The sequence below is a fragment of the Pseudomonas sp. BF-R-24 genome (genome assembly GCF_019947335.1).
Taxonomy (GTDB): Bacteria; Pseudomonadota; Gammaproteobacteria; order Pseudomonadales; family Pseudomonadaceae; genus Aquipseudomonas; species Aquipseudomonas jessenii.
In genome coordinates, this window is the sequence record NZ_JAGYGG010000003.1 from 115,343 (window position 1) to 172,023 (window position 56,681).

Consider the following 56,681-nt stretch of genomic DNA (forward strand, 5'->3'; position numbering starts at 1 on the left):
CACTTCCCTTCACCCATGAGCACCACGGGTCCGCCTGCGGGGAGCGTCAACTCACTTTCCAGCCCAGACCTCAGTGGTGCAACTGCCGAGGTCATCATGAACACGCCCCCCTTGTATCGCCAACTGGCCAACCACTACCTGGACGCTATCCGCAGCGGCACCCTGAAAACCGGTGAACGCCTGCCCTCGATTCGGTTGATGATGGAAAAACACGCCGTCAGCCTGTCGACCGCCGTGCAGGTGTGCCGGGAGCTGGAAGACTATGGCGTGCTGGAAGCCCGGCCACGCTCCGGCAACTACATTCGCCAGCCCGACACCCTGCCCAGGCCCGCCCCGACGACCTCGGCGCCAGCGCTGGATGCCCGCGCGTATGTCGGCATTCATGAACAGGTCTGCGCGGTGCTCAAGGCCAGTCAGCGCGCGACGATCAAGGTCAATTTCGCCAGCGCCTACTGCGCGCCGCAGCTTTACCCACTGAAGACCTTGCAAGACAACATGATCAAGGCGCTGCGCTACGACGCCTGCCTGCTCGGCACCGCGGGCGGCGCCTGCGGCAACAGCGCATTGCGCAACATCCTGGCCCGGCGGGCACTGGCCAGCAAGACCCACCTGGCCCCCGAGCGGATCGTGATCACCAACGGCGCCACCGAGGCGATCAATCTGGCCTTGCGTGCGGTCACCCGCCCCGGCGACACCGTGGCCGTGGAGTCGCCGACCTTCTACGGTCTGCTGCAAATTCTCGAAAGCCTGAACCTGCGCGTGCTGGAAGTCCCGGCCTCGGCCCATACCGGGCTCAATCTGCAGGCCCTGCAACGGCTGCTGCAAGGCCCCGAACGGGTCAAGGCGCTGATCGTCATCCCCAACCTGCAAAACCCGTTGGGCAGCATCATGCCCGACGCCAACAAGGCACGGCTGGTGAAACTGTGCGCCGAGCACGACACCGTGCTGATCGAGGACGACACCTACGGCGACCTGGTGGACACCGAGCAGCCGCTGTCCACGCTCAAACATTGGGATAGCACCGACAACGTGATCTATTGCGCCTCGCTGAACAAAACTCTGGCACCGGGCATGCGCCTTGGCTGGATCAGCGCCGGCAAATGGCACGACCGCGTGGAGATGCTCAAGCATACGCAGTCGCGCGGGTGCGAAGCGTTATCGCAACTGGCGGCCAGTGCGTTCATGAAGACCCCGTCCTACGAACGTTACCTGCGGCGGTTGAGGAAAACCCTGACCGTACAACGCGAGCAGATGAGCGCAGCGATCACCCGCTATTTTCCCATCGGCACCAGCGTTACCCACCCGCAAGGCGGCACGCTGTTATGGGTGGAACTGCCTCGCCGGCATTCATCGATGACGTTTTTTCACGACGCGTTGAAGGCCGGCATCCAGATTTCACCTGGGGATATCTTTTCCAATGCCCGGCGTTTCGATCACTTTGTGCGCATTGGCTGTGGCGCGCCGTATTCGCCGCGGATTGATGAGGCTTTGGCGACGTTGGGACAAATCCTGAAAAACCAAGGTTGAACACGAACCTGTGGGAGCGGGCTTGCTCGCGAAAGCGGTGTGTCAGGCACATCGTTGCTGGCTGTGCTGCCGCCTTCGCGAGCAAGCCCGCTCCCACAAGGGACTTTCGGTGGGCACAACATCGGTGAACGACAGCGACCAAATGTGGGAGCGGGCTTGCTCGCGAAAGCGGTGTGTCAGGCACATCGTTGCTGGATGTGCCGCCGTCTTCGCGAGCAAGCCCGCTCCCACAAGGGACTTTCGGTGGACACAACATCGGTGAACGACAGCGACCAAATGTGGGAGCGGGCTTGCTCGCGAAAGCGGTGTGTCAGGCACATCGTTGCTGGATGTGCCGTCGTCTTCGCGAGCAAGCCCGTTCCCACAAGGGACTTTCGGTGGACACAACATCGGTGAACGACAGCGACCACATGTGGGAGCGGGCTTGCTCGCGAAAGCGGTGTATCAGGCACATCGTTGCTGGCTGTGCTGCCATCTTCGCGAGCAAGCCCGCTCCCACAGGGTTGTAGGTGATCTTCAGAGCGGATTCAGGTGCAGGCAAATGATATGCGGGTCATCATTCCAGTGCGGAAAACGCTCGGCAATCAGCGGGTCGTGGCCGGGGATGACATGGTCTTCGCTGTCGGCCAGACGGTCGATCTCAGTGAAGGCTTCAAGGGTTTGCGCCAGGTCATCGAGGATCGGAAACGGACTTCGCCCGCGAATGTTGGCCCACAAATGCGCCGCATCCGAGGCCAGCACAATCCAGCCGCGCTCGGTCGCTACCCGCACCACCTGACTGCCCGGTGTATGTCCGCCTACCGGATGCAGGGTCACGCCCGGAACGACCTCGACAACTCCGTCGTGCAAACGCATCCGCCCTTCGAACAGCGGCGGCAACGCCGACATCACGTCCTCGACTTCGTAGGTTTTGTTCACCGTGCGATGGACCATTTTCGGCCCCGTGCAGAAACGCAACTCCGCGTCTTGCAAATGCACGGTCGCCTTGGGGAACAACCCGAGGTTGCCGGCATGATCCCAATGCAAATGGGTAAGGATCAGGTGCTCGACCCGGGCCGGATCGATGTCCAGTTGCCGCAGGGATTCTTCCGGCAGGCGATACATCTGGCGATCGCGCCGGTGCGCCGTGGCCGGCTGGAAACAGGTGTCGACCACGATCACCTGCTGTTCGTTGCGGATGACCCAGAAGTAGTAGTCCAGCGGCATCGGCGCATTCGGATCACCGCAACAGGCGTCGTAGAGAAAATTCTCCCTGGCAGTGCGCTGGGCGTTTGCACCGACACGGATGGCGAACACTTCGTACACAGGCGTGGACATAAGCACCTCCGGGTTCAGGCGACCACCGTGGTTTTGAGGGTCGGACGAAAGTCGAAATCGATCTGGTCGCTGATGCCCAGGTCATGGGCCAATTTATGCAGGCCACTGTAGTCACGCATGATGGTCGCGTTCCTGTTGCTCTCGCGGGTGTCGGCAATGATCAGCGCCGCCTCCTCGACCCCGAGCTGCGTCAGAATCGCCTCCCACATGGAGTAGTCCTGAGCGATAAAAGCACTCAGCGCCACCGACAGGTTGCGTGCGAAAAATTCCCGTTGCGTGGGCTGCATGTTGGCGTACATGACCTTCGCCACTTCGGCCAGCACCTTGCTGTGGGCGTACTCGTCGCGGTTGTGCAGTTCGGCCACCCGGCGGTTCTGCGGCTGGATGGTCTGGTCGTCCGCCAGCAAGTCCAGATAGGCGTTGACGCTGATCTCGGCTACCACCGCAAACGTGATCGCCGCCAGATCCCGCTGCCATTGCTCGGGCAGTGCTTCACGCTGGGCTTTCAGGCGCAGGTAAGTGACGGAGGGTGGCAAGTCCAGATCCTGATCCAGCGCCCGGTCCAGTTTGGTCCGTTCGATGGCGCGCAGGTGCATCAGCGTGTGGTAGTGCTCGTCGATCAGGGTTTGTTGCATGGCCTCGCGAAAATGCCAGTCATCCTTGCCCAGGTACTGATTGGCGATGACACTGAGTGCCGGGTTGACCACGTGTTCTTCGGCGGTGACGGTGCGCAGGTTGTAGCCGATCCAGCCCCAGGTCACCACGCTGCTTTTGAGCGCGTCGCTCAAGGCCTGGAATTTCGGATGATGGAAGAACGGCACCATGCACTCCGGGTAGTCCGGCCGCGCGGGGTCGAACACTTCTTCCACCTGGCCCCTGTCCGGCGAACACACCGTGGCGCGCTTGGTCCAGGCCTGGTTGAGCCGCACGATCAGTTGATGATCGACCTGGGCGATCTCGATTGCTGTTTGCATGACGCGATACCTGTAAGGCGCGTACCCGCCAGGGGGTACGCCAAAAGAATGTAGAGCGACGGAAAAATCAGGCCAGCCAATAGCGGGTCAGGTTGCGCGCCGGGTCAGTGTAACGACTGCGGGCGTGAATCATCCGCCAGTTGTCCCAAATCAGCAGGCATCCGTCGGGAATCAACACCGGAACGTTGTGCTCGACGAAGTACGCTTCGCCGAGCACGGCAAACCTGGCCAGCGGCGAGGTGTTGTTGGTCACCAGTGATTGCTGCAACGCTTCCTTGGACGGGTTCACGTCGCCGTAGTGAAACTGGTTGTAGCTGAAGCGGAAAATATCCCCGTCTTCCGTAGGCGTGAGGATGTACTCCTTGACCCGCCGCTGTCCCGGTTCACCCGGTTTGGCGGTGGCGACAAACTCTACCGGCGTGTCATCCAGCCACTCGCGCAGTTGCGGTTCGCTGCGCTCCAGGGACTTGAGAAATTCATAACCGTCCACCAACCCGGTGTGCCCGCCACCGCACCTGGCCTGTTTATGGCAATGCAACGCCAGATAGCGTGGCGGCGGCCCGTACACCGGCGCTTCAGTGTGCGGGCCGATGCCGTTCATGCTCTGGGAATACGGCAAGTCTTCGTAACCCGGCTTGCGGGTAATGGCAAAGGCCGTCTGGCCGTTGAACTGCGGAATGATCCGACCGAACTCGCACAAGGTGCCTACGACATCATCGGCAAATTCGTCCGGGGTCAGCACCGTCCAGCCCAACGTCGACAGCTCTTCGTGACGATGGCCGAGCGAAATGCAAGGTTGAGACGCAACAATCCCTTTGTCTGACATGGTGAGATTCCTGGCAGGTGATCAGACGTTTACGGTTGAGGTGTAAGCGGCGATGAAGTCGCGGCAGGCGCCGCCCGGTCGATAATGCTGCTCATCGATGCTCTGCACCGGGGTGATTTCGGCGGCGGTGCCGGTGAGAAAACACTCATCGAAGTCGCCAAGCTCCGTAGGCAAAATCGTGCGTTCGACGACCTGGTAGTCCAGCGTTTTAGCCAACTCGATCACGGTCTGGCGGGTGATGCCGTTGAGGAAGCAGTCCGGCAGCGGGGTGTGCAGCGTCCGATCTTTGACGAAAAACACATTGGCGCTGGTGGCTTCGGCAACATGGCCGCGCCAGTCGAGCATCAGCGCGTCGTGGTAACCCGTGTTCTCGGCGTCGTGCTTGCTCAGCGTGGCGATCTGGTAATGCCCGGATGCCTTGGCCTGGAACGGGCTGCTGCTCGGCGGCGGGCGGCGCCAGCTCGCGGTTTTCAAGCGGATACCGGCCATGCGCGCCGCCGGGTCGAAATAGCTCGGCCACTGCCAGCACGCGATAGCCACGTGCACACGGTTGAATCGCGCCGAGGTGGAAATCATTTCACTGCCACGCCAGGCCACCGGGCGCAGGTAGCCGTCGACAACCTTGTTGCGTTGCAGCAGTTCATGGCTCGCCGCTTCCAGTTCAGCCATCTCATAGGGGATGGCAAAGTCCATCCATTGCGCCGAGCGATACAAGCGTTCGCTGTGTTCGCGCAGCTTGAAAATCCTGCCGTTGTAGACCCGCTCGCCTTCATACACGGTACTCGCGTAATGCAGGCCATGGGTCAGCACATGCAACTGCGCCCGGGACCACTCGACGAACTCGCCGTCGAGCCAGATAACACCCTCGCGCTGATCAAACGGGATACTGCTCATATCCATATCTCCCCATTGTTCGTGAATTTTCCTACGCCGTTTCCAGCAACACGGGTATCAATTCCGGCACGGCGGTGAACTCGGTCTGAAAGAAGAACGCACGCTCGCCGAAGGCCGGTTGCAAGTCGTCGAACCAGGTCACTTGCGGATCGAAGCGCGCGTAGAACGTGCGCAACACCCATTGCGGATTGCGTGCCTGGAGGAACTGCAAGACGAAGACCTTTTCCCCGGCGACGGTCTCGATGCCATTGATCAACACCTTGCCGTAGAAGGTGCTCATGGACGGCCCGCGCACCGTTCGCGCCAGCCCCGATACCGTGCGGTACGCCGCCTGGAAGATCTCGAAGGCCCGGGCCAGCGGCATCGCGAAGTAGTGGCTGGGGCCGGTATCGCGCTCGACGAACATGTAATAAGGCACCGCCCCGAGCCGCACCCCTTCGGTCCACAGCACCGCCCAGTCAGCGGGGTTTTCGTTGACGTGGCGGATCACCGGCGCCTGCATGCGCACCGTCGCGCCCGTCGAGCGAATACGCTCGATGGCCTGGCGGGCGATGACCTGGCGGATCTCCACCGGGTGGTTGTAGTGGCCCATGATCGACAGGTTTTTCCCCGCCGCGACGATGCGCTGGAACAGCTCCAGCAGCTCAGGTGCATCCTTGTCGCTGACAAAACGCTGCGGCCAGTACGCCACGGACTTGGTGCCAATACGGATGTTCTTCAGGTGTGGCAAATCCAGCAGCGGCTCGATGTAACCGGCCAGGGAGCGGGTGTTCATGATCATCGGGTCGCCGCCGGTAATCAGCACGTCGGTCACTTCGGTGTGCACCCTCAGGTAACTGACCAGCTCCTGGGACTCACGGGCGTTGAACTTGAGCTCTTCCTCGCCGATGAACTGCGCCCAGCGGAAACAAAAGGTGCAGTACGCGTGACAGGTCTGACCGGCACCGGGGAAAAACAGCACGGTCTCGCGGTACTTGTGCTGGATGCCCGGCAGGACCTTGCCGTTGAGGGTGACTCCGTTGTGGGTCAACTGCCCGGCCGGATGAGGATTCATGCGCAACCAGATCGCCTCGATCCGACGCTTGATCGCCGCGCTGTCGTCCTGCTCGATCAGTTGTTTGAGCGAGGCATATTCCTCCGCCAGCAACATGTCCTTGTGGGGAAAAGTCATGCGGAAAACCGGATCGTCGGGGATGTTGCTCCAGTCGATCAGCGTGCCCAGCACGTATTCGTTGGTGCGAAACGGCATGACCCTGGCCACCACGGTCATGGCCTCCTGCAACGCCGGCGTCAGCTTGTGCCAGTACGGTGTGTCGCGGATGGTGCGTGAGTTATAGGGTTTGTAGCGTTCGTGCTCCGACAGTCCTTGCATGGCCGCGCTCCTGGTGATTGCCCTGTTGTTACGCGATGGCCGGCGCTTTGCGCTCTATGTCCATCCACGCCCGAACGCTGTCGCGATCCCACTGGCGACGGACATATGCCGCGAGCCGTGCCGGCACCGGATCGCCGTTGGCAACCAGTCGGTTGAGCATGATTGCCAGGTCGGTGTCGGCAATGCTCCAGTCACCGAACAGATGCTCGGCGCCCTCTTCCAGCAAATGCCCGGCGACGAAGAACAGGCGCTCGACGGCGGCTTGGGCCTCGTCGGACAGCACGGTGTTTTTCTTGCCGAAGTACACCAGGTCAAACGGGCGCTCCTTGCGCACCACCAACAAGTCACTGCGCAACCAGGCCTGCAATTGACGGGCACGGGCGCGCTGGCGGATGTCCTGCGGATAGAGTTTTTTATGCCCCGGGGAGAGTTCATCAAGGTATTCGGCAATCGCCGATGATTCCGACAAGGCAAAATCGTCGTGAACCAGCGTTGGAACTTTGCAGGTCAGCGAAAGATCGCGATAACTCGGCATATAGTTTTCGCGTGCTTTTAGATCGACAGTAACAAGTTCAAATGAAAGTTGCTTTTCCTTGAGCGCCACAAAAGCCGACATCGCAAAAGCGCTGACATGATCGGCGCCGACATACAGTTTTAGCTTCCTGTTACCCATAGAACACTCCATTCACTGACTGCAGGGATTAACGTGCATTGGAAATGATCGTAGTTAGTTGAATGAAGGCTGAATAGATACAGAATTTGCCTGTTTCAATCGATACAGAAAGTTGTTTTTCACCGACAGATACACAGCCAAAATCCCGGCAATAGCGCTGCAAAATGCGATACCGGTGGCAGGTCTTAAAAACAAAAAAGGGAGCCAACGATGGTTGGCTCCCTTGGCTGATGCGCTGGGAAATTACGGCTGGGTGGTGATCAGGCCATGGCTGTCGGCAAAGTTCGAAAGCAGTGCCATTTGCGGCATGTTGCTCATGTTCAGCATCGCCAGAGGCTCGTATTTACTGGTGTTGACGAACCCATGTCGGGTCCAGGCCGGCACCAGCAGCACGTCGCCGCTGCTGACGTCGACCCCATCGGCATCGCCGAGAGTCAACACGCCGCTGCCGCACTGGATGACAAACAGATGCCACCAGGAATGGGCATGACCGTTGAGCGTCACACCGGGGTTCAGCCATTGCATGGCGATCGCCATGCCAGGCGTCACTTCGCAGCCTTCAATGCTCTTGTCGTGAGCCAACGCGACAATATCAACGTCGCTGGCTTCAAGAGCCTCACGCATACTCGCTAGTTCGGCGCCTTTCCATACCTTGGGACTTGGCGCTCGATGGTGCAGGCTTTGACGAAAATCCTTATATGAAAAAAATGCACCTTGAAAGTTATCCATTCGCACATCCTTTCTTATTATTTCCCATACTTCAGCGCCAAACCTTAAGTTAAGGATTCAGCGCTGTAAAGTCGGAAAACAACTTACAAAACCGATGGGCGCAAGGCGGCAATCATGTCCACTTCTATCGCGGCATTCTTGGGTAACTGATAAACACCGACCGTGGTGCGGGTATGTTTACCGGCGTCGCCCAGCACATGGCTGAACACATCCGAGGCGCCGTTGGCCACTTCGCTCAAATCGACAAAGTCCGCCGTGGACTTCACATACACCGTTATCCGGATCAATGACTTGATCTTGTCCAGGGAACCAATGGCATCGACGATCAACGCCAACCCCCGCATCGCACTGATGCTGGCGGCTGCTTGCGCATCGGCCATGCTGAGGTCCAGCCCGACGCGGCCGGGATAATGGATCTTGCCGTTCATGCGTGGCACCAGGCCGCTGATGTACAGCTCATCGTGATGACGGATCAGTGGCGCGTAATGCCCGCCTGCGGTGTTTTCGCCGTAAATGTCATAACCAAACTCTTTGGCCAGGGCGATGAAGCGTTCATCGCAGGTCATGTGCTGGATCATTGATCGAACCCTCTTGATCAGTAATGCAAAAAACGGGTGCTTGCTGGCTCAACACACGGCGCGAGTGGCCGGTGCCAGGCAAGTCACCTCGATGCGTGACTCAATCACCTCGGCCAGACGCAACAGGTCGTTGCTCAGTTGCCCGTAGTGTTCGTTGAACAACACGATGTGGCCGATGAATGAGAAGTTGTCCTTGACCTGCGCGCTGACCGAGTCACCGATGCGCTTGGCGTACTGGCCTTCCACCAGTTCAATGCGCAGCGAACGGGCCACGGTAGCGATGTCGGGCGTCGCCCGCAGGATGCCGCCGGCCGGCGCCCTGAGCAGGCGAATGCCGCAGTAGCCGCGGGCCACTGGTTCATGCTGTTCGGTCTTGCCTTCCACCGCCCAGCGCACCCAGCGTTCCCACGGATCGAAATTGACGAAGGCGCGTTTGGCCAGGTCCCAGATGTGCATGCCGCCGGGGCGCATGTTGGTTTCCACGGCCGAGGTCAGGTTGTCGCTGCGCAGGAACACTTCGTTGTGCCAGGCACCGTTGTCCTGGGAGACCAGCGCCGACATGTGCCGGCCTGCCGCCATCAGCCGCGCCTGCACGTCCACCGACAACGGCGCAGGCACCACTTGCTGGATCTCGGCGCGGTAGGCGCCTTCGGTGGTGGTTTTTTCCGTCACCCAGGTGCTGCCGGCCACACAGTCCCAGCTGTATTCACGGGCGTTCTGCACCAGCGCTTCAAGGACGATGCCGCCTTCGCGGTAAGGCTTCAGGGCCAGCCAGGCGTCATCGCATTCCGAAGGGTGATGGATGACGCGACAGCCCCGACTCGCACCTTCGCAGGCCGGTTTGATGAAGGCCTTGCCGCCCAGTTCGACGACGCGCTGGCGCAGTTCCGACAGGTTTTCGACCCGCGCGGAAAACACCGGCCGGTAATCTCCGGGGGAGGTGCTGGCCGCCGCTTCGAGCCGACGGAAGATCTGCTTGTCCAGGCCCGCCCGCGCTTCTTCCGGGGTAATGCCCGGCAGGCCGAAGTGAGTGGCCAGCGCTGCACCGAGCAGCACGCCGCGATCGGAGAACGGCAGTATGCCGATCAGCTTCCAGCTGTCGGCATTCAGGCACCCCACCACCAGTTCAAGGGACGCCGCCACATCTTCTTCCGCCAGCGAAGTGCTGCAGACGTGATCGGCCACCTGGTCGTCATGGGGCTGGATTTTCTCGACCAGCAGGATGAGCCTGGCGTTGTAGAGCGACTTGCACAGCTCGCGCAGTTTCTGGATGTCGTGCACCCGATTGCCGTTGTAACCGACCACTACTACACATGAAGTCGTATTCATAATGCCCCTGACCTGCAAAGTGAAAACCGCAACGGCAATGACTCAGTCATGCAACGACGCATTGGATTTACGGTTGAGCCAGTACCAGGCCAGGATCCCTGCGGCACCGATGGCGGCCAGCACCAGCGCGTTGTACGGCGCCGGCACCACCCGCATGATCAACACGGTCAGCCCGGCCCCGACGCCCAGGGACACTTCCTTGACGAACATGTTGTTCTGTTTGACGGAGAAGTAATCGAGGTAGCTGAAGGCGCATTCGGCAATGGACAGCAGTGCCACCCAGACCAGCGCCCCGGCGAGGGTTTCGACGTGGAACGCGGCAGGCGAAGACAGCACCGCAAAACCGCCGACGATGATCCCGATCACCGCCACGACCTTGTAGCGCCCGGTGCGCTCGATCAGCTTCATCACCGGCACTTGGGCGAAGACCACCACGGCGCTGTTGAGGATCAGCATCAAGCCGTACCAGGCCGGCAACTCGCCGGTCTTGAGCAGGATTGCCTGTGGCAGGATCGAGAACACCCCGAACAGCTTGATGCCCATGATGATCCCGGCGATCACCCAGGGCAGTTTATTGCCCCAGTTGCTGCCGACCTGAGTGGCCGGGCGGGCTACCACCGGCTCGGTGGTGAAGGTCGCGCCGAGGGCGATCGGCAGGCACAGCAACACGAAGGCCGCCGCGCCGAGGAAAAACATCGTCGGCGTGAGAAGCGGCGACAGCAGGATCAAACCGGCCACCAGGCTGCCCATGTTCATGGCTACGCGGTTGTAGGCCGCGCCTTCCTTGGTCTGGGCCGCTTCGCTCTTGATCAGGTAACCGGCAATGGCAATGCCGTAGGCAAACAACGCGGCAGCAAACATCACCATGCCTTGATTGCTGGTCAACGCCAGCAGTACCAGGCCAAGGCCGGCACACAGCAGCGTGACGCTCAGGGAGCGACGGCCAAGTACCAGTAAAGTCAGGGGCAACAGCAGCAACAAGGCGCGATATCCAAGGGCCAGGATGCTGTTGGTGGCCGTGTCGAGCCAGACGTTGGCCTTGCCCAGTACCGCGAACAGCGAGACGGCGGTGATGATCCGGATCGTGAATAACCGCAGGTTAATGACCGGTTTAGCCACCGCGACCGTTGTTTCGACACTCATGCAGCACCTCAGGAACCGGGTGAATGCCCGCCGACAACGGTGGACATTCAGAAAAGTCTGTAAGGGCATGGTAGAGAGAGAGGCGTGTCCTGATCAGGGCAAGTTCGTATAGAATCCAACGAACTTTACTGCCGGAGAGACCAGTAAAATGCAGGTTCAACGTGCAGTCATTGCCGCCATTGAATTCCAGCCCGGCGCGCCGCTGGTGCAGCAGATCGTCGATCAGCTGACGCATGCCATCAGCACCGGGGGCCTGCCCCACGGCGCCAAGCTGCCGCCGATTCGCGAACTCTCCGACTTGATGAACGTGGGCAAGTCCACGGTGGTCGATGCACTGGACCGCATGCGGGCCAAAGGGCTGGTGGTGTCGCGCCAGGGCTCCGGGCATTACGTGCATCGCTCCGAAGCGGCGCTGAAAAGCGGCACCGGCCCGGACCTGCAACCCCAGGACACCCTCAGCGTGATTCGTCGCGCCTTGCTGCTGGACAACGGCGCGCTGCGCCCCGGCTGCGGTTTTCTGCCGACCTCGTGGCTACCCGCCGAAGAATTGCAGAAAGCCGTGCGCAGTACCCTGCGAGCAACGTCGTTGCGCATGGGCGAGTACGGCGTGGCCGGCGGTTACTTGCCGTTGCGCCAGGCCCTGCGGGTGAAACTGGCGACCTTCGGCATCGAAGCGCCGGTGGACCAGATCATCACCACCGCCAACACCATGCAGGCCATCGACCTGCTGATGCGCCTGCTGGTCAAACCCGGCGACACCGTGCTGCTCGACGACCCCTGCTACTTCAACATGCACGCCAACCTGGCGCTGCACGGGGCCAAGGTCATCACAATCGCACGGGATTGCGACGGCATGGACCTCGACGCCTTCGAGCAACTGCTGATCGCCCACAAACCCGTGCTGTACATGACCAACAGCACGCTGCATAACCCCACCGGCCACTCGTTCACCCCGGCCCAGGTTTACCGCTTGCTGGAACTGAGCCACCGCCATGGCTTCCACATCGTCGAAGACGACCTGTACTGCGACATCCAGCATCGCCGCACCCCGCGCCTGGCCGCCAGCGGGCTGGACAATGTGAGTTATGTCTCCGGCTTCTCCAAGACCCTGACCGCCAACAGCCGGGTCAGCTACACCGTGCTCTCGCCACAATTGGCGGCGCGGATGGTCGCGTTGAAAATGGCTTGCGGTGGCGTGACCTCGGAACTGGCGGAGCAGATCACCTGCACCATGCTCAGCGACGGCAGCTATGCCAAGCATGCGCGGCGCACGGTGGATCGGCTCTATGAATCGAACAGTCGTGTGGCCAGTTGGTTGGCGGAGGCCGGATGTTCGCTTTCCTCGCTTCCCGGAGAAGGGGTGTTTATATGGGCGCGGTTGCCGGACGGCCTGCATGCCGAAAACCTGGCTCGCCAGGGGCTGGAGAACAATATGGTATTGGCGCCGGGCACCTTGCTGAGCAAAGGGCCGGATGCCAGCCAGTTCCTGCGCTTCAATGTGGCGCACAGCGATAGCTTGCAAGTGCGCGAGCGGTTTTTCCGGTTGCTCGATACAGCCCAAAAATAGCTATCCCCCCAATCCTGTGGGAGCGGGCCGCGATGAGGCCGTCGCATTCAAAATTGATGTTGCCTGACACGCCGCCATCGCGAGCAAGCTCGCTCCCACAGGGGCCCGCGTCATGCTCGATATCAGCGATGACGCTAGTCCAATGTGGGAGCGAGCCTGCTCGCGATGGCGGCAACGCGGTCCCGCAGAAAGCACCCAACAAAAAGCCCCGCTCTTCTCTCGAAGGCGGGGCTTTTCTTTACAGCATCCGACGCTTAAGGCGCGTACGTCAGCAACAACTCCGCCGGCACTTTGAAGTCCAGGGACATCATCACGCTCAACGCGGTAATGGTGAAGATCGAGAACACGAACAGCTTGCGTGCCCAGACCGTGTCATCCACTGCCTTGTAGCCGGTCCAGGCCATGTACAGCCAGTACATGCCCATGGCCGCGGCGACGGCGAGGTAGCTCATGCCGGCGTAGCCGCTGAAGGTCAGCATCAAGGTCGCCACGAGGAACGCCAGGATGTAGAGCAGGATGTGCTTCTTGGCCACCTGGATGCCGCGCTTCACCGGCAGCACAGGAATCGATGCGGCCAGGTAATCGTTGAAGCGGAAGATCGCGATGGCGTAGGAATGCGGCATCTGCCACAGGCTGAACATCACCAGCAGGGTCAGCGCGGCCATGTCGAAGGTGTTGCTGACTGCGACGTAGCCAATCACCGGCGGCATGGCGCCCGACAGACTGCCCACCAGCGTGCCGTGAACCGACTTGCGCTTGAGGTACAGGCTGTAGAAGCCGACGTAGATCACGAAGCCGATCACCGCGAACAACGCAGCCAACGGGTTGGCCACCTTGTACAACAGCGCAACGCCGGCGACACCCAGGACGGTCGCGTAGATCAGGGCCAGTTTCAGGGAGATCAAGCCCTGGACCAGCACCCGGTTCTTGGTGCGTTCCATCTTCAGGTCGATGTCGCGGTCGATGCAGTTGTTGAACACGCAACCGGAGGCAACCACCAGGGACGTGCCGATCATGGCGGCCAGGAAGATGGCCAGATCGACATGCCCTTTGGAGGCCAGGAAAAATCCGCCTGCCACAGAAAGCACGTTACCGAAAATGATCCCCGGTTTGGTGATTTGGATAAAGTGCTTGAGGGACATGCGGACTTACCTCACTTCGCCATCATGAACGTGTGGATGCTGAACATGATCCACAGCGACAGGCCAACCAGCAGGACAATCACGATCGCGGCGAAGACAAACGCAATCACGTTGTTTCGCTGCGCGGCCGAACGGTCCAGGTGCAGGAAGTACACCAGGTGCACCAGCACCTGGACGATCGCGAACGCCAGGACGATCAACAGGGTGATCGACTTCGGCAGTGTCGGGTACATCACCAGACCGAATGGAATGGCGGTCAGGATCACCGACAGGATGAAGCCGATGACGTACGACTTGTAGCTGCCGTGACCGGCGTCGTCGTGGCCATGGTGGGAATGAGCTGGGTTAGCCATTTACATAGTCCCCATCAGATAAACAACGGTGAATACGCAGATCCAGACGACGTCCAGGAAGTGCCAGAACAGGCTCAGGCAGCTCAGACGGGTCTTGTTGGTCGAGGTCAGGCCATGCTTGTTGACCTGATACATCATGATCGCCATCCAGATCAGACCGCTGGTCACGTGCAGACCGTGGGTACCGACCAGGGTGAAGAACCCGGACAGGAAGCCGGAACGGCTAGGGCCGTAGCCTTCGGAGATCAAGATGTGGAACTCATTGATCTCCATGCCGATGAAGCCCAGGCCGAACAGGAAGGTCATGGCCAACCAGCCCAGGACCTGCTTCTTGTTGCCCCGGTAGAACGCCAGCATGGCGAAGCCGTAGGTGATCGAACTGAACAACAGCAGAGCGGTTTCGCCCAGCACGTATGGCAGTTCGAAGATGTCGTGGCCCGACGGACCACCCGCTACGTTGTTAACCAGTACCGCGTACACCGCGAAGATCGACGCAAACAGAATGCAGTCGGTCATCAGGTAGAGCCAGAAACCGTATACGGTCATCTCGCCCGAGTCGTGGTGGTCATCGTGCCCATGGTCACCATGGGCGTGTCCAACATTGGTCACTAAATTCGACATGGTTTAAGCCTGTTCCAACGAGGTTTCAACACGGGTGGCGGTGGCCGGGATTTTCCCTGCCGCTACCAGACGCTTGTGCTGCTCGGCTTCGATGCGCTCGATCACGTCGACCGGCACCATATAGCCTTGATCATCACGGGCCGCGTGGATCACGAAGTAGATCACGGTGCCGGCCAGGCTAGCGATTGCCAGCCACCAGATGTGCCAGATCATCGCGAAACCGAACACGGTCAACAGCGCGCCCATGACCACACCGGTGGCGGTGTTGTTAGGCATGTGGATCGGCTGGTACTTGGCCGGGGCCTTGTACGCGGTGCCGTTTTCCTTGGCTTCGGTGAACGGGTCGATGCAGTCGGCTTTCGGCAGCACGGCAAAGTTGTAGAACGGTGGTGGCGACGAGGTCGACCATTCCAGGGTGTGGGCATTCCACGGGTCGCCGTGTTCGCACATGTTTTCCGGCTTGTTGCGGTCACGCACGCTGACGTACAGCTGGATCAGCTGGCAAGCGATACCCACGGCGATCATCACCGCACCGAACATGGCGACGTACAGGTACGGCACCCACTCAGGGTTGGTGGTGGCGTTCAGACGACGGGTCATGCCCATGAAGCCCAGCGCGTAGAGCGGCATGAACGCGACGAAGAAGCCCGAGATCCAGAACCAGAACGCTGCCTTGCCCCAGCCTTCGTGCAGCTTGAAGCCGAACGCTTTAGGGAAGTAGAACGCGAAACCTGCGATGTAACCGAATACCGCACCGCCGATGATCACGTTATGGAAGTGCGCGATCACGAACAGGCTGTTGTGCAGAACGAAGTCAGCACCCGGGATGGCCAGCAGTACGCCGGTCATGCCGCCGATGGCGAAGGTCACCATGAAGCCCAGGGTCCACAGAACCTGGCTGGTGAAACGCAGACGGCCCTGGTAGATGGTGAACAGCCAGTTGAACAGCTTCACACCCGTCGGGATGGAAATCAGCATCGTCGCCAGACCGAAGAAGGCGTTGACGCTGGCACCCGAACCCATGGTGAAGAAGTGGTGCAGCCAAACCATGAAGCCCAGGATCGAGATCGCGCCCGATGCATAGACCATCGAGTGGTGGCCGAACAGTTTCTTGCCGGTGAAGGTCGAGATGACTTCGGAGAAGATACCGAACGCTGGCAGGATCAGGATGTACACCTCAGGGTGACCCCATGCCCAGAACAGGTTCACGTACATCATCGGATTGCCACCAAGTTCATTGGTGAAAATGTGGAAATCCATGTAACGGTCAAGCGTCAGCAGTGCCAGGGTAGCGGTCAGGATCGGGAACGAAGCCACGATCAGGACGTTGGCCCAGGTGCAGGTCCAGGTGAAGATCGGCATGTCCATCAGCTTCATGCCAGGGGTACGCATTTTCAGCACGGTGGCCAGGAAGTTGACCCCCGTCAGCGTCGTACCCAGGCCGGATAGCTGTAGCGCCCAGATGTAGTAATCCATCCCCACGCCAGGGCTGTATTGCAGGCCCGACAGCGGCGGATAGGCAACCCAGCCGGTCTTGGCGAATTCGCCGACGCCCAGGGACAGGTTGATCAGCACCACGCCGGAAACCAGCAGCCAGAAGCTCAGGGAGTTCAGGAACGGGTAGGCAACGTCACGCGCGCCGATCTGCAGCGGCACTGCAAGGTTCATCAGGCCGGTGAAGAATGGCATCGCCATGAAGATGATCATGATCACACCGTGGGCGGTGAAGATCTGGTCATAGTGTTCAGGTGGCAGGTAGCCAGGCGAACCCTCGGTGGCCATGGCCAGCTGGGTACGCATCATGATGGCGTCGGCAAAGCCGCGCAGCAGCATGACCATGGCGACGATGATGTACATCACGCCGATTTTCTTGTGGTCGACCGACGTCAGCCACTCGGTCCACAGGTAGGTCCACTTCTTGAAGTAGGTGATTGCAGCGAACAGCGCCAGACCACCGAGCGCGATCATGGCGATGGTCACCATTACGATCGGCTCGTGGAACGGGACTGCTTCCCAACTTAATTTACCAAACATCGTTTACTCCTCTGCCCCGGCAGCTGAATGCGAGTTCATGTCCATTCCTTGCGTAGCGGCCACTTCTTTCTCTTCTTTCTCGTGCTTCACTTTCGGACCCGGTTTCATGCCTTCGTACTTGTCGACGATGGTCTGGAACAGGTTCGGCGTCACCGAGGAGTAGAGCTCGACTGGGTTGTTCTGGCTTTGCTTGGCAAGGGCTGCGTATTCAGCTTGTTCAAGCTGCTTAGGTGCCTTTTTGACTTCACTTACCCAGGCGTCGAAATCTTCCTGGGAAGTTGCGATCGCTTTGAATTTCATACCGGTGAAACCCGCGCCGCTGTAGTTGGCGGAGATACCGTCCATCTCGGCGTTCTCGTTGGCGATCAGGTGCAGCTTGGTCTGCATGCCCGCCATCGCGTAGATCTGGCCGCCCAGCGCAGGGATGAAGAACGAGTTCATCACGGCGTCGGAAGTGATCTTGAAGTTGATCGGGGTGTGCGCCGGGAACACGATCTTGTTGACCGTGGCGATGCCTTGTTCCGGGTAGATGAACAGCCACTTCCAGTCCAGCGCGACCACTTCGATGGTCACAGGCTTGACGTCGGATTCCAGCGGCTTGTACGGGTCAAGGGCGTGGGTCGACTTGTAGGTGACGTAACCCAGGGCAATGATGATCAGCACTGGAACAGCCCACACCGCGATCTCGATCTTGGTGGAGTGGTTCCATTTCGGGGTGTAGGTAGCGTTGGTGTTGGACGCGCGGTATTTCCAGGCGAACAGGAAGGTCATGATGATGACCGGAACGACGACCAACAGCATCAGCAGCGTTGCGGTGATGATCAGGTTTCGCTCGTCCAGACCAACCTGGCCCTTGGGATTGAGCAAGGTCATGTTGCAGCCTGACAGCAACAACGTGCCGATCAGCGGCAATAAGCCTAGTAGTCTGGGGTACCTGTTTTTACTCATCTCACGACCTCTAAAGCAGCTTGCGCAATGCAGTTGGGTTTTGATCGCCAACACTTCACCCTGCCAAGGGTTGGCATTTTTCTTGGATTGAATAAGGGCATGCCCGTCGTGCGTCAGACGCTGTACGACAAATCCCGGGCCTGCGGTGAGTTCTTATTCGAATACGTGGTCAAAGGCCTTGTTACAGACCAATTCCATTTGGTGCGGGTAATTGGAGGCTCCGACACCTGGGAATCGCATGAAGCCACCAGACCTCTCGACACCCTGTTTCTGCTCACCCCTGGTTAAGATTTGAGCAGTGCCGGGAATTCAGTGCGGGCGATTGTAGATATGTAACGTTCCATAAACCATGTCTCATCCCGAAATAATTTTTATCCGAACCGGCAACAATCATTAACCGTTTTCGCAAAAGTGGCGCATCTTATCGAAATTAATTCTCAACAAAAACACCAAAATAAGTAGGTCTTCCACCCACGGTTCAGACAGTATCGTGTCCCTCTTCTCGGCCCTTGACCTTGCCCAAGGCCCGATATGACGGGGGCTCTGGCCATTCGCCAGAGCCTGTTAAAACTGCCTGTTCGTGCCCGTAATGGAAAAAACCGGAAGCCTGCAAAACCAGCCAATTCCTTTACGTTTCCATGCACCAATCCGGCCTTCTCGAACGCCCTGCGGCGCTCACTCTGTGACAACATGTCGCACACGTGTCGCACCCTTGATTGCCACCCGTCACAGTCTTTTTACCCGGCCTCTGAAATGTGCTCTGCAAGACAAAAAAAACCCCGGCCCTCTCTTCGAGGACCGGGGCTTTTTTGTCCGACAATAGGAGGCGGCAGTTGACCTCAGCGCAGCGTTTTGCGGTTACGCGAAGTCAGCAACGGCACCAGCACCACGATCAGCACGAAGGCAACCAGCGCCCACTGCGCCAGCGACAGACCAAGGATCGGCGGGTATGGCGTGGAGCAGAAACCATCGACCTGGAAACCCAGCGGGAAGATCTTCGCCAGCGGCAAGTCATCGACAATCGGTTGCAGCACATCGATGCCGCAGCTGACCGCCGGATAGAACTGCGTATAGACGTGATGCCCGGCAACGCCTGCACCTGCCACTGCACAAATCACCACCAGGGTTTCAAACACCGTGATGCTGCGACGGCCGCGCATGGCCGCGCCGATGAAGGCAAAGATCGCGATCAGCAGCAACGCGTAACGTTGCAGGATGCACAACGGGCAAGGGGCCTCGCCCAGAACAATTTGCATGTACAGCGCGCCGCCGATCAGCGCCAGGCAAATGATGCCTAAAAACACCAGGTAGCGCCGTTCACGCCCCAACCGCATGGATTCATCGCTCATCGCGTTTCCCTTCAATATTTCGATTGCCCGTCAGTCTACACGCTGGCCCGGACCTTTGAGAGTCTGGAGCATGTGAGGGGGATTCGGGGGAATAGACGATAAGGCGGTTAAGAAGGGATTAACTTTCTGACTTTTTTCAGTTCAGGACCGAGGTGTGGCATTCACGAGCAAGCCCGCTCCCACATTGGATCTGTGAACGACACGGACCAATGTGGGAGCGGGCTTGCTCGCGAAGCAGGCGACTCGGTCCCCCGTGCCGCCGCAACCCCTTACTCCAGCGCCGCTGCCGGCCCGAAGAACTCATAACGGCTTTGCTTCTCCGGCACACCCAATGCTTTGAGGTGGCGTTTGATCGCGACCATGAAGCCTTTTGGCCCCAGGAAGTAGGCATCCAGATCGCGCTCTTGCGGCAGCCATTGATGCAACTGCTGCTGGCTCAACAACCCCATCTTGTGCGCCGCCGGGCTCACGCCGTCGTCCTCGGAATAGCAGTAGAAGCGCTTGAGTTGCGGATGACGCTCAGCCAGGCCATCGATCCAGTCGCGGAAGGCATGGACGCTGCCGTTGCGCGCGCAGTGGATGAAATGCACCGGCCGCTGGGTTTCCAGCGCCGCTTCGAGCATTGCCAGGGTCGGGGTGATGCCCACGCCACCGCTGATCAGTACCAGTGGCTTGTCGCTGGCGGTCAGGACGAACTCGCCCGATGGCGGGAACAACTGGATGCTGGCGCCGACATGCAACTGGTCGTGCAGGAAGTTGGAAGCGCGGCCACCGGCCTCGCGTTTGACGCTGATGCGGTACTGGCCTTTGTTTGCCAGCGCCGACAGCGAGTAGTTACGACGGATCTCTTCACCGTCGAGGATCAGTTTCATGCCGATGTACTGGCCGGGTTCTGCCAGCAGGATCGGGCCTTTGTCCGCAGGTTCGAAGTAGAACGAAGTGATCTCGGCGCTCTCCTCGACCTTGTCTGCCACGATGAATTCCCGCGCCCCGCGCCAACCGCCCGGTGCCTGTTCCTTCTGGTCGTAGATGCTGGTTTCGGCACCGATCAGGATGTCCGCCAGTTGACCGTAGGCCGCGCCCCAGGCCGCGATCACTTCAGGAGTGGCGATCTCTTCGCCCAATACTTCGGCGATGGCCCGCAGCAGGCAGCTGCCGACAATCGGATAGTGCTCCGGGAGAATCTGCAGGGCCACGTGCTTGTTGATGATCTTGGCCACCAGGTCGCCCAACTGGTCGAGCTGGTCGATATGGCGCGCATACATCAATACGCCGTTGGCCAGGGCACGCGGCTGATCACCACTGGCCTGGTGGGCCTGGTTGAACAGCGGGCGGACTTGCGGATATTCGGAGAGCATCATGCGGTAGAAGTGCGTGATCAGCGCCTCACCACCGCTTTCGAGCAGCGGCACGGTGGATTTGACGATGGCACGGTCTTGAGCGCTCAGCATAAGGTGACTCCTGGTCTTCTTGGGTTGCTAACGGACTACCCTATGCTTATCAGCTTTCGTGCCAACTATTTAATCGTTATAAATCAATAACTTAATAACTGAATAGTCATTTAGACACTGCCTGGTTTATAGTCATACCGACTACACGGAGTCACTATGACTGCAAAACCCCTGCTCACTGCTCTGCTGCCCCTGGTCGCCGACCTGTCCCGCGAACTGCCCGAGGGTGAGCGTTATCGCCGCCTGTTGGAAGCCATGCGCGCCCTGCTCCCGTGCGACGCCGCCGCCCTGCTGCGTCTTGATGGTGAATGGCTGGTGCCGCTGGCCGTCGACGGCTTGAGTACCGACACTCTCGGCCGGCGCTTCAAGGTCAGCGAGCACCCGCGTTTCGAAGCGCTGCTCAGCGGCCCCGGCCCGACCCGTTTCGCTGCCGACAGCGACTTGCCTGACCCCTATGACGGCCTGGTCGATGGCCTGGATGATCATCTGGAAGTCCACGACTGCATGGGTTGCCCGTTGTTCATCGACGAGCGCCCATGGGGCCTGCTGACCCTCGATGCCCTCGACCCGGAGCGGTTCGAACCGATCGAACTGGATGCCCTGCAAGCCTTCGCCAGCCTCGCGGCCGCTACGGTCAACGCCGCCGAGCGCATCGAGCGGTTGAACAACCGGGTCGAAGATGAGCATCAGCGCGCCGAGGTCTACCGCCAGGCCAGCGGCCAGCAGAATCGCGAGATGATTGGCCAGAGCAAGGCCCACAAGCGCCTGGTCGAAGAAATCAGCCTGGTGGGCGGCAGCGACCTGACCGTGTTGATCACCGGCGAAACCGGGGTCGGCAAGGAGTTGGTGGCCCAAGCCATCCATGCCGCCTCGCCCCGCGCCGACAAACCAATCATCAGCCTCAACTGCGCCGCGCTGCCCGACACCCTGGTGGAAAGCGAGTTGTTCGGCCATGTTCGCGGCGCCTTCACCGGGGCGATGAACGACCGCCGTGGCAAGTTCGAACTGGCCAATGGCGGCACGCTGTTCCTTGATGAAGTCGGCGAGTTGTCGCTGACCGTGCAGGCCAAGTTGCTGCGGGTGCTGCAAAGCGGTCAACTGCAGCGACTGGGTTCGGACCAGGAGCATCAGGTCGACGTGCGCCTGATCGCGGCGACCAACCGCGACCTCGCCGAAGAAGTACGCAGCGGCCGTTACCGCGCCGACTTCTACCATCGCCTCAGCGTGTATCCGCTGCTGGTGCCGGCCCTGCGCGATCGCGGGCGCGATGTGCTGCTGCTCAGCGGTTACTTCCTGGAGCAGAACCGCTCGCGCATGGGCCTCAACAGCCTGCGCCTGAACAGCGACGCCCAGGCCGCGTTATTGGCCTACGACTGGCCCGGCAATGTGCGCGAGCTTGAACATTTGATCGGCCGCAGCGCCTTGAAAGCCCTGGGCAATTGCAAGGAGCGGCCAAAGATTCTCAGCTTGAGCGCAGCCGACCTCGACTTGCCCAGCGCCAGTGTTGAAACCGCTGCCGAGCAACCCGCCATCGCCGCTGTGGCGTTGGTAGCAGGTGATTTGCGCGAGGCGACCGAAAACTATCAGCGCCAGTTGATCGGTGCCTGCCTGGAGCGGCACAACAACAACTGGGCAAGCGCGGCCCGTGAGCTAGGCTTGGATCGGGCGAATCTTGGGCGGATGGCCAAAAGGCTTGGCATGAAGTGATGACCCCATCGCGAGCAAGCTCGCTCCCACAGGATATGTGAACGACGACGATCTAATGTGGGAGCGAGCTTGCTCGCGATGGCGTCTTACTGTTCACCACAATTGTTAAAGCCTGCCCCAAACAAGTCGATAACCTGGCATCGAAGTCATTGGCGATCCCTGGATTGCCCGTCACCTTTTTCCAGAGAAGGTTCCTATGTCCTCCACCAAAGCCCGCGCAGACTCACTTTCGCTTCTGCTGTTTACGTTGCGCAGCGGCAAGCTGATGGCGATCAACCTGCTCAAGGTCAGTGAAATCATTCCCTGCCCGCCGCTGACCAGGCTGCCGGAGTCACATCCCCACGTCAAAGGCATCGCCACCCTGCGCGGTGCCTCGCTGTCGGTGATCGACCTCAGCCGTGCCATTGGCGAGCGTCCGCTGGAAGACCCCAACGGCGGCTGCCTGATCGTCACCGACGTCAGCCGCTCCAAGCAGGGCCTGCACGTACAGGCCGTGAGCAAGATCGTCCATTGCCTGACCACCGACATCCGCCCGCCGCCCTTCGGCTCCGGTGGTTCGCGTGCCTACATCACTGGCGTGACGTCGGTCGATGGCACCCTGGTACAAGTGCTGGACATCGAAAAAGTCATCCATGGCATCGCCCCGGCACAAATCGAAATGGCGCCGACCGAACTGAGCATGGAAGACGCCGAACTGCTGGGCAACGCGCGCATCCTGGTGGTCGATGACAGTCAGGTCGCCTTGCAGCAATCGGTGCACACCCTGCGTAACCTCGGCCTGCAGTGCCATACGGCCCGCAGCGCCAAGGAAGCCATCGACTGCCTGCTGGACCTGCAAGGCACCGCGCAGCAGATCAACCTGATCGTCTCAGACATCGAGATGTCGGAGATGGACGGTTACGCCTTCACCCGCACCCTGCGGGAAACCCCGGATTTCGCGCATCTTTATGTTCTGCTGCACACCTCGCTGGACAGTGCGATGAACGCCGAGAAAGCACGACTGGCGGGGGCGAACGCGGTGCTGACCAAGTTTTCTTCGCCGGAATTGACCCAGTGCCTGATCACCGCGGCCAAGGCTGTCGCCGAACAGGGTTATTGAGTGTTGACCGAAGAATTCTGCTGGCTGATGCGGCGCGACCTCTCTGTCGTCGTGCCGCCCCCTGATTGGCCAACCGGCCTGCAACTGAGCGAATACCGCCCCGAACTGGGCGCCGCCGTGCACCGGTTGATGGAGTTCGGTTATCTCGACGGCGGTGGTCGCGTAGCCGCGCTGGACATGTGGCAACGGCAGTTCGAAACCGATCCGGAATATGACCCGGCCCTGTGCTTCATTGCCCTGGATGCCGAGGAAGTGGTCGGCGTTTGCCAGTGCTGGACCAGTGCCTATATCAAGAACCTGGTGGTGCACCCGCGGTTTCAGGGTCGGGGATTGGGGCGTGCGCTGTTGTTGCAGGCGTTCAAGGTGTTCCAGCAGCGGCATGAAGGTTTCGTGGACCTGAAGGTACGTGAAGACAACCTTCGTGCGCGGCGCTTGTATGAAAACGTCGGGATGCGCGCGATCCGCCGGGAGCCGGTTCCGCTCTGATGCCGCCATCGCGAGCAGGCTCGCTCCCACAGTTGATGTGTGTACACCGTCCAATGTGGGAGCGGGCTTGCTCGCGAAGAGGTCAGCAAAGTCTCCATCTACCTTTCAGGCATACTCCTGCCTTGGCCACTCAGCCCAAGGAAGCCTGAACCATGAAAGCTGCGCCCCTGATTCTGTTCTGCCTCACCGCCCTCGCCTCCCAGGCCCACGCCTCCAGCCCCGACGCCTGGGCCACCTACGACAAAGCCGTACTCACCAGTTGCACCAAGGCCAGTGGCCTGAAGGACGGCAAACCGGTCGGCAACGTCGCGCAGTTCGATGACCGGGTCGGCTACACCGCGCTCCTGCTCCAGGGCCAGTACCCGCAAAAGCACATGAAAGGCGCGCAAGGCACCGAGTTGTGCCTGTACAACAAAAAGAGCAAAACCGCGTACGTCACCGAATGGGACTCCATCCGCCCGGCCGGCAAGGCAAACTGAGTGGCGCATAATTTGCTTCGATAGCGGCCTTTGCGGCGGCATTCTGTCGCCGTTTCATGCCCTGTGACGCGAACGAACGCTCGATGAATACAACGTTTTCCTGTGTAGGCTGCGGCAAATGCTGTAACGACCACCATGTGCCCCTGACCCTGGGCGAAGCCCGGATGTGGGCAGCCGATGGCGGTCAGGTGATCGTGCTGGTGGAGGCGTTTCTGGGCAATGGTCTGGGTCTGCCGGTGCACCAACGGGAACACGCCGAACGCCGTTCGGCGGCAGTGCGCAGCGGTGAATCCGAGGCGTACGTGGCCATCACCTTCGCCGCCTACAATGTCGGCCCCTGCCGGAATCTTGACGAAGACAACCTCTGTCGCATCTACGAACGCCGGCCGCTGGTGTGCCGTATCTATCCGATGGAAATCAATCCGCACATACCTCTGAACACCGCCATGAAGGAATGTCCGCCTGAGTCGTGGGAAAAAGGACCGGAGCTGATTGTCGGTGGTGAGCTGGTCGACCGGGAATTGTCGGAGTTGATCCAGCGCTCCCGTCAGGCGGATCGTGATGACATTCTGATGAAGGATGCAATTTGTGCGTTGCTGGGGATTCGCACCACAGCCCTGAAGGGCGACGGGTTTACTGCTTATCTGCCGGATATGGCGGAATTTGCCGCGATCATCGACGACCTGGCCGGGCAAACGTTGCCGCAGTGGGGCAGTGAATGGCGGTTTCATGTGTCGGGGGATGATATTGCCGGGCAAGTGCTGGCCGCAGGTGCGCAAGTGACGGCGGATGCGCCGACGAATTACTCGTTTATTTCGTTGCGGGCGACTTGATCCGGGATTTGCAGCGTTTGTGCCGGCCCCTTCGCGAGCAAGCCCGCTCCCACATTTGGAATGCATTCCTCCAGTGGGAGCGGGCTTGCTCGCGAAGACGGCAGATCAGTCACCGCAGACTTAAGAACTCAGCGCTTACCCATCGACCGACGAGTCCCCGGCGGTGCCATGCCCGGCGTCTTGGTGTGGCCGTTCTTGGCGCCGTTCTTGTACCACGGCTGGTTGGAACCCTTGGCGGCCGCCAGCTCACCCGGCTTGAACGGGAATTTGAAGGCCGGGATCCCGGCTTTGGATTCGCTGTCGGCGCTGGAGTCGACGCTGTCTGGCAGCTCTGCCTGCACGTCGTTCAGGGCGTCGGCGACCGGCGGTTGTTTCGGGGAAGTCATGAAAGCTCCGGGTGGTGCATCAAATGTCGGGCCCGGTGAGCGGGCCGCATGCCACAGTATAAGAAGTGCGGCAGTATAACTGGATGGAGCACGACAAGCTGCAAGCTTGCATAGACCGCCTGACGACTCGCACAAATCCCGCGAAGAATGTTAGCGTGCTCATCATTCTTCGCCGCCCGACGAGCCCGCCCGCCCATGAAAAAGACCGTCCTTGCATTCAGCCGCGTCACCCCACCAATGATCGAACGCCTGCTACAGGATTTCGACGTCATCGTGCCGAATCCGAAAAACGGCGACATCAACGCCCAATTCAACGAAGCCCTGCCCCACGCCCACGGCTTGATCGGCGTCGGTCGCAAACTCGGCCGCGCTCAATTGGAAAACGCCACCACGCTGGAAGTGGTATCCAGTGTCTCGGTGGGCTACGACAACTATGACCTGGCCTACTTCAACGAACGCGGGATCATGCTGACCAACACGCCGGATGTGCTCACCGAAAGCACCGCCGACCTGGCGTTTGCCCTGTTGATGAGCAGCGCGCGCCGCGTCGCCGAACTGGATGCCTGGACCAAGGCCGGGCAATGGCAGGCCACTGTCGGTGCGCAGCTGTTCGGTTGCGATGTGCATGGCAAGACCCTGGGCATTGTCGGCATGGGCAACATCGGCGCCGCCATCGCCCGACGTGGTCGCCTGGGGTTCAACATGCCGGTCATCTACAGCGGCAACAGCCGCAAGACCGAACTGGAGCAGGAGCTCGGCGCGCAGTTCCGCAGCCTTGATCAACTGCTGGCCGAGGCCGATTTCGTGTGCCTGGTGGTGCCGCTCAGCGAGAAAACCAAACACTTGATCAGCCATCGTGAACTGGCGCTGATGAAGCCAAGTGCCATTCTGGTGAACATTTCCCGTGGCCCGGTGGTGGATGAGCCGGCACTGATCGAAGCACTGCAAAACAACCGCATTCGTGGTGCCGGGCTGGACGTTTACGAAAAAGAACCGCTGGCCGAGTCCCCACTGTTCCAGTTGAAAAATGCCGTGACCTTGCCGCACATTGGCTCGGCCACCCATGAGACCCGCGATGCCATGGCCAACCGTGCCCTGGCCAACCTGCGCAGTGCGCTGTTGGGGGAACGCCCACAGGACCTGGTCAACCCGCAAGTCTGGAAGGGTTGAAAAAAAGGGCAGGCGTTAAAAGCGCCTGCCCTTAAATGCAAAAAATAAAAGCAATATCACTTTAAACCTGTAAAAAAACTGTCTGGATACACACCCTGCAATCCAGTCAATAAACAAACAACAAAACCACCCGCTAGACTCTCCTTACTTTTCCAGGCACAACGGAAACAATAAAGGAGATCACCACCTTGAATCAACTTACGACCAATCAAGTCATACGCTTCAGCAAAGCCACATTAATGTTATTCATAAGCATTTTTGGATTGCTGGTGATGTACAGCAACTTTACAGACTACGCAACCAACTACGAAAACATCAGCAACATCCTGAGCATGGAGAGCACAGGTGACGACGAGAAGTACAGCTACAGGGCCATTACCTCGCACATATTCCATCACCGCATCTACTGGCTCATCATTACACTCGAGGTTATCTACACGCTCTTTTTCATGATCGGAACCTGTTATCTTTATAAAAACCTGAATAGCAGCGCAGAAGAATTCCATGAAGCCAAAAAGCCCGCGATCATAGGATTACTCATTGCACTCTTGCTTTACTATGTCGGCTTTCAAGTTATCGGCGTGGAATGGTTCAACATGGACCAATCACAAGCCTGGAGTTACAAAGACTGGACCCGGCATATTGTCGATTTCATACTACCGCTGCTGATTTATATTGCGATCAAAGTCGAGCACTGAGGACTTCAGCGCTCGATGAACGTCATCTCAAGCGAGCTTGCTACTCCCCTGTACCAAGCGTGGTTTGGGCTTGCGAAACACCAGTACGTTACCCGACATCACCAATACCAGCCCCAACAGCGCCGGCATCGTCCACTGATAACCCTCGGCGAACGCTGACACGTTGAGTGCCACCACCGGAAACAGCACTGTGCAGTACGCAGCCCGCTCTGGCCCCATGCGGCCGACCAGGGTCAGGTAGGCGGTGAAACCGATCACCGATCCCGGAATCACCAGGTACAACAGTGACCCGATGTAACGCGTGCTCATCTCCATGTCGAAGGGAATGCCTTTGACCAGGCACCACACGGTGAGCATCGCCGCCCCGTAAGCCATGCCCCAGGCATTGGTGGTCAGCGGTTTGAGACCGGCCTTCTGTTGCAGGCTCGAAAGCATGTTGCCCGCCGAGAAACACAAGGTGCCGCACAGGGCCAGACCGAGGCCAAGCAAGGTTTCCGGGCTGGCGGTATGCCCCGCCAGCTCCGGCCAGAACAGCAGTCCCAGCCCAAGCAGGCCCAACGCACCGCCCATCAGCACATTGCGGGCAATTCTCTGACCGAAGAACACCCGCGCGTTAAGGGCATTCCACAGGGTGGCGGTGGAAAACACCACGGCCACCAGACCGCTGGGGATCCACTGGCTCGCGGTGAGGAAGCACATGAAGTTGACGCAGAACAGGCACAAGCCCTGAGCCAGGCAGATCAGGTGCCCGCGACGGTTCATCACTTGCAGGCGTCGGCTGAGCAGCAGGATCACGAACAGCACCAGCGCGGCGAGGCCGAAGCGATACACGATCGACACGGGAATGGCCACCACGCCCAGTTGCCATTTCAAGGCAATCCAGGTGGTACCCCAGATCAGCACGGTCAGCAGGTACAAAGAAAGGTTCATGACTAAGGCTCCTCGCTAGGTGCCCAGTGTCCGGCGCCACGCCTGGGCGCACTTGCATAAACTTGCGCTTTTGTCTGGCGACAGGCTGGCAGGCGCACGTCTACGGAGTAGGATGCAAGGCGTTGGATGCAGGTGTTAGAGAGCAACGACCATGGCTGCACTGGATACCCTACAAGTCTTTCAAGCCCTCAACCGCTCGCCGAATGCTCGCCTTGAGCACAGCGCCGAGCTCGGTGACGGCTTGTCTGCAGCCTTGTGGAGCAATCACCACGACGCTCAGGAATACGAAGCGCCCAGCCACCACACGTTGTCCTGTTACCTCGCCGGCGGCACCGGCACCTTTCGCCGCGACCAGCCCGGCAACAAGGGTGGTCCGGACAAACTGTGCATCCTCCCCGCCGATCACCAGTCAGGCTGGGTGATCAATGGCGATATTCGCCTGGCACACCTGTATTTCAGCCCCGAACAATTTGCCCTTGGCTGCGTCACCCTGCTCGATCGCGAGCCACGGGAAATGCAGCTGCGCGAGCAGACCTTTCTCGATGATCCGCAGCAGGCGCTGCGCTTTCGGCAGTTGGTCGCCTTGAACTGGGACGAGCCGGGCGAGCGCCTGCTCACCAGCAGCCTGGCTCACGAATTGCTCAGCCATGCCCTGCTCAGTCAGGTCAACGTGCGTCAGGGCCTGCGCCTTAAAGGCGGGCTGGCCGCGCACCAGCGCCGGCATCTGGTGGAGTTCATCGACAGCCATCTGGACGAGGCCATCAGCCTCGGTCAATTGGCGGCGTTGTGCGCGTTGTCCGAATACCACTTCGCGCGGATGTTCCGCGAAAGCTTCGGCTTGCCACCCCACCAGTATGTGCTGGCGCGGCGCCTTGACCGGGCGCGGGAGTTGCTGCGCACGACCTCGCAGCCTCTGGGGGAGATTGCACTGGCTTGCGGTTTTGCCAGCGCCAGCCATTTCACCAACCGGTTTCGCCAGACACTTGGCGGGACGCCCGGCGAGTATCGACAGGCGTTTTTGCGCTAGTCCCGATTTTTTTATCGCCTGTACTGCCGCCTTCGCGGGCAAGCCCGCTCCCACAAGGTTTGGTGGTGCTTACCTGTTTTGTAGCTACCCTATTCCCCTGTGGGAGCGAGCTTGCTCGCGATGAACGATGACGCGGTCTTCCGTCAGAACTCCAAGGTGCTCGACAACGTCACCTGCCGCGAATCCCCCATCGACACAAAGAACCGACTCGCCGCCGAGGTGTAGTAGGTGCGATCGAACAGGTTCTTCACGTTGAGCTGGAACTTGACCTTCTGCCCTTCGACCCTGGTGTCGTAGGTGGCAAACGCATCGGCCACGGTGTAGCTCGGCAGGTCGAAATCGTTCACCGCGTTGCCCGCGCGCTCACCCACATAACGCGCCCCGGCGCCGACCCGCAGTTGATCACCGCCAATGACGCTGCCGAAGTCATAGACGGCCGACAACGAGCCGCTGTTCTTCGCCACGTTCTGCAACTGATTGCCTTTGTAATCCGGGTCTTCGGTGACTTCGGCATCGGTATAGGCGTAGCTGCCGATCATGCTCCAGCGATCGGTGAGCTGACCGCTCAGGTCCACTTCCAGGCCACGGGAACGCACTTCACCGGCGGCACTGTAAATCGTGGTCGGACCTTCGGCGTTGGCCACCAGCACATTGCGCTTCTTGATGTCGAACAGTGCGATGTTGCCGGTAACGCGGCCCGGCAGATCAAGCTTGGCACCCAGCTCCCAGGACTTGGCTTCTTCCGGCGCGATACCGCCGTCAAGCACGGTACTGCTGCCGCTCAATGGCGCGATGGTCGAGTTGGGTTTGAACGACTCGGTGTAGCTGCCGTAGAACGACAAGGCATCGGTGTATTTGTACACAAGGCCCGCGCGCGGCACCCATTTCTGCCCGTTGCTATCGGTGTTGGCGTGGAACGGTACGCCTTTGCCGGCGTACTGGTCGTACGCCTGGAAACGCGCGCCGGCCACCAGAATCCACTGGTCGGTGAGGTGGATGGAGTCTTGCAGGAAGACCGAATCGCTGCGCAGTTCATCGGTTTGTGCGCTGTCGGGCGCACTGACGGTGGTGCCCGGCACTTCCCGTCCATAAACCGGATTGACGTAACTGAATGTGGTCAGGCTTTTCTGGCGGATCAGGTCTTCGCGGTAGATCTTGCGGTACTCATCGTCGATACCGAACAGCAGGTCATGCTGCATGCCGAGCACATTCACGTTGCCTTCGAGGCTGGCGGTGGTGAAACGGTCGGTGCTGATCGCATTCTGGGTGCCGTCCATGCTGCGGGTCAGGGTGCCCTTTTTGGTGTCGATGGCGGTCACGCGCACCTGGCTGGCATCGTAGGTTTCGCGGTTCCAGCTGTAGCCGAAATGGGCTTTCCAGTTGTCGTTGAGTTCGTGATCGGCCTCGAAGTGATAGAGGTCCGAGCGCCCTTCCATGTTGTTGAACGGTTCGTCGAGACGCTCGTTGCGCGAGATGTCCAGCGGATGGTTGGTCCGTGGATCGATCAGCGTGCCGCGGTCGAACGGTGTGAGGAATTCGCGGTGCTCATAGGAGAACAGCAGCTTGGTGCTTTCGCCGTACCAGGCCAGCGACGGCGCGATCAGGCTCTCGCGATGCACACCGAAGTTACGCCAGTAATCTTCGTCTTCGTAGTCCAGCACCATGCGGTAGGCCAGTCCGGAATCGCCGAGGGCCCCGGTGCTGTCGAAGCTGCCACCGCTGCCGTTCTTGCCGTCGTCATAGCTCGAACCGCGCGCGGTCAGCGCGTTGTACCGCTCAAGCTCGGGCTTCTTGCTGACCATATTGACCACGCCACCCGGATCCTGGATGCCATAGAGCAACGAGGCCGGGCCCTTGAGCACTTCGACCCGGTCCACGCTGGCGTTGAGGCCACGCCCCTGCACGATCGGCATGCCGTCGCGCATGATCGAGCCATTACGGTTGTCGCCAAAGCCACGGACCATCACCGAGTCCTGGGTGCTGCCCAGGGTGTTGGCCTGGGTGATGCCGCTGACATTGGCCAGCGCGTCATCGAGATTGCGCGGCGCCTGGTCGCGGATGACCTGGGCCGGAACGACGTTGATCGTCTGCGGGATCTCCTGTACGGGGGCCGAGGAGCGCATCACTGACGTGATGGGTGGCGGTTGATAGCTCATGGAGTCATCCATCACCGAGGTGATGGTGGTCGCACCCAGGTTCAACGCCCCTTCAGTCGGCCGTGGTTCCAGTGCAATGGTGTGGCCGTCGGTGCGACGGAACGTCAAGCCCGAACCAGTGAGCAGACGTTGCAGAGCCTGTTCGGCGCTCATCTGGCCATTGATGGCCGGCGCATTGAGACCGTACGGCGCCTCATCGGTGTAGACGATGCTGATGCCGGTCACTCGGCTGAAATCGCTCAGGGCCTGGGGCAACGGTTTGGCGGCCAGCGCGAAATTGAATTGCCCACGCGGCTGACTGCTGCCTGCCTCTGCGGCCAGCGCTACGCTCAGCGGCAACAAGGACAATGCCGAAAAGCTCAACGCAGACACACCCAACCATTGTTTGACCGAACCCGATTTTGCCCTGGACTTCATGACTCATGACCTGTGTAGAACCGCAACGGATGCGAATGACTCGCAGTTTCAGTCACTACACGGATGGCAATCGGGTTTACCTCAGCAAAAACTGAAAATATTTTTATTTGAGTGGTTGGGTGTCTGATCTGCCGTCATCGCGAGCAAGCTCGCTCCCACAGGTATTGAGTCGGTCACAATATTGGGGCAACACGTAACCCTGTGGGAGCGGGCTTGCCCGCGAAGAGGCCAGCAGCTTTAGCGCAGAATAATCAGATGCCCCAAAACCTGATGCTGCTCAAACCCCAACACCCCCTGCAACGAACTCAACACCGCCTGCGGGTTCCTGCTCGGAAAGCTGCCACTGACCCGGCGCCTCGCCAGTTCATCATTGAGCAACACGATCCGTCCGGGGTAATAGCGCGCCAAATCCTGTACCACATCGGCCAACGTCGCCTTGTAGTAATTGAGCCAGCCCTGGCGCCATGCCAACTGCGCTTCGCTGTCCACCGAGTGGAGTGTTTGCGCCGAGCCTTCGCCATAGGCCACTTGCTGGCCGGCGGTGAGCACTTGCTGATCGGCTTTCTGGTGCGCCGTCACGCCGACCCGTCCCGACAGCACCGTGACCTGTGCACCGTGGGGCTGCAAACGGACTTCGAACTGCGTGCCCAGGACCCGCGTCTGGCCTTTCTCGGCGTCCACCACAAACGGCTCGCCGGTATGGGTAACGCTGAAAAAGCCGGCGCCGCGGCGCAGTTGCACATGCCGCTCACCGCGACTGAAATCCACGGCGATGGCGCTGTCGGCATCCAGTGTCACCTGCGACTGATCGGCCAGGATAACGGTGCGAATTTCCCCCGGTGCCGAGACGTAATCCGCCCCCAGGTCATCAATCCAACGCATAGGCTGCCAGCCTGTACCGACACTGATCATCAACAGCAGACACGCGGCCATCGCCAACGCACCGGACCAGCGCCCGAGCGTGCTGCGCCGCGGCTTGTCCATGGCGTTGAGATAGCCCTGCAAGGCAAAAGCGTCTTCATCGGCGAGTGTGCGCGCCGGTCCTTCGCTCAACTCCCACAGGACCTGCGCCCGGGCATAGGCCTCGGCATGGGCGGGGTCGGCCTGCAACCACTGGCTGAACGTCGCCTGGTCACCGCTGTTGGGCTGGTCATGCAACAGGCTCAGCCAGGCCAGCGCGGCCTGCTCCTGCGCCGGCGTCGGGGTGACGCGTTTGAAGTCGTTCACGGTGCTGTCCCTGGCGTACGCGGTTCGGGTTCCCGAAGGCTGGCCTTGCAGGCTTCGAGGGCGCGCATCATATGTTTTTCCACGGCACTTTGGGACAAGCCCATGGCCTTGGCGATCTCGGCGTATTTGCGGCCGTGAATGCGATTGAGCAAGAAGATCTGCCGCGTACGCTCCGGCAAGGCGCGCAACGCGGCTTCGACATGGCGCAGATCGTTGCCCGCCTCCAGCGCCGCTTGCGGTCCGCTGCCATGGCTGTCTGGTGATTCCACCATCAAACCTTCGCTGGCCCGGACCCGCGTGCCTTCACTGCGCAAGTGATCGATGGCGATGTTGCCGGCGCAGCGCAGCAGGTAGGTGCTGAGTTCCTCGACTTGCACCAACGGCCGCCGCCAGAATCGCAGGAACAAATCCTGTACCAGGTCAGCCGCCGTCGCCCGACAACCGACACGCCGGCTCACCAGTGCTTCCATTTGCGAACGCTGGGAGAGAAACACCTGGAGAAAATGCGCACGGTCCCCGCGCTGTTGATCGCGCTCGATATCGTGGGGCTCGGGGGCAGAGTGATCATCGTTCATGTTTCGACCTGAAAACCGGGGAGGCCACGACAGCGTCAGGGGACCGGAAAGGCCGCAATATTAATGATAAATATTCTCATATGCAAAAGGATAGGGTGCAGCCCTTTATTACGCCCGTTGGTTGCACCAATGGCATAGCCATGGAATCCAAAAGCCACCGAAAACAAAACGGGCCTGCAATGCAGGCCCGTTTTCATGGGAAGGTAAAAAAGTGAATCAGGTGTCAGCCGTTAAGCGCTGCCTGTTCGTTCTCAAGAAACTCTTCTTCCAGCAGATGGTCGGCATGGGCGGCACTCTCGATGGGCACCACATTGGCTCGTTTGCCGCGTAATTTGCCGAACATATGCTCCAGCGCATGTTCAAGTTTGGTTGCCGCTCCGTCGATCGCCTGCTCCATGGTGGAGGCTTTATGGGTGACGGAAATCGGTTGATGGCCTTTTGGCCGCGCCTCCAGCTGGCAGCGCATGTCGTGGGGACCCGGCTTGTCGCCGTTCTCGTCCCGCAGGTGAACCTCGACTCGTGTCAGGTCCTCTTCGTAGCGTTCGAGCGTGCTCTCAATGGTCGTACGTACCCACTCCTCCAGTCGTTTACTGCCTTGAATATGGTTATCGCTATTGACTTGGATTTGCATAGTTCATCCCTTATTTCAGCTAGCTCGCGAGAGGCCGGTCAGCTAAGCCCTTGGGCGTCATCACCGTGACCTCTTACTTACACAATCGGTCTGTACGCTGAACAATTCAACCCCCTAAAAAAGATAAATTTTCAATCGCAAAAAAAGCCGGACAACCGGTAAAAGCGCTGTTAAGGTCGGGAGTTGGGTCGCCCTGTTCTTACGTAATAATTGCTCACATTTGCCGCTCCCCCAACGGGTGCAGGCTGCGAAAAGCACCCGCCTCCTCCACCAACCAATCGTGCACCGCGCGCACACCCGGATGGCTCAACGCCCCGGGTGCGTAAAGCAGCATGTAGCGCTTGTGATTGGGCACCGCCAGGCCGAACGGCACGATCAAGGCACCACGTTCCAACTCATCATTGAGCAAGGTTCGGCGCGCAATCGCCACGCCCATCCCGGCGATGGCCGCTTCGATGGTCAGGTGATTGCGATTGAAGGTATGCCCGCGTCGCACATCCGCCCCCTCGAAGCCGATGGCATTGAGGTAAAACTCCCATTCCGCGTACTCGTAGCTGCCGCGCCAGGCGGTGATGTCGTGCAGCAAGGGAAAGTGCATCAGGTCCGCCGGACCATGCAGTGGTGGACGACCACGCAACAGGCTCGGCGCGCACACCGGAAAAATCTGTTCATCAAGCAAGGCTGTGGATAACAGGCCCGGATAACTGCCGTCGTTCAGGTCGATCGCCAGGTCGAAGTCACCTTCATGCAACGGCACGCTGCTGTCCTCGGCCACCAGGCGCAACTGGATGTCCGGAAAACGCTGCTGCAAACGCGGCAGTCGCGGCGTCAGCCATTTGCTCAGGAACGACGGAATCGAACGCACCCGCAAAATCCCGCTGATCATGCCCGCGTCCAGTCGCCGCAATTCCGAGTCGATGCTGCCAAAGGCCTCGTTGACGGTAATGGCCAGGCGCTGGCCCTCTGCGCTCAGCTCCACTCCGCGGGCGCGGCGGTGAAACAGGCGAAAGCCCAGGCGTTCTTCCAGCTGGCGGATCTGCTGGCTGACCGCCCCCGGTGTGATGTGCAGTTCTTCGGCGCAGCGGGTGAACGACAGGTGCCGCGCGGCACAGGCAAACACGTTCAGCCAGACATATGTCTGGGCGTGTAATTGACGGCTCATCGTTTAGTCCTGCTAAAGGATGTCTTAGGAAATTTCGTTGGTCACGCAGGCTCGTGACAGGCAGTATCGCCCAAATTGCGCTTGTCCTACAGAAATGGCAGCGATTTCCCTTCCATTACGTGTACAGGCTTTAGCATGGCTATCAGTGTTTTCGATCTCTTCAAAGTGGGTATCGGCCCGTCCAGTTCCCATACCGTCGGTCCGATGCGCGCTGCCGCAACCTTTGCCCAGGCGCTGGTCGATCACGGTTTTCTGGCCGACGTGCGACGCGTGGAAATCCGTCTCTATGGTTCTCTTTCAGCGACCGGCGTCGGCCACGCGACGGACCGCGCCTGCGTCATGGGCCTGATGGGCGAATGGCCCGACCGCATCGATCCAACCACCATCGACAGCCGCATTCACACCCTGCGCGAAACCGGCAAACTGTGCCTGGCAGGCGTTGCGCAAATTGCCTTCGACTGGCAACGCGATCTCCTGCTGCTGGACGAAAGCCTGCCCTACCACCCCAACGCCATGTCCCTGACAGCCTTCGGTGAAACCGGCGAACTGTTCGAGCAGACCTACTACTCGGTGGGCGGCGGTTTTATCATCGAAGCCGCCGAAGCCGAATCCGGGATCGCGCCAGCCGGCGACGTGGTGCTGCCTTACGATTTCTCCAGCGCCGCCGAACTGCTCAAACTCTGCAACGAGCACGGGCTGCGGGTGGGCGAACTGATGATGGCCAACGAACGGGCATGGCGCAGTGACGCAGAAATCCGCCAGGGTCTGTTGCATATCTGGTCAGTGATGCGCGAATGCGTCGAGCAGGGCTTGCGCCACGAAGGCATCTTGCCCGGTGGCCTGAGTGTTCCGCGTCGAGCGGCGAAACTGCATCGCAGCCTGCAGGAAATCGGCAAGCCGAATGTCATTACGTCCACCTTGTCAGCGATGGAATGGGTCAACCTGTACGCCCTTGCCGTGAACGAAGAAAACGCGGCCGGCGGGCGCATGGTCACGGCGCCGACCAACGGCGCGGCGGGGATCATTCCGGCGGTGCTGCACTACTACATGAAATTCAATGCCGATGCGTCTGACGATGACGTGGTCGCATTTTTCCTGGGTGCAGCTGCCGTCGGCATCCTGTGCAAGAAAAACGCTTCGATCTCCGGGGCCGAAGTCGGCTGCCAGGGTGAAGTCGGCTCCGCTTGCGCCATGGCCGCCGCTGGCCTGGCAGAGGTGCTTGGCGCCACCCCGGAGCAGCTGGAGAACGCCGCGGAAATCGGCCTGGAACACAACCTCGGCCTCACCTGCGACCCGGTCGGCGGACTGGTGCAGGTGCCGTGTATCGAGCGCAACGCGATCGCCGCCGTGAAGGCAATCAACGCCACGCAAATGGCCCTGCGCGGCGACGGCCAGCACTTCATCTCCCTGGACCGGGTGATCCGCACCATGCGTGACACCGGGGCCGACATGCACGACAAGTACAAAGAGACGTCACGGGGCGGACTGGCGGTGAACTGGGTGGAATGTTGATCGCTTTGGAGGCACGTCGAGGTTTATTGCCCTGAAACGTGCAGAAAACGCGGCCCCCTGTAGGAGCGAGCTTGCTCGCGAAAAACCCTCAGGCGCCGCGAACCATCTGGTTTGACGCGTTATCGTTCACGACCATCGCGAGCAGGCTCGCTCCTACAGAACGTGTTTTTTGTCCGACAATTTTCCGGCATGGGCCTTGCTACTTCCATGCTGGAACAATGATGGCGAGATGGCCGGTGGTCTGGCGTTGCGAACCAACCCGATCATGGCCGGTCAACAACTGCACGTTCAATCAGGCGGTGACGCATCATGGACAACCCTTTCCAGCTCATTACCGATGCCTTTGCAGCGGATTACCAGATCAACCTGAGCATTCAGGGTCTGGACGGCCGCATCATGCTGACCCTGTCCAACAGTGGCCGCGTGGTGGCCAAACGCATGATCAGCGCCGAACAACGCAATGACCCCGAGCGCCTGAAACGATTGGTGCAAAGCATTCAGTTCGGCATTGCCATCGAGCAAGGCCACTGCGCCGTGGCCATCCTCGAATCAATGACCGACGGCGGCACGCGCAGCCTGCCCCCACCAGCCAGTGACCGCCACCGACCCGCCATGGGGCTTTAAAGCTCGCCCTTTTCTACTTCCGGATGTTCACTGGAGCCCTTACCTGTTTTGCGGTGTGGGTTCTCAATCTTCACCGAAGGAAATTGCGACGAAGCGTAACGCACCACCAGAATCGCAAACGCCAACAGCAGAATCCCGCCGCACAGGTAGATGATCCCCAGGTCCGGCGGGTTGTGGTGCGATACGTTGGAAATCAGCAGCCGCGTCAGCGCGGTGATCGCCACGTAGATCAGGAAGCGCACGGGCATGTGGTTGGTCTTGAAGTAAATCCCGACCATCGCCCCCAGTTCCAGGTAGATGAACAGCAGCAAGATGTCATCGATCTTGATGTGCCCTTCTTCGATCATCCCGAGAAATTCCATCACCGCCGCCCATGCGGTCACCGCACCAATGGCGAACAGCGCCAGGTAGTGAAAGGTTTCGACAAACAGATTGCCCAGGGACTCGGCCAGTTCATGCACGTTCTGCCGCAGTTTTTCGGCCCAGTTGATTTTCACGATGATGCTTCCTTAGGTCGGCTCGACCGGATGATGCGGGTTGGACGTGACGGTTTTTCTGCATGCAGAAAAAAGGCCAGCCCATGATGGCGAGCCACTCGGGATTGTGCGCCGTGGCGTTTGGTCGCACCTGTGCAGCGCCCCGCCTGACAAATCCCGAATCCGGTCTACATTAAAAAGCCACTACCCAAAAGGCAGGGATTCGCTTATCCTTTAGCTGTATATAGATACAGTAGTCGAAATCGACAACCAATGTGAAGGCATGTGAGGTGGTGAATGGCCGTCGAAGTGGTATACCGCAGCAGCCGAGATCTGGAGCGCTTGTTCATGGATAAAGCCGAAGCTGACCGTCATGACAAAATGCTCGAACTGGCCGAATTGCTGGCTGAAGTGTTGCAAAAAGCCGTTCCGTCCCTGACCGAGCAGCAAGTGGAAGAAGCCGGGATCTACATGGCGAAAAATCGCGACGTGTTCGCCAAGGCGTTCAAGAGCCAGCCGGACGCCCTGTCCGAACTGCTCAGCGCACCGGTTGAAGTCGCACAACCTGTTGCGGCAACCGAGGTCGTTGAGGCCGCTGAGCCGGTCACCCCGGCCAAGCCTGCCAAGGCCCCAAAAGCCGCCAAATAGGCAAAGCCCGAATTGAACAGGCCCTGAGTCGAATGACCCAGGGCCTTTTTCATGCCTGTGGAAAACTCATGCCAGTTTCACCGGTACAACACCTTCTCCGCCAACTCGTCGGCCACCCGCGCGGGGGAGCGTTTTTCCGCCTGGGCGTGGGCGAACACTTCAGTCAGGCGCGAGCTGATTTTCGACAGGTGCGCGGTGATGGTCGACAGTTCCTCGCCGCGGTGCTTGAGCGACACGTAAATCAGTCCGCCGGCGTTTATCACGTAATCCGGTGCGTACAGGATGCCGCGACGTTCCAGTTGGTCGGCAACATCCAGATGGGTCAGCTGATTGTTCGCCGAACCGGCCACTGCCGAGCAGCGCAGTTGCGTCACGCTATGGCTGTTGAGCACCCCGCCCAAACCGCATGGCGCAAGAATATCGCAAGGCGTGCTGAGCAGTGCGTCGTTGGCGATGGGGTGAGCCCCGAGTTGCTCCATTGCCAGCTGCACCTTGCCGTGATCGATATCGCTGACCAGCAGTTCGGCCCCGGCAGCGTGCAACTGTTCTGCCAGGGCATAACCAACGTTGCCCAGGCCTTGAATGGCAACGCGCAGGCCTTCGAGGTTATCGCTGCCCAGTCGCGCCATCGCCGTGGCGCGAATGCCGGTGAATACGCCCATCGCCGCGTGTGGCGCAGGGTCGCCCGCCGCGGTGGTGCTGGTGACATGCTGGGTCTGCTGGGCGATGCAATCCATGTCCGCCACTGAGGTGCCACTGTCGATGGCCGTGATGTAGCGCCCGTCGAGCTGATTGATACAGCGCCCGAAGGCTTCGAACAGCGCGGCGCGGTTGGCCACATGAACGGGGCGAATGATCACCGCCACGCCGCCGCCCTGGGCCAGGCCGGCCAGTGCCGCCTTGTAACTCATGCCTTGGGCAAGGCGCACCGCATCCTCGACCGCAGACTCGTCGCTGGGATAGGCAAGGTAACGACAACCACCCAGGGCAGGCCCCAGCCGGCTGTTATGAATGGCAATGACCGCCTTCAACCCGGTGACCGAGTCAACGCTCAGATGCAGCGATTCAAGGCGAGTGCTTTGCATGAGAGCGAACATCGTAAGGCTCCCGAATCACTTCTTGTAGACGCCAGTATAGGCTTGCGCCCAAAAATTGCAGAAGCGCACCGGAATAAGCACGGCCCCGATGCAGGCTTTCGGAAATAACCCGCGGTCGCTCTTGTACGGTACTGGACGAATGCCGGAGAGGGGGCTAAAACGAGGCATTGCCCGGAGATTTTGATGACCCCGCGCCAATCGTTCTTCGCCTGCCTGCAACGTTCACCGCCCGCGCTGTTCGAGGCGGCACTGTGGATTGCGGCCGAGCACGATAGCGAGGTGAAGCCGCAAGCACTGTTGGCCGATTTCCAGGCGTTGCAACAGCGGGTCAGTGGTGGCTTGCCGATGCTGCCGGTCAGTGAACTGGCCCAGCCGCTGCTGCGGCGCATGAATGACCTTGGCTTCGCCCAGGACGACTTCACGCCATTGCGCCCGCAAGTGGCACTGCTCGACAAGGTACTGGAGCGCCGACGAGGACAACCCTTGACGCTGGGGCTGATTGCGCTGGAGTTGGCCAAGGGCCTGGAAATTCCCATGGTCGGGGTCAACTTCCCCGGGCATTTCCTGCTGCGGGTGCCGGGCGCCGATCATTTGCTCGACCCCTGCGGCGGCCGTCGCCTTTATCCCAACGATTGTCGGGAGTTGTTGCTCCGCCAGTACGGCCCGAACATCAAGCTCAGCGCCGAGCATCTGGAAACCGCCGAGCCAGTGCAGATGCTGCAACGGCTGTCGCGCAACCTGCGCCAGTTGTACCTGTCCCACGACGACGTCATCAATGCCTTGATCGACGCCGAACGCGTCCTGGAACTGGGCAACGCCAGCGCCGCCGACTATCTGGCCCGGGCCAGCCTGTACCAACGGCTGGACTGTCCGAACGCCGAGCGTTTTGACCTGGAGCATGCGCTGCTGCTCAGCGACGATCCGATCCAGCGGATTCGCCTGACGGAGCGGTTGGGGCATTTGCCGCCCAACTCCATCGTTCACTGATCACAAAACCTTGTGGGAGCGGGCTTGCTCGCGAAAGCGGACAGTCAGTCGACATCATTGTTGGCTGACACGACGCCTTCGCGAGCAAGCCCGCTCCCACATGGGGCTGGTGCAGGGGCTTTAAGGAGTGTCTGGCTGGTTCGCCGGATGCGCCTTGATGAACGCCGGGTGAGTGGCCGCCAATGCCGCCACTCGCCGGATACGTGGATAAGCCTCAAGAGAAACATTGAAACGCTCGGCCGCGTACAGCTGCGGGATCAGGTAGACGTCCGCCAGCCCGGGTTCGGGGCCGAAGCAGTAACCGTCATCACCGATCAACTGCTCCACCGTGGCCAGCCCCTGGCCGATCCAGTGACCGATCCACTCCACCACCTGCGGTTCGTCGTGGCCCGACTGGCGCAGCCGATTGAGCACGCTGACGTTGTGCAGCGGGTGCACATCGCAGCCGATCACTGCCGCCACGCCGCGCTCGTGAGCACGGGCAGCCAGGTCTTTGGACAGCAGCGGGACCTGTGGATAACGCTCCTCCAGGTACTCGATGATCGCGGGAGACTGGATCAGCAACTCGCCTTCATCGGTGCGCAAGGCCGGCACGCGGCCCTGCGGGTTGATGCCCAGATAAGGCGGCTGACGATGCTCGCCACCCTGCGGCGCGATCAGGTTGACCGGCAAGGATTGATAATCCAGGCCCTTGAGCGCCAACGCGATTCGCACCCGGTACGAAGATGTCGAACGGTAGTAGGTATAGAGTTCCATGCCCCGCTCCTGTTAGCGCGCCGGCAGCACTTTGCCGCGGCATTCGCCGAAACCGATGGAAGCAAAACCGTCGCGGCGGCAACGGCCGCGCAGGATGATTTCGTCACCGTCCTCAAGGAATTTACGCACCTCGCCCGAGGCCAGTTCGATCGGCTTTTTACCGCCTTCGGTGATTTCCAGCAGGCTGCCGAACTGACCGCTCTGCGGCCCCGACAACGTGCCCGAGCCGAACAAGTCACCAGCCTGCAATTGGCAACCATTGACGCTGTGGTGCGCGACCATTTGTGCCACGGTCCAGTACATGTGCCCGGTGTTGCTCAGGGTCAGGCGATGGGCTGGCAGGCTCTGTTCACGCATGGACTCGGTGAGCAGCAATACTTCCAGTTCGATGTCGAACGCGCCAGCGGCCTGGTCGCGCTTGTCGAGCAGGTACGGCAGCGGCTGCGGATCGCCTTGGGGACGCGCAGGCTGGGCACGACGGAACGGCTCCAGCGCTTCGGCGGTGACCACCCACGGCGAGATGCTGGTGATGAAGCTTTTCGACAGGAACGGCCCCAGCGGCTGGTATTCCCAGGCCTGGATGTCCCGTGCCGACCAGTCGTTGAGCAGGCAGAAACCGGCGATGTGGTCGGCGGCGTCGCCAATGGCAATCGAGTCGCCCATGTCGTTACCCTGGCCGATCCAGATGCCCAGCTCCAGTTCGTAGTCCAGGCGCGCGCAAGGGCCGAACGTCGGTTCGCTCTGACCGGCCGGCAGCGTCTGCCCTTTCGGGCGGCGCACATCGGTACCGGACGGGCGAATGGTCGACGCACGACCGTGGTAGCCGATTGGCACGTACTTGTAGTTCGGCAGCAACGGGTTGTCGGGACGGAACAGCTTGCCGACGTTCTGCGCGTGCTCGATGCCGACGTAGAAGTCGGTGTAATCGTTGATTTTCGCCGGCAGGTGCATCTCGCAATCTGCCGCCAGCGGCAGCAGTTTTGCACCCTGGGCTTCGATCTTGCCGTGCAGGGTGCTGCCCTCGGCGAACAGTTCCAGCAAACGCTCGCGCAATGCGACGCGAGCCTCGCGGCCCAGTTCGAAGAACGCATTCAGCTGGCCGCCACGGGTGGCCTCGACGGCAGCCTTCGCGGCGCCATCGAACAATCCGGCCTCCAGGGCCGCTTGCAGATCAAAGATATGCTCGCCAATCGCCACGCCACTGCGCGGTGCCGAGCCGTTGAGGCTGAACACGCCCAGCGGCAGGTTCTGCAGGGGGAAGTCCGCATGGCCGTTGGCGGATGCAACCCAGCTGCGAGTGATGGAAGTCTGCGTCATGGGTTATCTCCGGGTCGGGTCGAAAGTGGCGGGCAGCGTAGCCCAGCAGGCGTCGTAGGTGTTTTGCAGTTGCGGGCAATCGAGGGCGAAACGGCTTGGGCGCAACACCTGGCTGGTCTCGAACATGAACGCCATGGTGTTGTCGATTTTCGCCGGTTTGAGGTCAGCGTTGATCGCTTTGGTGCAGGTCTCGCCGTCCGGACCGTGGGCGCTCATGCAGCTGTGCAACGATGCGCCGCCGGGCACAAAGCCTTCAGCCTTGGCGTCGTATTCGCCCTGGATCAACCCCATGAATTCGTTCATCAGGTTGCGATGGAACCACGGCGGACGGAAGGTTTTCTCGGCCACCATCCAGCGTGGAGGGAAGATCACGAAGTCGAGGTTGGCCAGGCCGTGAACGCTGGTCGGCGAGGTCAGCACAGTGAAGATCGACGGATCGGGGTGATCGAAACTGACGGTGCCGATAGTGTTGAATCGGCGCAGGTCATATTTGTACGGCACGTTGTTACCGTGCCAGGCGACCACGTTGAGCGGCGAATGATTGAGCTCGCAAGCCCACAACTGGCCGAGGAATTTCTGCACCAGCGTGGTGGGTTGTTGCAGGTTTTCGTAGGCCGCCACCGGGGTCAAAAAGTCCCTCGGATTGGCCAGGCCATTACTGCCAATCGGCCCCAGGTCCGGCAGACGCAGCGGTGCGCCATGGTTTTCGGCGACGTAACCGCGAGCTTGCGGGTCGAGCAGTTCGATGCGGAATTTAAGGCCGCGTGGCAGTACGGCAATTTCCAGCGGTTCGAGTTCAAGCACGCCCAGTTCGCTGGCAATGCGCAGGCGCCCCAGTTCAGGCACCAGCAACATCTCGCCGTCCGCGTTGAAGAACACGCGTTCCATGGAACGGTTGGCGCGGTAGTTGTAGATACTGATCCCGGCCGGTTTTTCTGCGCCCGAGTTGGCGGCCATGCTCACCAGGCCGTCGATGAAATCGGTCGGCTCGGCGGGAATGTCCAGCGGGTTCCAGCGCAGCCGGTTGGGGGTCACCTCACCCAGCGGGCCACCGGCCAGTTGCCGATCCAGTTTGACGAATGCCGGATGATTGGCCGACGGCTGAATGCGGTACATCCAGGTCCGCCGCGCTTCACTGCGCGCCATGGTGAACGCCGTGCCGGAGAACAGTTCGGTGTAAAGGCCGTACGGGGCTTTTTGCGGGGAGTTCTGGCCGACAGGCAATGCGCCGGGCAACGCTTCACTGCTGAATTCGTTGCCGAAGCCTGACAGGTAGGCCAGCGCTGGCGTCGTTGAATCGGGGTTCATGGAGCCTCCTGAACAGGGAGTCGGCAGTGGCCGCTCGCTCTGTTGCAGAGGTCGAGGCACGCCTGGGTTGTTTTTATCGTAATTTGATTACGCATAACGTAATTTGATTGGTATTGACCGTCAAGCTATAAAGACGCCCATTCGTCCCGGGATCCCAGCCACCATGGAAAAAACCAGCGACAACAACGGTAAACAGAAAGTCCGCTCGGCCGAGGTTGGCACCGACATCCTCAAGGCTCTGGCCGAGTTGTCGCCTTCGACTTCGCTGTCGCGCCTGGCCGAACACGTGCAGATGCCGGCGAGCAAGGTTCACCGTTATTTGCAGGCCTTGATCGCCAGCGGATTCGCCGAACAGAACGCCGCCACCAACCATTACGGCCTGGGCCGCGAAGCCCTGCGCGTAGGGTTGGCGGCACTCAACAGTATGGACGTGCTGAAAGTCGCCGCCCTGCCCCTGGCTGAACTGCGCGATGACTTGAACGAAACCTGTTTCCTGGCGGTGTGGGGCAATCAGGGCGCGACCGTGGTGCATATCGAACCGGCGGTGCGTGCGGTGACGGTGGTGACACAACTGGGCTCGGTGTTGCCATTGCTCAGCTCTTCGACGGGACTGGTGTTTGGCGCCTACCTGCCGGCGCGTGAAACCGTGGATCTGCGTGAACAGGAACTGCAAAACGTTACCGCTCACGCCTTGGCGGATGATCAGGCCTACGCAACGATGTGCGAACAGATCCGCCATCGGGGCCTGCATCATGTGCATGGACTCTTGATGCCCGGAGTGGATGCCTTGTCGGCACCGGTGTTCAACGCCATGGGCAGGATCACGGCAGTACTGACCGTGGTCGGCCCGACCTCGCTGTTTCATGCCGATGAAAACGGCCCGGCGGCGCAGCGTTTGTTAGCCGCCACCCGCGCCGTGAGCTGGCGCATGGGCTTTGAGCCCGACTCATCGACAGCCTGAACGCAGCGGCGATGATCAAGCGGGCAGGATCAGGCCCAACTTCTTGACCATCGCCACCGCTTGCGTGCGACGTTCAACACCTAATTTGCTATGGATTCTCCGGGCATGGGTTTTCACCGTATGCAGCGAAATGAACAGCTGCTCGGCAATTTGCTGATTGGAATTACCCTGGGCAATCAGGCCGAGCACTTCCAGTTCCCTACTGCTCAGCAGGCTGGCATCCGGGGCCAGCGCGGTCACCGTCTCCTCGCCTTGCAAACGACAGATCAGGTTCGGCTGGCGCAAGTTCAAATCCCGCAATGCCTGTTGTCCCTGACAACGCTTGACCAACGCCAGCCCGGCCTCCAGCGCTGCGTGAGCCGTGTCCGGCTCACCCGTCAGGTCCGCGACTTCGCAGATTGCCAATTGCAGCTCCGTTTCCAGCGCCAGCATGGCGTGTTGTTGCGCGTGTTCGAGTAACGCCCTGAGTCGATCCAGTGGACGTTGCACCAGTTGCAGTTGAGTCTCGGCCAACACCAACTGGTATTCGATACGCGCAATCAGTTGCAGCGTGGCCGGCGGTGCCTGGCGCGCGTTGGCCCCACGATAATGACGCAAGACCCGGGTCAGCGCTTCCCGGGCCAGCTCCGGGCGTCCTTGTTGCAGCCAGAAATGACTGCTGATTTGCAGCAGCACGCCGCGATAAACCGTGTCGGGGATCTGCCGTTGCTGCATCAACCGTTCGGCCTCGCGCAGACGATCAAATGCATGGGCGTAATCACGTTGGTTGGCCGCCAGTTGCGCCTGCCCGAGAAACCCGTACAGCACATGCTTGTCCTGACTGTGGAGGCAGTCATCAAGGCCCGCCTGGAAACATTCACCGGCCAATTCATCCTGGCCCTGGCACAAGGCCAAGCGCCCACGCCGCAGGGCGATTCGTCCCAGCAGCGGCGTCGGTCGATCAGCCTGCCGTCCGAGCATTTCATGGATGTCGGCCAGCAACTGCCCTGCTCGCCGCGGTGCGCCACGCTGCTCCAGCAACTGCGCATGATCGAGTTCGAGCAAGCCTTCAAACAGCAACGAGCCTTGCGCCCGCGCCAGGCACAGGGCATCACGATTGAAGGCCTGGGCGGCATCGAGGTCGGCGTTGAGCAGTGCTTGCTGGGTCAGCCCGGACAGACACAACAACCGTGCGGGCCACGCCTCGGCCGCCAGTTCGTCCAGCGCCTCGATAAAATGCGCCCGTGCCATCGGCAGGCGTCCCTGCAAATGCAGCAACCAACCCTGTTGCGCCTGCCAACGCGCCAGCAGTTGGCGTTGCAAGGATGCCGTCGGTTGCGGGGCAAATCGGGACAGTTGCCCAATGCAGGCAGCCGCCTGCTCGAAACGCCCGGCAAACAGCAACGCCGCGGTGATCAACCCCACCCGTTGCGGCGTGCCCAGGGTCAACTGTTCACCCAGCTGCTCGTGCAGTTTGAGTAACCAGCTGACGTTCTGACGCTTGAACAGATGCTCAAAACTGAAGTGTTGCAACAGGCTGACCGCGACCTCGTGCTCTTGCGCCAGCAACGCCTGCTCGAAGGCGCCCTGCCAGTCTTCTTCGGCGCTGAACCATTGGCACGCGCGGCGATGCCAGGATCGCCCGGCCGGGGTCGGTTCTTCACGCATCTCCCGGGCCAGTGGCTCGAAGACCCGCAACCACTCGACGGAGTCTTCCCAGGGCTCAATGAAGCAGCCCATGTCCTGCAACGCGTGCAACCACTGCGCGCCCTCACCCGTGCCGAAAAGATGCTCGCACAAGCTGGCGTTGAAGCGTGGCAGATGAACCAACACCTTCCAGACCTCAACCAACTCCGATGGCAAGGTGTTGAACAACTCGTGTTGCAGATAATCGAGCAATGTCGCCGAACGCCCCTGCTCACCCGACCACGGACAACCATTGAGCAATGCGATCCGCACGCCAGCGCACCAGCCACCACTGCGCTGAGCCACCCTTTTGGCGGTTTGTGCCGCCAGGCACGGCTCGACATGACCGAGCAACTGCCCGACCTCGGCCTCGGTAAACGCCAGCGTCCGGCCTTCGCACTCGTACAACTCATCATCGAGCAGCAGCCGCGGCCAGTTGCAGGGTGGTCGTCGACGGGAGCTCAGCCACCAGGTCAGCGCCGGGCTGTCGACGGCCAACAGGCGATCGAGCATCCGGTCGAGTTCCGGATTGGGTGCTCGACAGTAATCATCGATAAACAGCCAGGTCGGTGCCTGTAATCGGGCCAGATGTGCCAGCAGCCCGGGCTCATCCGTCGAGGGCAGACCCAGCGCTTGCGTCAGGCGCAATAGTAAATCGGCTGCACTCAACGACGCCCCCGCCAGCGGCAGCCAACAGATCCGAGCGTGCTCCGGCGCCCGCAGCAGGCATTCGGTGAGCAGCGCGCTCTTGCCACTACCGGCCGGTGCGCAAAGCAACTTCACCCGCGCGGTTGAAACCAGCATGGGCTCGATCAGTCGCTCGCGGGACAGATGATGGGACGACAGTCGGGGCAGGAAGCCAGGGCGGTCCAGACAGTGCGTCATTGCAGTCATTGTGGTGCGCCTTTTTTATAATTCTGGCGCCACCCTAGCCCCCTCCCGAGCGCTTGTTGAAGAAGTATTCAACACACTGATCGACCGCTATAAAAAAGGTGACCGCAAAGTCACCCTTTTGTGTAAGGCCCTGTAGGAAACCTACCTGACTCCCGTGCTCCGCAAGGCTGCTGGCGTGTAGTCCCCCGCTTTTGCATCGATGTTGAATTCGAAGCTGCGCTTCTCTTCGTTCTTCATTCCCAGGGCGATATAGCGACCGGCGATCAGGTCATAGAGCGCTTCGACGGTGTAGGCCGGCACCTGGTGATCGTAGTAGAACTGGGCATGCCCTTCGGCGACGCGCCAGAGTTGACCACGCCCGTCGTAGTGGTCGGCCAGCGCCACTTGCCAGCTGTCTTCGTCGATGTACATGTGGCGCTTGGCGTACACGTGACGCTCGCTCGGCTTGACCGTGGCGACGACTTCCCAGACACGGTGCAACTCGTAGCGGGTCAGGTCCTGATTGATGTGCCCGGCCTTGATCACATCGGTGTACTTGAGGTTGGGCGAGTCGAGCTTGTAGCTGTTGTAGGGAATGTACATCTCCTTCTTGCCGATCAGTTTCCAATCGTAGCGATCCGGCGCGCCGGAAAACATGTCGAAGTTATCGGTAGTGCGCAGGCCGTCGGATGAGGTGCCGACACCGTCATAAGCGACCTGCGGCGCACGCCGTACCCGGCGCTGGCCAGCGTTGTAGATCCAGGCCTTGCGCGGTTCCTTGACCTGGTCGAGGGTCTCGTGGACCAGCAACACGTTGCCCGCCAGCCGCGCCGGCGCGGTCACTTCCTGCTTGAAGTAGTTGAGGACGTTATCGTCGCTGCCCGGTTTCAGATCGCTGAGCAACGACGGAACGGCGACTTCGTCCTTGAAGCGGATCACCGTGAAGTCGCCATTGGACTGCGGTGTTGCCTGGGTGATGGTGCGGCGCAGATTGCCGCCGTGGTAACGAGTGACATGGTTCCAGATCACTTCCACGCCATTCTTCGGAATCGGGAATGCGTAGTAGCGATTGCCAGTGAAGTTGGCCAGACCGTTACCCTCGTTGATCGGTGTTACGTTCAGCGCACTGCGCTTGGCCGACTCATAGATTTCTGCCGGTAACGCCACGGTGCGATGGCTCGGGTAGACCGGAATCTTGTAGGTCTCTGGGTAGCGCTTGAACATTGCGATCTGGCCGTCGGAGAGTTTGTCCTTGTACTTGTCGACAGTCGCCGCGGTGATCACGAACAACGGCTTTTCGTTGGCGAACGGGTCGGCCAGGAAGCCTTTGCTGTCCACCGCGCCAGCGTTTTTCGGGATGCCGCCGGTCCAGGCCGGAATCGAGCCATCGGCATTGCCGGCCTTCTCGGCACCGAGCGGTGTAAGGCTGGTACCGAGAAGGCCGGCTTCTTGCGGCGACACCGCCGCCATCACGTTGGCGGCCAGCAGACTCAGGGCCAGAACGGTGCCCAATTGCAGAATCATCTTGCGCATTGAATTCATCCTTTTCAGCCAGATCAGAAGTTCACACCAAAGCTCAACGCCACGAAGTCACGGTCGGTGAGGACGTTGTAGTCGCCGCCGAAAAAGTCGGTGTAACTGAGGCTGGCGGTATAGGTGTTGCGATAGTCCGCATCGACACCGAGGCTGATGGCCTTGGCGCCTTCGTTGAACAGACCGTTGGGACCAAAGCCTGCGACGTCGTGGGACCACGAGAGGTTGGGCCTGAAGTTGATCCCGGCCATGAGGTTGTTGTAGTCGAGGATGGCCCGGGCGCGATAACCCCATGAAGTCGAAGTCACGAAGCCGTCGGTATCGCCACCGAATCCATACTGGCCATACACCGAGTCGCGGCCGTAGCGCAGTTTGGTGCGTGCTTCCAGACCACCGACCCGAACCACCGCCGCCTCGCCTACCAGGGTCAGGCGATCTGCACCCGCGACCTGATCGATGAAGTGCGTCAGGGTGCTCTGGATCTGCGTCACCTCCTTGCGGCGGTAGCCTTTGTTGTCGGCCCCCGGTGACGTGGCAATGGGCGATGCTGCTCCGCCCGCGATAGGGTTGAGCAAGGCCAGGGTCAGGTCATTGGTGTTGACCTGCACCGGGGCGTTGGGACGGTAGCTGATTTCCCCGCTCCACGCGGTGCCGGTGGATAACGTGGTGGCGAAGCTGGCGCCGTAGAGGCGGATGTCCTCCGGGTATTCGAGGTAATACTGGCCGCGACCGAGCATCACACTTTGGGCCAGGCCTGAACCGGTGCCGGGCGCGATGCGGTTGGCGGTGGCAACGATTCCCGGAATGCTTGCCAGCGTACCGGGGCCGGCGGTGGTGGTCCCGACATTCGGTGAACGACTGTGGTAGTTCATGAAGTACAGGCCGTACTCGGTGTCGTCCCCCAGCCAGCGCAGCGCCGTACCCCACTGCCCGGAATCCCGGGCATCGCGGTCACCGCCACGGGGAACGATCACCCCCTCCTTGCTGACCTCGAAGCCCTGGCCAAAGGCAGCTGCAATCGGCTGCAAGGGTGCAATGGCCGGGTTGGCAACGGTGTAGCCCTTGTTGCAGCCGTCCGCCACCACGTCGACACCAAAGAAAGTGCCGCAGTTATCGACGACCGTCTGGTCCCACTCCAGTTGATAGAAGCCTTCCACGGTCAGCTTTTCCGTCAGCCCCTGGGAGGCGAACAACATGTTGACCGGGATCAGGCCTTCCTTGATCTCGGCGCCAGGACGACGGAACGCGGACACGTCGACCGGATTGATGCTGTTGATCGAGTTGCCGATGAACGTGCTCTCCCCCCAACTGACCACCTGCTTGCCAGCGCGGACCGTGCCCGGCAAATCGGCGAGGGAGTAGTTGTGATAGACGAAAGCGTCGAGGATTTGTCCGCCTGAAGACTTGGCGCCTTCTTTGCGATTGTGATCGCTGATGTCCTTGAAGGGGCGGCTTTCATCCTTGAGTTCAAAGTCGTACCAGTACTTGCCACGCACAAACGCACCGGTGTCGCCGTACTTCAGTTCGAGGTCGTGAATACCCTTGAAGATCTTCGAGAAGGTTTCACCCTTCTTGAAATTCAATCGCCCGTCGTCACCGGTCGAAGACTGGCCGGAGCCGCCGTTGACGATGCCCACCAGGGATTTATCCGCATCACGCATGCCCCAGCTCGCGCCGACCGACAACGAGGAGTCGAACGTCCCCTCGATCTCCCCGATGTTGAATGAAAGGGCCTGCGCCTGGGCGCAACAGCCTAATGCGACCGCAACCGCCAGCGCCTGCGGTGTGAAGATGGCGCGCATTGTTGTTTTTGTCATGCGTCTTCCCCGGTGAGTGACAGAAGGCCTCACCCTACTGCCGGGCACCGGGGTCGATAAGCGCACCAAGGAGGTATTCGTGGTGTACCTCTAAAGGATGACTGGCACAGACGACGAGCACTCGAATCCTGACTGTTGCCGGGGCTGCAACAGTGCATGTCGGGAATTGGTATTTTTCCTACAGCGCCGAGGGCTTACTCTTACCTCACTGTCACAGTAAACCACCGCAGGCACCCTGTACCGGCCTGCGCCGTGACTGAAAGATTTCAGATGAATCGAGGATTCGGTTCGTCACCCTGTGTTCACTGACGTTGATTTGTAGCTCCTGATCCAACGTCTTACTTTGGCCGCTGCGTTTGCAGCGGCCTTTTTTATGGGCGATGGTTTTTGATAATTAACAGCTGCCAGTCAGTGCCCCCCGGAGCATCCAGGTAAAACTTCGCATGCCTACATTTCTTTCAGAAAGTACCTACAAGCATAGGTAAACACCAAAAGCACTCGAGTCTTTAAGTTGAACAGCAAGTCGGCGAACGCCTTTTTTATCTTCGTCCGACTTCAAACCTACTTATTGCGAGTGCAACCATGAAACCCATCAACTACAACCGGTATCGCTCAACCAGAAGTTTCAACAGTCGAATACGCTTTCTGATTCTTCACTACACGGCCGCTGACTTTTCAAGTTCTGTCAGTGCCCTGACTGGCCCCAATGTCAGCGCGCATTATCTGGTTCCAGATATCACGGACCCCAGTTACCTGAAGGCCGGCCATACCGGGCAGGAAGTTTTCAGCCTGGTGGATGAAACCTATCGCGCGTGGCACGCAGGTGTCAGTCAGTGGGGTAGCCGCAGCAATCTGAACGATACGTCCATCGGCATTGAAATCGTCAACCTGGCGACCGACAACAAGGGCGAATTCACCTTTCCGCCGTATCACCCCGAGCAGATTGCTGCGATTGAACAACTGGCGCTGAATATCCTCATGCGCTACCCGGATATCACGCCGACGCAGGTTCTGGGCCACTCCGATGTTTCGATCGGCCGCAAAAGTGACCCGGGGCCGATGTTTCCCTGGCGGGAACTGTACTTGAAAGGCGTCGGCGCCTGGTTCGATGAAACCACTCGGGACGAGTATCTGCGCCAATACAACACATCGGGGGTTCCAGCCCGAAGCGAATTGCTGGGGCTGTTCAAATCCTATGGGTACGATGTTTCGGGAGCGTCTACGGAAGGCGGTTTTCAACAATTGGTGCGGGCATTCCAGATGCATTTTCGCCCGGAAAACTTCGATGGAAAAATGGACGCGCAAACAGCCGCCAACCTGAAGGCGCTGGTCGTCAAATACTTTCCCGGCTGACCATTGGCAAACGGCTTTGCAGCCGACAAATGCAACAACCGGCAAGGTCAGTCAATGTGACCTTGCCGGTGGTATCAAAGCGTATATTTCTGCAAATTCCCCATCATTTCCTTCAGCGCTTCGATGTTGTCCTTCGGATGCGCCGCGCCCTCGAAGTCGCAGATCTGCTGCCAGTGCGCCGCCACGTCTTCCGGGGAGAAGCCGGCCCGTGGATCGAAACCGATGCCGAGGCTGCGCTCCCAGCGGACCTTGCCCATCCAGCCGCCGCCGACTTCGAACAGACCGGAGGTTTCCTGACAGTTCTCGCTGGCCAGGTACACCACCAGCGGGCTGACCAGTTCGGGCTTGAGCTGTTCGAAGACTTGCGGCGGGATCAGGCCTTCGGTCATGCGCGTGCCGCCGGTGGGGGCGATGGCGTTGACCAGGATGTTGTTCTTGCGGCCTTCGATGGCCAGGGTGCGGGTCAGGCCATAGAGGCCGAGCTTGGCCATGCCGTAGTTGGACTGGCCGAAGTTGCCATAGATGCCCGAGGTCGACGCGGTGAAAATCACCCGGCCGTAATTCTGCTCGCGCATGTGCGGCCAGGCGGCGCGGGTGACTTTGTAGGCACCTTCGACGTGGACGCGGTAAACCAGGTCCCAGTCGGCGTCATCCATTTTGTGGAAGGTCTTGTCCCGCAGGATCCCGGCATTGTTGACCACCACGTCGACGCGACCGAAGACGTCCAGGGCGTGCTGGACCAGTTTGTCACCGTCAGTGACCGAGTCGTGGTTGGCTTCGGCAATGCCGCCGGCCTCGCGAATCTCCGCGACCACGCGGTCGGCGGCCGAGGCATTGGCGCCTTCGCCCTGGGCCGAGCCGCCAAGATCGTTGACCAGCACCCTGGCGCCCTGTTTGGCGAACAACAGTGCATGCGTCCGTCCCAGGCCGCCACCGGCTCCGGTGATGATCACGACTTTATCTTCGAAGCGCACAGACTCATTCATGGGGGGGGACTCCAGCAGGCCAAGGGACAGTGAGTCCGAGTTTCAGGCACGGCGCAGCGGGTCACAATGAACACGGGAGAGGCTGAATGGTGCGCGATAAGGCAGGGGGATGATTGAAAGAGAAACAGGCATGAACCCTGTGGCGAGGGGGCTTGCCCCCGCTCGGCTGCGAAGCAGTCGTAAACCGGCTAAACGCGTTATACCTGAATCACTGCGCCGTATGGTTTGGGGCCGCTGCGCAGCCCAACGGGGGCAAGCCCCCTCGCCACAACAGTTCACCTTAAGGTTCAGGAACACGCCACCTTGCGCGGCGGCAAGAGCAATTGATCGCGAAACGCCAGGTAGTGCTTGAGCACCTCGCAGGGCGCCTCGATTTGCGGGTAGTGGCCAATGTCGGGCAACACTACCGTGTCCGCCTCCGGGATCAACTCCCGGTAACGCTCGACCATGTGTACGCCGGAGACCGGATCGACCCCGCCATCGATCACTCGCAGCGGCACTTCACCGCGTTGCATCGCGCTCACCCAGCGGTCGCGCCAGACGCGTCGCTCCGGGATGTAGCCGATCAATTTGTGCATGATCCGTGGCCCCTGATGGCTTTCGACCAGGCTCCAGAAATCATCCATCTGGCTTTCACTGGGACGGGTTTGCGGACCGAAAATCTGCCGAAAGCTTCTTACCAGGCCATCACGGCTGAAGGCACGGCCGATCATCCAGCCCAAAGGGCTGAGCAAGAGTTTTTGCATCAGTACCGGGCGGTGGGTTTCCGGAAACAACCCGCCATTGAGAAACACGCAACTGGCCAGCTCCACCCGCGATTCGTAATGCCGGGCCAGCAGTTCCTGAGCCACGCTGTCGCCGTAATCGTGGGCGAGCAGGTGCACTGGCTGCTCGACATTCAGGTGTTCAAGCAGTGCCTGTTGCAGATCCGCTTGCTCCAGCAGGCTGTATTCGTGATTCGCTGGTTTGGCCGAGTCGCCGAAGCCCAGCATGTCGCAAGCGATCACGCGAAAGCGCTGGGCCAATGGCTGCCACAGGTAATGCCAGTCCCAACTGGCGGATGGAAAGCCGTGAATGAGCAACAGCGGCTCACCCTGGCCTGCTGCCCAGTAGCGGATGCTCTGGCCACGGAATACGAACGTCTGGCTGCGTTTGCGCCAGACACACAAGGGGATCTCGGCGAGTTCCATCAGAGTTTATAACCCGGGTCCAGTTTATCGAGTTTGCGCAGCAGTGCCGGCCAGGCAAGCGCTCCGCCCATTCCTTGAGCACTTCGGGTGACACCCGCGATCATGGCTTTGGCGCCGGCCAGAATCTGCGGTTCGATGGCGATCAGTTCAGCGGCACCGTTTTGCGCCATGACCTGAATGTCGCAGGCACGCTGAAAGGTGAACATCATCAGGAACGTATCGGCGATGGTGCTGCCGCAGGTCAGCAGACCGTGGTTATGCAACATCAGGAAATTGTTTTCACCGAGGTCGGCCTGTAGCCGCACTTTCTCTTCATGGTTGAGCGCCACGCCTTCGTAGGCGTGGTAGGCCAGACTGGAAAGCACGAACAACGACTGTTGGCTGATCGGCAAAACACCCTGCTTCTGCGCCGACACCGCCACCCCCGAAGCCGTGTGGGTGTGGAGCACGCAGACGACATCGTGACGGGCTTCATGCACGGCACTGTGGATGGTGTAACCCGCCGGATTGATCTCGTAAGGACTGTCCATCAGCTTGTTGCCGGCCTGATCCACCTTGACCAGGCTCGACGCGGTAATTTCGTGAAACATCAACCCGAACGGGTTGATCAGGAAATCTTCGGTGCCGGGCACCTTGGCGGAAATATGGGTGAAGATCAGGTCATCCCAGCCATGTTGGGCGACCAGGCGATAACAGGCTGCCAGGTCGACGCGGGTCTGCCACTCGGCAGCACTGACCTTGTCTTTGACACTGGGTGGCGATTGGACGGGAGCGACAGTCACGGCAAGGAGCCTCGGTGTTTTTATTATGGAGTGTTTCCTATGTTCACCGAGTCTAGTCAGCCCTTGAGGTTCGTGTAGTTGCATTGGCAGCCAGCTTGATGGCCCAGCGAGTCAGCCGCCCCGCTGTCCTGGATCCATGTCAAATGACCGGCGCCAGCAAGGGTCTGACAGGCATGGGGCCGGGGCAACGCTCAGCCGCGCAGTGCGCTGATCAGGTCCGCCAGCCAAGGCTCGGCGTCCGTCTCTGGGGTCACCGTTTCGCTGGCATCCAGGCGCAGCATCGGCAGCACTTCGCGAATGCCAAGTTCAGCGAACAATTCGCGCATCTGCTCGCCGCCGCCACAAAAAGTATCGCCATAACTCGCATCGCCCAATCCGATCACCGCGCCCGGCAAACCGCGCCAGGCTGCTGGCAATTGGTCACGAATGGTCGAATACAGCGGCTGCAGGTTGTCCGGCAGCTCACCCATGCCGGTGGTCGAGGTCACCGCCAGAAAGGCTTCAGGGCCAAACGCCTGGATGTCGGCGAGGGTCGCACGCGGGTTGTGCCAGGTTTCGAAACCGGCGGCGTTCAACAGGCTGGCGGCGTGGCGGGCAACTTCTTCGGCCGTGCCGTACACCGAGCCGGAAATGATGGCGACTTTCATCGATCTGATCCTGAATCCGAGTGAAAGACCCGGATATTAACACCACGGTTGTGATTATTCTTTTAGAATGCAATTGACAATCAATCAGGAAAGGATACTCCGATGATTAATGCACAACTGCTGCAAATGGTGATCAACGCCTCCAACGACGGTATCGTGATTGCCGAAAAGGAAGGCGATCAGGACAAGATCCTCATTTACGTCAACCCCGCGTTCGAACGCCTGACGGGGTACTCCAGTGAAGAAATCCTCTATCAGGATTGTCGCTTCCTGCAGTCGGGGGACCGCGATCAGCAAGCGCTGCCGCTGATTCGCGATGCATTGAACCGTGAAGGAACC

General features: G+C 60.1%; 53 protein-coding genes and 1 pseudogene (1 of these 54 cut by a window edge). 18 read left to right on the forward strand and 36 right to left on the reverse strand.

From position 1 onward, the window contains the following. Window positions 1-96 precede the first annotated feature (96 nt). Window positions 97-1,527, forward strand: coding sequence for a PLP-dependent aminotransferase family protein (locus KGA98_RS03445; RefSeq protein ID WP_223501229.1), 1,431 nt, complete (start codon window positions 97-99; stop codon window positions 1,525-1,527). A gap of 516 nt (window positions 1,528-2,043) precedes the next feature. Here KGA98_RS03445 and KGA98_RS03450 read toward each other — a convergent pair. From KGA98_RS03450 to KGA98_RS03495, 10 genes are all read right to left on the reverse strand, one after another. After that, entirely contained in the window at window positions 2,044-2,844 is an 801-nt protein-coding gene (locus KGA98_RS03450; protein WP_223501235.1) for an N-acyl homoserine lactonase family protein, read from the reverse strand. Between the two features lie 14 nt (window positions 2,845-2,858). Then, the gene (locus tag KGA98_RS03455; RefSeq protein WP_223501244.1) at window positions 2,859-3,818 is read right to left on the reverse strand and encodes a diiron oxygenase; all 960 of its coding nucleotides are present in this window, start codon (window positions 3,816-3,818) and stop codon (window positions 2,859-2,861) included. 67 nt (window positions 3,819-3,885) lie between these two features. Beyond that, window positions 3,886-4,644 (reverse strand): TauD/TfdA family dioxygenase, encoded by a 759-nt coding sequence (locus KGA98_RS03460; RefSeq protein ID WP_223501252.1) that lies wholly within the window; start codon window positions 4,642-4,644, stop codon window positions 3,886-3,888. A gap of 21 nt (window positions 4,645-4,665) precedes the next feature. After that, entirely contained in the window at window positions 4,666-5,538 is an 873-nt protein-coding gene (locus KGA98_RS03465; protein WP_150815157.1) for a branched-chain amino acid aminotransferase, read from the reverse strand. Window positions 5,539-5,569: 31 nt separating this feature from the next. Beyond that, window positions 5,570-6,910, reverse strand: a complete 1,341-nt coding sequence (locus KGA98_RS03470; protein WP_223501254.1) for a KamA family radical SAM protein — start codon at window positions 6,908-6,910, stop codon at window positions 5,570-5,572. Between the two features lie 28 nt (window positions 6,911-6,938). Beyond that, the gene (gene yfcF / locus KGA98_RS03475; RefSeq protein ID WP_223501258.1) at window positions 6,939-7,583 is read right to left on the reverse strand and encodes a glutathione transferase; all 645 of its coding nucleotides are present in this window, start codon (window positions 7,581-7,583) and stop codon (window positions 6,939-6,941) included. Between the two features lie 243 nt (window positions 7,584-7,826). After that, window positions 7,827-8,312, reverse strand: coding sequence for a cupin domain-containing protein (locus KGA98_RS03480; protein ID WP_223501259.1), 486 nt, complete (start codon window positions 8,310-8,312; stop codon window positions 7,827-7,829). Between the two features lie 83 nt (window positions 8,313-8,395). After that, window positions 8,396-8,890 (reverse strand): RidA family protein, encoded by a 495-nt coding sequence (locus tag KGA98_RS03485; protein ID WP_223501261.1) that lies wholly within the window; start codon window positions 8,888-8,890, stop codon window positions 8,396-8,398. Between the two features lie 48 nt (window positions 8,891-8,938). After that, entirely contained in the window at window positions 8,939-10,219 is a 1,281-nt protein-coding gene (locus KGA98_RS03490) for an acetyl-CoA carboxylase biotin carboxylase subunit family protein (protein ID WP_223501264.1), read from the reverse strand. Window positions 10,220-10,261: 42 nt separating this feature from the next. Continuing rightward, on the reverse strand, window positions 10,262-11,362 hold the full coding sequence (locus tag KGA98_RS03495; protein ID WP_057716353.1) for a hypothetical protein: 1,101 nt from the start codon (window positions 11,360-11,362) through the stop codon (window positions 10,262-10,264). A 148-nt stretch (window positions 11,363-11,510) separates the two neighbouring features. Here KGA98_RS03495 and KGA98_RS03500 point away from each other — a divergent pair, with 148 nt between their 5' ends. Then, the gene (locus tag KGA98_RS03500; RefSeq protein ID WP_223501266.1) at window positions 11,511-12,929 is read left to right on the forward strand and encodes a PLP-dependent aminotransferase family protein; all 1,419 of its coding nucleotides are present in this window, start codon (window positions 11,511-11,513) and stop codon (window positions 12,927-12,929) included. Between the two features lie 254 nt (window positions 12,930-13,183). Here the strand turns inward: KGA98_RS03500 and cyoE are convergent, their stop codons facing one another. The 5 genes from cyoE to cyoA are packed head-to-tail and all read right to left on the reverse strand — an operon-like array spanning window position 13,184 to window position 18,027. Then, window positions 13,184-14,071 carry a heme o synthase gene (cyoE, locus tag KGA98_RS03505; RefSeq protein ID WP_057716357.1) on the reverse strand — a complete coding sequence of 296 codons (888 nt, stop codon included), beginning with the start codon at window positions 14,069-14,071 and terminating at the stop codon, window positions 13,184-13,186. An 11-nt stretch (window positions 14,072-14,082) separates the two neighbouring features. Beyond that, on the reverse strand, window positions 14,083-14,424 hold the full coding sequence (cyoD, locus tag KGA98_RS03510) for a cytochrome o ubiquinol oxidase subunit IV (protein WP_090453161.1): 342 nt from the start codon (window positions 14,422-14,424) through the stop codon (window positions 14,083-14,085). Continuing rightward, window positions 14,425-15,045, reverse strand: a complete 621-nt coding sequence (locus KGA98_RS03515) for a cytochrome o ubiquinol oxidase subunit III (RefSeq protein WP_030128695.1) — start codon at window positions 15,043-15,045, stop codon at window positions 14,425-14,427. A 3-nt stretch (window positions 15,046-15,048) separates the two neighbouring features. Then, a complete protein-coding gene (gene cyoB / locus KGA98_RS03520) occupies window positions 15,049-17,079 on the reverse strand; it encodes a cytochrome o ubiquinol oxidase subunit I (RefSeq protein ID WP_015093557.1) in 2,031 nt (676 codons plus the stop codon). A gap of 3 nt (window positions 17,080-17,082) precedes the next feature. Further along, window positions 17,083-18,027, reverse strand: a complete 945-nt coding sequence (gene cyoA / locus KGA98_RS03525; RefSeq protein WP_057716359.1) for a ubiquinol oxidase subunit II — start codon at window positions 18,025-18,027, stop codon at window positions 17,083-17,085. A gap of 27 nt (window positions 18,028-18,054) precedes the next feature. Here cyoA and KGA98_RS03530 point away from each other — a divergent pair, with 27 nt between their 5' ends. Beyond that, window positions 18,055-18,315 (forward strand): hypothetical protein, encoded by a 261-nt coding sequence (locus tag KGA98_RS03530; protein WP_057716360.1) that lies wholly within the window; start codon window positions 18,055-18,057, stop codon window positions 18,313-18,315. A gap of 551 nt (window positions 18,316-18,866) precedes the next feature. Here KGA98_RS03530 and KGA98_RS03535 read toward each other — a convergent pair. Both KGA98_RS03535 and hmpA read right to left on the reverse strand, forming a co-directional pair. After that, window positions 18,867-19,376, reverse strand: a complete 510-nt coding sequence (locus KGA98_RS03535) for a disulfide bond formation protein B (RefSeq protein ID WP_057716361.1) — start codon at window positions 19,374-19,376, stop codon at window positions 18,867-18,869. A gap of 269 nt (window positions 19,377-19,645) precedes the next feature. After that, window positions 19,646-20,827 carry an NO-inducible flavohemoprotein gene (gene hmpA, locus KGA98_RS03540; protein WP_057716362.1) on the reverse strand — a complete coding sequence of 394 codons (1,182 nt, stop codon included), beginning with the start codon at window positions 20,825-20,827 and terminating at the stop codon, window positions 19,646-19,648. Between the two features lie 156 nt (window positions 20,828-20,983). Here hmpA and norR point away from each other — a divergent pair, with 156 nt between their 5' ends. From norR to KGA98_RS03565, 5 genes are all read left to right on the forward strand, one after another. Beyond that, window positions 20,984-22,534 carry a nitric oxide reductase transcriptional regulator NorR gene (norR, locus tag KGA98_RS03545; RefSeq protein ID WP_150815167.1) on the forward strand — a complete coding sequence of 517 codons (1,551 nt, stop codon included), beginning with the start codon at window positions 20,984-20,986 and terminating at the stop codon, window positions 22,532-22,534. Window positions 22,535-22,730: 196 nt separating this feature from the next. Next, window positions 22,731-23,633: a chemotaxis protein CheV gene (locus KGA98_RS03550; protein ID WP_150815168.1), complete on the forward strand. Its 903-nt coding sequence runs from the start codon at window positions 22,731-22,733 to the stop codon at window positions 23,631-23,633. Between the two features lie 27 nt (window positions 23,634-23,660). After that, window positions 23,661-24,119: a GNAT family N-acetyltransferase gene (locus KGA98_RS03555; protein WP_191622249.1), complete on the forward strand. Its 459-nt coding sequence runs from the start codon at window positions 23,661-23,663 to the stop codon at window positions 24,117-24,119. A 152-nt stretch (window positions 24,120-24,271) separates the two neighbouring features. Beyond that, window positions 24,272-24,598, forward strand: a complete 327-nt coding sequence (locus KGA98_RS03560; RefSeq protein ID WP_223501267.1) for a hypothetical protein — start codon at window positions 24,272-24,274, stop codon at window positions 24,596-24,598. An 83-nt stretch (window positions 24,599-24,681) separates the two neighbouring features. Continuing rightward, window positions 24,682-25,431 (forward strand): YkgJ family cysteine cluster protein, encoded by a 750-nt coding sequence (locus KGA98_RS03565; RefSeq protein ID WP_223501272.1) that lies wholly within the window; start codon window positions 24,682-24,684, stop codon window positions 25,429-25,431. A gap of 128 nt (window positions 25,432-25,559) precedes the next feature. Here the strand turns inward: KGA98_RS03565 and KGA98_RS03570 are convergent, their stop codons facing one another. Then, window positions 25,560-25,817, reverse strand: a complete 258-nt coding sequence (locus KGA98_RS03570) for a hypothetical protein (RefSeq protein ID WP_090453154.1) — start codon at window positions 25,815-25,817, stop codon at window positions 25,560-25,562. 195 nt (window positions 25,818-26,012) lie between these two features. On the opposite strand from KGA98_RS03570, the gene KGA98_RS03575 reads away from it, so the two are divergent. Then, window positions 26,013-26,987, forward strand: coding sequence for a 2-hydroxyacid dehydrogenase (locus KGA98_RS03575; protein WP_223501274.1), 975 nt, complete (start codon window positions 26,013-26,015; stop codon window positions 26,985-26,987). A 188-nt stretch (window positions 26,988-27,175) separates the two neighbouring features. Then, the gene (locus tag KGA98_RS03580) at window positions 27,176-27,685 is read left to right on the forward strand and encodes a DUF2165 domain-containing protein (RefSeq protein WP_223501276.1); all 510 of its coding nucleotides are present in this window, start codon (window positions 27,176-27,178) and stop codon (window positions 27,683-27,685) included. Window positions 27,686-27,712: 27 nt separating this feature from the next. Here the strand turns inward: KGA98_RS03580 and KGA98_RS03585 are convergent, their stop codons facing one another. Further along, complete coding sequence (locus KGA98_RS03585; protein WP_057716370.1) at window positions 27,713-28,615, reverse strand: DMT family transporter; 903 nt, start codon at window positions 28,613-28,615, stop codon at window positions 27,713-27,715. A 151-nt stretch (window positions 28,616-28,766) separates the two neighbouring features. On the opposite strand from KGA98_RS03585, the gene KGA98_RS03590 reads away from it, so the two are divergent. After that, window positions 28,767-29,642, forward strand: a complete 876-nt coding sequence (locus KGA98_RS03590; RefSeq protein ID WP_223501279.1) for a helix-turn-helix domain-containing protein — start codon at window positions 28,767-28,769, stop codon at window positions 29,640-29,642. Window positions 29,643-29,785: 143 nt separating this feature from the next. Here the strand turns inward: KGA98_RS03590 and KGA98_RS03595 are convergent, their stop codons facing one another. The 5 genes from KGA98_RS03595 to KGA98_RS03615 form a co-directional block, all read right to left on the reverse strand. Next, on the reverse strand, window positions 29,786-32,215 hold the full coding sequence (locus KGA98_RS03595) for a TonB-dependent siderophore receptor (RefSeq protein ID WP_223501282.1): 2,430 nt from the start codon (window positions 32,213-32,215) through the stop codon (window positions 29,786-29,788). Between the two features lie 237 nt (window positions 32,216-32,452). After that, window positions 32,453-33,442: a FecR family protein gene (locus tag KGA98_RS03600; RefSeq protein ID WP_223501285.1), complete on the reverse strand. Its 990-nt coding sequence runs from the start codon at window positions 33,440-33,442 to the stop codon at window positions 32,453-32,455. Further along, the gene (locus KGA98_RS03605) at window positions 33,439-34,017 is read right to left on the reverse strand and encodes an RNA polymerase sigma factor (protein ID WP_150812778.1); all 579 of its coding nucleotides are present in this window, start codon (window positions 34,015-34,017) and stop codon (window positions 33,439-33,441) included. Before KGA98_RS03605 ends, KGA98_RS03600 begins: the two co-directional genes overlap by 4 nt. Window positions 34,018-34,240: 223 nt before the next feature. Beyond that, window positions 34,241-34,648, reverse strand: coding sequence for an HPF/RaiA family ribosome-associated protein (locus KGA98_RS03610; RefSeq protein WP_057716375.1), 408 nt, complete (start codon window positions 34,646-34,648; stop codon window positions 34,241-34,243). A 214-nt stretch (window positions 34,649-34,862) separates the two neighbouring features. Next, complete coding sequence (locus KGA98_RS03615; RefSeq protein WP_057716376.1) at window positions 34,863-35,810, reverse strand: LysR substrate-binding domain-containing protein; 948 nt, start codon at window positions 35,808-35,810, stop codon at window positions 34,863-34,865. Between the two features lie 135 nt (window positions 35,811-35,945). On the opposite strand from KGA98_RS03615, the gene KGA98_RS03620 reads away from it, so the two are divergent. Together KGA98_RS03620 and KGA98_RS03625 are read left to right on the forward strand one after the other, a co-directional pair. Then, entirely contained in the window at window positions 35,946-37,322 is a 1,377-nt protein-coding gene (locus tag KGA98_RS03620; RefSeq protein ID WP_223501287.1) for an L-serine ammonia-lyase, read from the forward strand. A 309-nt stretch (window positions 37,323-37,631) separates the two neighbouring features. Next, the gene (locus KGA98_RS03625; RefSeq protein WP_102669120.1) at window positions 37,632-37,946 is read left to right on the forward strand and encodes a DUF3509 domain-containing protein; all 315 of its coding nucleotides are present in this window, start codon (window positions 37,632-37,634) and stop codon (window positions 37,944-37,946) included. On the opposite strand, the gene KGA98_RS03630 is transcribed toward KGA98_RS03625, so the two are convergent. Continuing rightward, window positions 37,943-38,443, reverse strand: coding sequence for a phosphate-starvation-inducible protein PsiE (locus KGA98_RS03630; RefSeq protein ID WP_057716379.1), 501 nt, complete (start codon window positions 38,441-38,443; stop codon window positions 37,943-37,945). The genes KGA98_RS03625 and KGA98_RS03630 overlap by 4 nt on opposite strands. A 276-nt stretch (window positions 38,444-38,719) precedes the next feature. On the opposite strand from KGA98_RS03630, the pseudogene KGA98_RS03635 reads away from it, so the two are divergent. Next, a pseudogene (locus KGA98_RS03635) lies at window positions 38,720-38,959 on the forward strand (YebG family protein); the annotation flags it as partial. Between the two features lie 188 nt (window positions 38,960-39,147). On the opposite strand, the gene KGA98_RS03640 reads toward KGA98_RS03635, so the two are convergent. Continuing rightward, entirely contained in the window at window positions 39,148-40,167 is a 1,020-nt protein-coding gene (locus KGA98_RS03640) for a Glu/Leu/Phe/Val dehydrogenase family protein (protein WP_057716381.1), read from the reverse strand. Window positions 40,168-40,350: 183 nt separating this feature from the next. Between KGA98_RS03640 and KGA98_RS03645 the strand changes: the two genes are divergently transcribed. Then, complete coding sequence (locus KGA98_RS03645) at window positions 40,351-41,154, forward strand: SirB1 family protein (RefSeq protein ID WP_223501289.1); 804 nt, start codon at window positions 40,351-40,353, stop codon at window positions 41,152-41,154. Between the two features lie 120 nt (window positions 41,155-41,274). Here KGA98_RS03645 and maiA read toward each other — a convergent pair whose 3' ends face one another. Genes maiA through hmgA form a run of 3 tightly spaced genes read right to left on the reverse strand, consistent with a single transcriptional unit; the run spans window position 41,275 to window position 44,535 of the window. Further along, window positions 41,275-41,910: a maleylacetoacetate isomerase gene (gene maiA, locus KGA98_RS03650; RefSeq protein ID WP_057716383.1), complete on the reverse strand. Its 636-nt coding sequence runs from the start codon at window positions 41,908-41,910 to the stop codon at window positions 41,275-41,277. Between the two features lie 12 nt (window positions 41,911-41,922). Next, window positions 41,923-43,227, reverse strand: coding sequence for a fumarylacetoacetase (gene fahA, locus KGA98_RS03655; RefSeq protein WP_223501294.1), 1,305 nt, complete (start codon window positions 43,225-43,227; stop codon window positions 41,923-41,925). A gap of 3 nt (window positions 43,228-43,230) precedes the next feature. Then, on the reverse strand, window positions 43,231-44,535 hold the full coding sequence (gene hmgA / locus KGA98_RS03660; RefSeq protein ID WP_090453136.1) for a homogentisate 1,2-dioxygenase: 1,305 nt from the start codon (window positions 44,533-44,535) through the stop codon (window positions 43,231-43,233). A 163-nt stretch (window positions 44,536-44,698) separates the two neighbouring features. On the opposite strand from hmgA, the gene KGA98_RS03665 reads away from it, so the two are divergent. Beyond that, window positions 44,699-45,496, forward strand: coding sequence for an IclR family transcriptional regulator (locus KGA98_RS03665; protein WP_223501297.1), 798 nt, complete (start codon window positions 44,699-44,701; stop codon window positions 45,494-45,496). A 15-nt stretch (window positions 45,497-45,511) separates the two neighbouring features. On the opposite strand, the gene KGA98_RS03670 is transcribed toward KGA98_RS03665, so the two are convergent. The 3 genes from KGA98_RS03670 to KGA98_RS03680 form a co-directional block, all read right to left on the reverse strand. Then, a complete protein-coding gene (locus tag KGA98_RS03670) occupies window positions 45,512-48,055 on the reverse strand; it encodes a LuxR C-terminal-related transcriptional regulator (RefSeq protein ID WP_223501306.1) in 2,544 nt (847 codons plus the stop codon). 141 nt (window positions 48,056-48,196) lie between these two features. Then, on the reverse strand, window positions 48,197-49,567 hold the full coding sequence (locus KGA98_RS03675) for a DUF1329 domain-containing protein (protein ID WP_150812787.1): 1,371 nt from the start codon (window positions 49,565-49,567) through the stop codon (window positions 48,197-48,199). A 23-nt stretch (window positions 49,568-49,590) separates the two neighbouring features. After that, window positions 49,591-51,384, reverse strand: coding sequence for a DUF1302 domain-containing protein (locus tag KGA98_RS03680; RefSeq protein WP_102669112.1), 1,794 nt, complete (start codon window positions 51,382-51,384; stop codon window positions 49,591-49,593). Window positions 51,385-51,966: 582 nt separating this feature from the next. On the opposite strand from KGA98_RS03680, the gene KGA98_RS03685 reads away from it, so the two are divergent. Continuing rightward, complete coding sequence (locus KGA98_RS03685) at window positions 51,967-52,737, forward strand: N-acetylmuramoyl-L-alanine amidase (protein ID WP_102669111.1); 771 nt, start codon at window positions 51,967-51,969, stop codon at window positions 52,735-52,737. A gap of 74 nt (window positions 52,738-52,811) precedes the next feature. On the opposite strand, the gene KGA98_RS03690 is transcribed toward KGA98_RS03685, so the two are convergent. From KGA98_RS03690 to KGA98_RS03705, 4 genes are all read right to left on the reverse strand, one after another. Further along, complete coding sequence (locus KGA98_RS03690) at window positions 52,812-53,723, reverse strand: SDR family oxidoreductase (RefSeq protein ID WP_057716392.1); 912 nt, start codon at window positions 53,721-53,723, stop codon at window positions 52,812-52,814. A 287-nt stretch (window positions 53,724-54,010) separates the two neighbouring features. Further along, on the reverse strand, window positions 54,011-54,913 hold the full coding sequence (locus tag KGA98_RS03695; RefSeq protein ID WP_057716393.1) for an alpha/beta fold hydrolase: 903 nt from the start codon (window positions 54,911-54,913) through the stop codon (window positions 54,011-54,013). After that, on the reverse strand, window positions 54,913-55,695 hold the full coding sequence (locus KGA98_RS03700; RefSeq protein ID WP_223501308.1) for a class II aldolase/adducin family protein: 783 nt from the start codon (window positions 55,693-55,695) through the stop codon (window positions 54,913-54,915). The genes KGA98_RS03695 and KGA98_RS03700 overlap by 1 nt, the downstream gene beginning before the upstream one ends. Before the next feature lie 191 nt (window positions 55,696-55,886). Continuing rightward, a complete protein-coding gene (locus KGA98_RS03705; RefSeq protein WP_218543755.1) occupies window positions 55,887-56,342 on the reverse strand; it encodes a flavodoxin in 456 nt (151 codons plus the stop codon). Between the two features lie 102 nt (window positions 56,343-56,444). Between KGA98_RS03705 and KGA98_RS03710 the strand changes: the two genes are divergently transcribed. Next, a protein-coding gene (locus KGA98_RS03710; protein ID WP_223501317.1) for a PAS domain-containing protein crosses the window boundary here: on the forward strand, window positions 56,445-56,681 show its 5' portion. It continues 240 nt past the right edge of the window; the window shows 237 of its 477 coding nt (coding positions 1-237); it begins with the start codon at window positions 56,445-56,447; its stop codon lies beyond the right edge, outside the window.

Excerpts from the sequence above, each read along its gene's own strand:
- cyoB (WP_015093557.1), bottom strand. The coding sequence starts at position 17,079 with ATGTTTGGTAAATTAAGTTGGGAAGCAGTCCCGTTCCACGAGCCGATC.
- KGA98_RS03550 (WP_150815168.1), top strand. The coding sequence starts at position 22,731 with ATGTCCTCCACCAAAGCCCGCGCAGACTCACTTTCGCTTCTGCTGTTT.
- KGA98_RS03460 (WP_223501252.1), bottom strand. The coding sequence starts at position 4,644 with ATGTCAGACAAAGGGATTGTTGCGTCTCAACCTTGCATTTCGCTCGGC.
- cyoD (WP_090453161.1), bottom strand. The coding sequence starts at position 14,424 with ATGGCTAACCCAGCTCATTCCCACCATGGCCACGACGACGCCGGTCAC.
- KGA98_RS03480 (WP_223501259.1), bottom strand. The coding sequence starts at position 8,312 with ATGGATAACTTTCAAGGTGCATTTTTTTCATATAAGGATTTTCGTCAA.
- KGA98_RS03645 (WP_223501289.1), top strand. The coding sequence starts at position 40,351 with ATGACCCCGCGCCAATCGTTCTTCGCCTGCCTGCAACGTTCACCGCCC.
- KGA98_RS03555 (WP_191622249.1), top strand. The coding sequence starts at position 23,661 with ATGCGGCGCGACCTCTCTGTCGTCGTGCCGCCCCCTGATTGGCCAACC.
- cyoA (WP_057716359.1), bottom strand. The coding sequence starts at position 18,027 with ATGAGTAAAAACAGGTACCCCAGACTACTAGGCTTATTGCCGCTGATC.
- KGA98_RS03530 (WP_057716360.1), top strand. The coding sequence starts at position 18,055 with ATGCAGTTGGGTTTTGATCGCCAACACTTCACCCTGCCAAGGGTTGGC.
- KGA98_RS03575 (WP_223501274.1), top strand. The coding sequence starts at position 26,013 with ATGAAAAAGACCGTCCTTGCATTCAGCCGCGTCACCCCACCAATGATC.
- hmgA (WP_090453136.1), bottom strand. The coding sequence starts at position 44,535 with ATGAACCCCGATTCAACGACGCCAGCGCTGGCCTACCTGTCAGGCTTC.
- KGA98_RS03445 (WP_223501229.1), top strand. The coding sequence starts at position 97 with ATGAACACGCCCCCCTTGTATCGCCAACTGGCCAACCACTACCTGGAC.
- KGA98_RS03640 (WP_057716381.1), bottom strand. The coding sequence starts at position 40,167 with ATGTTCGCTCTCATGCAAAGCACTCGCCTTGAATCGCTGCATCTGAGC.
- KGA98_RS03670 (WP_223501306.1), bottom strand. The coding sequence starts at position 48,055 with ATGACTGCAATGACGCACTGTCTGGACCGCCCTGGCTTCCTGCCCCGA.
- norR (WP_150815167.1), top strand. The coding sequence starts at position 20,984 with ATGACTGCAAAACCCCTGCTCACTGCTCTGCTGCCCCTGGTCGCCGAC.
- KGA98_RS03455 (WP_223501244.1), bottom strand. The coding sequence starts at position 3,818 with ATGCAAACAGCAATCGAGATCGCCCAGGTCGATCATCAACTGATCGTG.
- KGA98_RS03485 (WP_223501261.1), bottom strand. The coding sequence starts at position 8,890 with ATGATCCAGCACATGACCTGCGATGAACGCTTCATCGCCCTGGCCAAA.
- KGA98_RS03615 (WP_057716376.1), bottom strand. The coding sequence starts at position 35,810 with ATGAGCCGTCAATTACACGCCCAGACATATGTCTGGCTGAACGTGTTT.
- KGA98_RS03565 (WP_223501272.1), top strand. The coding sequence starts at position 24,682 with ATGAATACAACGTTTTCCTGTGTAGGCTGCGGCAAATGCTGTAACGAC.
- KGA98_RS03590 (WP_223501279.1), top strand. The coding sequence starts at position 28,767 with ATGGCTGCACTGGATACCCTACAAGTCTTTCAAGCCCTCAACCGCTCG.
- KGA98_RS03585 (WP_057716370.1), bottom strand. The coding sequence starts at position 28,615 with ATGAACCTTTCTTTGTACCTGCTGACCGTGCTGATCTGGGGTACCACC.
- KGA98_RS03450 (WP_223501235.1), bottom strand. The coding sequence starts at position 2,844 with ATGTCCACGCCTGTGTACGAAGTGTTCGCCATCCGTGTCGGTGCAAAC.
- KGA98_RS03685 (WP_102669111.1), top strand. The coding sequence starts at position 51,967 with ATGAAACCCATCAACTACAACCGGTATCGCTCAACCAGAAGTTTCAAC.
- KGA98_RS03570 (WP_090453154.1), bottom strand. The coding sequence starts at position 25,817 with ATGACTTCCCCGAAACAACCGCCGGTCGCCGACGCCCTGAACGACGTG.
- KGA98_RS03705 (WP_218543755.1), bottom strand. The coding sequence starts at position 56,342 with ATGAAAGTCGCCATCATTTCCGGCTCGGTGTACGGCACGGCCGAAGAA.
- KGA98_RS03680 (WP_102669112.1), bottom strand. The coding sequence starts at position 51,384 with ATGACAAAAACAACAATGCGCGCCATCTTCACACCGCAGGCGCTGGCG.
- cyoE (WP_057716357.1), bottom strand. The coding sequence starts at position 14,071 with ATGTCCCTCAAGCACTTTATCCAAATCACCAAACCGGGGATCATTTTC.
- KGA98_RS03495 (WP_057716353.1), bottom strand. The coding sequence starts at position 11,362 with ATGAGTGTCGAAACAACGGTCGCGGTGGCTAAACCGGTCATTAACCTG.
- KGA98_RS03515 (WP_030128695.1), bottom strand. The coding sequence starts at position 15,045 with ATGTCGAATTTAGTGACCAATGTTGGACACGCCCATGGTGACCATGGG.
- KGA98_RS03675 (WP_150812787.1), bottom strand. The coding sequence starts at position 49,567 with ATGCGCAAGATGATTCTGCAATTGGGCACCGTTCTGGCCCTGAGTCTG.
- KGA98_RS03610 (WP_057716375.1), bottom strand. The coding sequence starts at position 34,648 with ATGCAAATCCAAGTCAATAGCGATAACCATATTCAAGGCAGTAAACGA.
- KGA98_RS03500 (WP_223501266.1), top strand. The coding sequence starts at position 11,511 with ATGCAGGTTCAACGTGCAGTCATTGCCGCCATTGAATTCCAGCCCGGC.
- maiA (WP_057716383.1), bottom strand. The coding sequence starts at position 41,910 with ATGGAACTCTATACCTACTACCGTTCGACATCTTCGTACCGGGTGCGA.
- KGA98_RS03470 (WP_223501254.1), bottom strand. The coding sequence starts at position 6,910 with ATGCAAGGACTGTCGGAGCACGAACGCTACAAACCCTATAACTCACGC.
- KGA98_RS03560 (WP_223501267.1), top strand. The coding sequence starts at position 24,272 with ATGAAAGCTGCGCCCCTGATTCTGTTCTGCCTCACCGCCCTCGCCTCC.
- KGA98_RS03625 (WP_102669120.1), top strand. The coding sequence starts at position 37,632 with ATGGACAACCCTTTCCAGCTCATTACCGATGCCTTTGCAGCGGATTAC.
- KGA98_RS03695 (WP_057716393.1), bottom strand. The coding sequence starts at position 54,913 with ATGGAACTCGCCGAGATCCCCTTGTGTGTCTGGCGCAAACGCAGCCAG.
- KGA98_RS03690 (WP_057716392.1), bottom strand. The coding sequence starts at position 53,723 with ATGAATGAGTCTGTGCGCTTCGAAGATAAAGTCGTGATCATCACCGGA.
- KGA98_RS03465 (WP_150815157.1), bottom strand. The coding sequence starts at position 5,538 with ATGAGCAGTATCCCGTTTGATCAGCGCGAGGGTGTTATCTGGCTCGAC.
- KGA98_RS03490 (WP_223501264.1), bottom strand. The coding sequence starts at position 10,219 with ATGAATACGACTTCATGTGTAGTAGTGGTCGGTTACAACGGCAATCGG.
- KGA98_RS03620 (WP_223501287.1), top strand. The coding sequence starts at position 35,946 with ATGGCTATCAGTGTTTTCGATCTCTTCAAAGTGGGTATCGGCCCGTCC.
- hmpA (WP_057716362.1), bottom strand. The coding sequence starts at position 20,827 with ATGCTGAGCGCTCAAGACCGTGCCATCGTCAAATCCACCGTGCCGCTG.
- KGA98_RS03595 (WP_223501282.1), bottom strand. The coding sequence starts at position 32,215 with ATGAAGTCCAGGGCAAAATCGGGTTCGGTCAAACAATGGTTGGGTGTG.
- KGA98_RS03665 (WP_223501297.1), top strand. The coding sequence starts at position 44,699 with ATGGAAAAAACCAGCGACAACAACGGTAAACAGAAAGTCCGCTCGGCC.
- yfcF (WP_223501258.1), bottom strand. The coding sequence starts at position 7,583 with ATGGGTAACAGGAAGCTAAAACTGTATGTCGGCGCCGATCATGTCAGC.
- KGA98_RS03605 (WP_150812778.1), bottom strand. The coding sequence starts at position 34,017 with ATGAACGATGATCACTCTGCCCCCGAGCCCCACGATATCGAGCGCGAT.
- fahA (WP_223501294.1), bottom strand. The coding sequence starts at position 43,227 with ATGACGCAGACTTCCATCACTCGCAGCTGGGTTGCATCCGCCAACGGC.
- KGA98_RS03535 (WP_057716361.1), bottom strand. The coding sequence starts at position 19,376 with ATGAGCGATGAATCCATGCGGTTGGGGCGTGAACGGCGCTACCTGGTG.